Origin of the sequence: Microcoleus sp. LAD1_D3 (assembly GCF_036702135.1) — a bacterium.
Classification (GTDB): Bacteria; Cyanobacteriota; Cyanobacteriia; order Cyanobacteriales; family Microcoleaceae; genus Microcoleus.
On the sequence record NZ_JAUBSB010000051.1, the window covers coordinates 1 to 47,495 of the forward strand.

At 44.6% G+C, this 47,495-nt stretch carries 52 protein-coding genes and 4 pseudogenes; 21 read left to right on the top strand and 35 right to left on the bottom strand.

The window, feature by feature from the left end:
- Positions 1 to 313: 313 nt before the first annotated feature.
- From QUA74_RS22665 to QUA74_RS22675, 3 genes are all read right to left on the bottom strand, one after another.
- Positions 314 to 718 carry a hypothetical protein gene (locus QUA74_RS22665; RefSeq protein WP_194060144.1) on the bottom strand — a complete coding sequence of 135 codons (405 nt, stop codon included), beginning with the start codon at positions 716 to 718 and terminating at the stop codon, positions 314 to 316.
- A 126-nt stretch (positions 719 to 844) separates the two neighbouring features.
- Entirely contained in the window at positions 845 to 1,027 is a 183-nt protein-coding gene (locus QUA74_RS22670; RefSeq protein ID WP_333333710.1) for a hypothetical protein, read from the bottom strand.
- Between the two features lie 68 nt (positions 1,028 to 1,095).
- A complete protein-coding gene (locus tag QUA74_RS22675) occupies positions 1,096 to 1,962 on the bottom strand; it encodes a helix-turn-helix transcriptional regulator (RefSeq protein ID WP_333333712.1) in 867 nt (288 codons plus the stop codon).
- A gap of 143 nt (positions 1,963 to 2,105) precedes the next feature.
- On the opposite strand from QUA74_RS22675, the gene QUA74_RS22680 reads away from it, so the two are divergent.
- Entirely contained in the window at positions 2,106 to 2,492 is a 387-nt protein-coding gene (locus tag QUA74_RS22680) for a DUF2834 domain-containing protein (RefSeq protein WP_333333714.1), read from the top strand.
- 1,184 nt (positions 2,493 to 3,676) lie between these two features.
- On the opposite strand, the gene QUA74_RS22685 is transcribed toward QUA74_RS22680, so the two are convergent.
- The 6 genes from QUA74_RS22685 to QUA74_RS22710 form a co-directional block, all read right to left on the bottom strand.
- On the bottom strand, positions 3,677 to 4,309 hold the full coding sequence (locus tag QUA74_RS22685; protein ID WP_333151713.1) for a hypothetical protein: 633 nt from the start codon (positions 4,307 to 4,309) through the stop codon (positions 3,677 to 3,679).
- Positions 4,310 to 4,416: 107 nt separating this feature from the next.
- Positions 4,417 to 4,737 carry a hypothetical protein gene (locus QUA74_RS22690; protein ID WP_333333717.1) on the bottom strand — a complete coding sequence of 107 codons (321 nt, stop codon included), beginning with the start codon at positions 4,735 to 4,737 and terminating at the stop codon, positions 4,417 to 4,419.
- A 71-nt stretch (positions 4,738 to 4,808) separates the two neighbouring features.
- Entirely contained in the window at positions 4,809 to 5,048 is a 240-nt protein-coding gene (locus QUA74_RS22695; protein WP_333103592.1) for a hypothetical protein, read from the bottom strand.
- A gap of 14 nt (positions 5,049 to 5,062) precedes the next feature.
- On the bottom strand, positions 5,063 to 5,482 hold the full coding sequence (locus QUA74_RS22700) for a hypothetical protein (RefSeq protein WP_333333719.1): 420 nt from the start codon (positions 5,480 to 5,482) through the stop codon (positions 5,063 to 5,065).
- Between the two features lie 132 nt (positions 5,483 to 5,614).
- A complete protein-coding gene (locus tag QUA74_RS22705; RefSeq protein WP_333333721.1) occupies positions 5,615 to 6,433 on the bottom strand; it encodes a siphovirus Gp157 family protein in 819 nt (272 codons plus the stop codon).
- Positions 6,434 to 6,597: 164 nt separating this feature from the next.
- Positions 6,598 to 6,933, bottom strand: a complete 336-nt coding sequence (locus QUA74_RS22710) for a DUF3846 domain-containing protein (RefSeq protein ID WP_333236980.1) — start codon at positions 6,931 to 6,933, stop codon at positions 6,598 to 6,600.
- A 136-nt stretch (positions 6,934 to 7,069) separates the two neighbouring features.
- Between QUA74_RS22710 and QUA74_RS22715 the strand changes: the two genes are divergently transcribed.
- From QUA74_RS22715 to QUA74_RS22745, 7 genes are all read left to right on the top strand, one after another.
- Positions 7,070 to 7,294, top strand: coding sequence for a hypothetical protein (locus QUA74_RS22715; RefSeq protein WP_333333723.1), 225 nt, complete (start codon positions 7,070 to 7,072; stop codon positions 7,292 to 7,294).
- A gap of 125 nt (positions 7,295 to 7,419) precedes the next feature.
- On the top strand, positions 7,420 to 9,087 hold the full coding sequence (locus QUA74_RS22720; protein ID WP_333333725.1) for a hypothetical protein: 1,668 nt from the start codon (positions 7,420 to 7,422) through the stop codon (positions 9,085 to 9,087).
- Positions 9,080 to 9,235 carry a hypothetical protein gene (locus tag QUA74_RS22725; protein WP_333333727.1) on the top strand — a complete coding sequence of 52 codons (156 nt, stop codon included), beginning with the start codon at positions 9,080 to 9,082 and terminating at the stop codon, positions 9,233 to 9,235. The genes QUA74_RS22720 and QUA74_RS22725 overlap by 8 nt, the downstream gene beginning before the upstream one ends.
- A 42-nt stretch (positions 9,236 to 9,277) precedes the next feature.
- Positions 9,278 to 9,592, top strand: a complete 315-nt coding sequence (locus QUA74_RS22730) for a hypothetical protein (protein ID WP_333333729.1) — start codon at positions 9,278 to 9,280, stop codon at positions 9,590 to 9,592.
- 49 nt (positions 9,593 to 9,641) lie between these two features.
- Entirely contained in the window at positions 9,642 to 10,439 is a 798-nt protein-coding gene (locus QUA74_RS22735; protein WP_333333731.1) for a mobilization protein MobD-like protein, read from the top strand.
- A gap of 683 nt (positions 10,440 to 11,122) precedes the next feature.
- Positions 11,123 to 12,244 carry a DUF6753 family protein gene (locus QUA74_RS22740; RefSeq protein WP_333333733.1) on the top strand — a complete coding sequence of 374 codons (1,122 nt, stop codon included), beginning with the start codon at positions 11,123 to 11,125 and terminating at the stop codon, positions 12,242 to 12,244.
- Positions 12,245 to 12,302: 58 nt separating this feature from the next.
- The gene (locus tag QUA74_RS22745; protein ID WP_333333734.1) at positions 12,303 to 12,725 is read left to right on the top strand and encodes a hypothetical protein; all 423 of its coding nucleotides are present in this window, start codon (positions 12,303 to 12,305) and stop codon (positions 12,723 to 12,725) included.
- Here QUA74_RS22745 and QUA74_RS22750 read toward each other — a convergent pair.
- Positions 12,667 to 13,428, bottom strand: a complete 762-nt coding sequence (locus tag QUA74_RS22750) for a hypothetical protein (RefSeq protein WP_333333736.1) — start codon at positions 13,426 to 13,428, stop codon at positions 12,667 to 12,669. The two genes, QUA74_RS22745 and QUA74_RS22750, sit on opposite strands and share 59 nt — an antisense overlap.
- Positions 13,429 to 13,456: 28 nt before the next feature.
- Entirely contained in the window at positions 13,457 to 13,759 is a 303-nt protein-coding gene (locus tag QUA74_RS22755) for a ParB N-terminal domain-containing protein (protein WP_333333738.1), read from the bottom strand.
- A 171-nt stretch (positions 13,760 to 13,930) separates the two neighbouring features.
- Here QUA74_RS22755 and QUA74_RS22760 point away from each other — a divergent pair, with 171 nt between their 5' ends.
- Genes QUA74_RS22760 through QUA74_RS22770 form a run of 3 tightly spaced genes read left to right on the top strand, consistent with a single transcriptional unit; the run spans position 13,931 to position 14,999 of the window.
- Positions 13,931 to 14,206, top strand: a complete 276-nt coding sequence (locus tag QUA74_RS22760; RefSeq protein ID WP_015179741.1) for a hypothetical protein — start codon at positions 13,931 to 13,933, stop codon at positions 14,204 to 14,206.
- Between the two features lie 39 nt (positions 14,207 to 14,245).
- Entirely contained in the window at positions 14,246 to 14,866 is a 621-nt protein-coding gene (locus tag QUA74_RS22765; RefSeq protein WP_333333740.1) for a Uma2 family endonuclease, read from the top strand.
- On the top strand, positions 14,853 to 14,999 hold the full coding sequence (locus QUA74_RS22770) for a hypothetical protein (protein WP_194060119.1): 147 nt from the start codon (positions 14,853 to 14,855) through the stop codon (positions 14,997 to 14,999). The genes QUA74_RS22765 and QUA74_RS22770 overlap by 14 nt, the downstream gene beginning before the upstream one ends.
- Positions 15,000 to 15,108: 109 nt before the next feature.
- Here QUA74_RS22770 and QUA74_RS22775 read toward each other — a convergent pair whose 3' ends face one another.
- The 3 genes from QUA74_RS22775 to QUA74_RS22785 all read right to left on the bottom strand — a co-directional run bounded on the left by QUA74_RS22775 (position 15,109) and on the right by QUA74_RS22785 (position 17,185).
- Complete coding sequence (locus tag QUA74_RS22775) at positions 15,109 to 15,630, bottom strand: hypothetical protein (protein WP_333333743.1); 522 nt, start codon at positions 15,628 to 15,630, stop codon at positions 15,109 to 15,111.
- Positions 15,631 to 15,815: 185 nt separating this feature from the next.
- Entirely contained in the window at positions 15,816 to 16,175 is a 360-nt protein-coding gene (locus QUA74_RS22780) for a hypothetical protein (RefSeq protein WP_333333745.1), read from the bottom strand.
- A 284-nt stretch (positions 16,176 to 16,459) separates the two neighbouring features.
- Positions 16,460 to 17,185 carry a hypothetical protein gene (locus QUA74_RS22785; RefSeq protein ID WP_333333747.1) on the bottom strand — a complete coding sequence of 242 codons (726 nt, stop codon included), beginning with the start codon at positions 17,183 to 17,185 and terminating at the stop codon, positions 16,460 to 16,462.
- A 163-nt stretch (positions 17,186 to 17,348) separates the two neighbouring features.
- Here QUA74_RS22785 and QUA74_RS22790 point away from each other — a divergent pair, with 163 nt between their 5' ends.
- The 3 genes from QUA74_RS22790 to QUA74_RS22800 all read left to right on the top strand — a co-directional run bounded on the left by QUA74_RS22790 (position 17,349) and on the right by QUA74_RS22800 (position 21,168).
- On the top strand, positions 17,349 to 18,581 hold the full coding sequence (locus tag QUA74_RS22790; protein ID WP_333333749.1) for an ATP-binding protein: 1,233 nt from the start codon (positions 17,349 to 17,351) through the stop codon (positions 18,579 to 18,581).
- Positions 18,582 to 19,064: 483 nt separating this feature from the next.
- Positions 19,065 to 20,576 carry a reverse transcriptase domain-containing protein gene (locus QUA74_RS22795; RefSeq protein ID WP_333333751.1) on the top strand — a complete coding sequence of 504 codons (1,512 nt, stop codon included), beginning with the start codon at positions 19,065 to 19,067 and terminating at the stop codon, positions 20,574 to 20,576.
- A 100-nt stretch (positions 20,577 to 20,676) separates the two neighbouring features.
- On the top strand, positions 20,677 to 21,168 hold the full coding sequence (locus QUA74_RS22800; protein ID WP_333333752.1) for a hypothetical protein: 492 nt from the start codon (positions 20,677 to 20,679) through the stop codon (positions 21,166 to 21,168).
- Between the two features lie 197 nt (positions 21,169 to 21,365).
- On the opposite strand, the gene QUA74_RS22805 is transcribed toward QUA74_RS22800, so the two are convergent.
- Positions 21,366 to 21,503 (bottom strand): hypothetical protein, encoded by a 138-nt coding sequence (locus QUA74_RS22805; protein WP_333333753.1) that lies wholly within the window; start codon positions 21,501 to 21,503, stop codon positions 21,366 to 21,368.
- Between the two features lie 74 nt (positions 21,504 to 21,577).
- On the opposite strand from QUA74_RS22805, the gene QUA74_RS22810 reads away from it, so the two are divergent.
- On the top strand, positions 21,578 to 21,718 hold the full coding sequence (locus QUA74_RS22810; RefSeq protein ID WP_333333755.1) for a hypothetical protein: 141 nt from the start codon (positions 21,578 to 21,580) through the stop codon (positions 21,716 to 21,718).
- A 40-nt stretch (positions 21,719 to 21,758) separates the two neighbouring features.
- Here QUA74_RS22810 and pqqE read toward each other — a convergent pair whose 3' ends face one another.
- From pqqE to QUA74_RS22845, 8 genes and pseudogenes are all read right to left on the bottom strand, one after another.
- Positions 21,759 to 22,865: a pyrroloquinoline quinone biosynthesis protein PqqE gene (pqqE, locus tag QUA74_RS22815; protein WP_333333757.1), complete on the bottom strand. Its 1,107-nt coding sequence runs from the start codon at positions 22,863 to 22,865 to the stop codon at positions 21,759 to 21,761.
- Entirely contained in the window at positions 22,858 to 23,121 is a 264-nt protein-coding gene (gene pqqD / locus QUA74_RS22820; RefSeq protein ID WP_333058621.1) for a pyrroloquinoline quinone biosynthesis peptide chaperone PqqD, read from the bottom strand. Before pqqD ends, pqqE begins: the two co-directional genes overlap by 8 nt.
- 126 nt (positions 23,122 to 23,247) lie before the next feature.
- Positions 23,248 to 24,006 carry a pyrroloquinoline-quinone synthase PqqC gene (pqqC, locus tag QUA74_RS22825; protein WP_333333759.1) on the bottom strand — a complete coding sequence of 253 codons (759 nt, stop codon included), beginning with the start codon at positions 24,004 to 24,006 and terminating at the stop codon, positions 23,248 to 23,250.
- 159 nt (positions 24,007 to 24,165) lie between these two features.
- A complete protein-coding gene (gene pqqB / locus QUA74_RS22830; RefSeq protein WP_333333760.1) occupies positions 24,166 to 25,068 on the bottom strand; it encodes a pyrroloquinoline quinone biosynthesis protein PqqB in 903 nt (300 codons plus the stop codon).
- A gap of 420 nt (positions 25,069 to 25,488) precedes the next feature.
- Positions 25,489 to 26,730, bottom strand: a complete 1,242-nt coding sequence (locus QUA74_RS22835; RefSeq protein WP_333333761.1) for a PQQ-dependent sugar dehydrogenase — start codon at positions 26,728 to 26,730, stop codon at positions 25,489 to 25,491.
- A gap of 15 nt (positions 26,731 to 26,745) precedes the next feature.
- On the bottom strand, positions 26,746 to 26,910 hold the full coding sequence (pqqA, locus tag QUA74_RS29940) for a pyrroloquinoline quinone precursor peptide PqqA (RefSeq protein WP_445302165.1): 165 nt from the start codon (positions 26,908 to 26,910) through the stop codon (positions 26,746 to 26,748).
- A 162-nt stretch (positions 26,911 to 27,072) separates the two neighbouring features.
- Positions 27,073 to 27,367 (bottom strand): annotated as a pseudogene (locus QUA74_RS29945) (IS66 family transposase); the annotation flags it as partial.
- A gap of 5 nt (positions 27,368 to 27,372) precedes the next feature.
- Positions 27,373 to 27,687, bottom strand: a complete 315-nt coding sequence (locus QUA74_RS22845; protein WP_333333765.1) for a DUF6444 domain-containing protein — start codon at positions 27,685 to 27,687, stop codon at positions 27,373 to 27,375.
- A 135-nt stretch (positions 27,688 to 27,822) separates the two neighbouring features.
- Between QUA74_RS22845 and QUA74_RS22850 the strand changes: the two are divergent.
- Positions 27,823 to 28,119 (top strand): annotated as a pseudogene (locus QUA74_RS22850) (transposase).
- A gap of 244 nt (positions 28,120 to 28,363) precedes the next feature.
- Here QUA74_RS22850 and QUA74_RS22855 read toward each other — a convergent pair.
- A pseudogene (locus tag QUA74_RS22855) lies at positions 28,364 to 30,322 on the bottom strand (bifunctional 3'-5' exonuclease/DNA polymerase).
- A 291-nt stretch (positions 30,323 to 30,613) separates the two neighbouring features.
- Between QUA74_RS22855 and QUA74_RS22860 the strand changes: the two are divergent.
- Positions 30,614 to 30,754, top strand: coding sequence for a hypothetical protein (locus tag QUA74_RS22860; RefSeq protein ID WP_333333767.1), 141 nt, complete (start codon positions 30,614 to 30,616; stop codon positions 30,752 to 30,754).
- On the top strand, positions 30,751 to 31,104 hold the full coding sequence (locus QUA74_RS22865; RefSeq protein WP_333333769.1) for a hypothetical protein: 354 nt from the start codon (positions 30,751 to 30,753) through the stop codon (positions 31,102 to 31,104). Before QUA74_RS22860 ends, QUA74_RS22865 begins: the two co-directional genes overlap by 4 nt.
- 33 nt (positions 31,105 to 31,137) lie before the next feature.
- Here the strand turns inward: QUA74_RS22865 and QUA74_RS22870 are convergent, their stop codons facing one another.
- The 11 genes from QUA74_RS22870 to QUA74_RS22915 all read right to left on the bottom strand — a co-directional run bounded on the left by QUA74_RS22870 (position 31,138) and on the right by QUA74_RS22915 (position 41,850).
- Complete coding sequence (locus QUA74_RS22870; RefSeq protein ID WP_333333788.1) at positions 31,138 to 32,640, bottom strand: WD40 domain-containing protein; 1,503 nt, start codon at positions 32,638 to 32,640, stop codon at positions 31,138 to 31,140.
- A 4-nt stretch (positions 32,641 to 32,644) separates the two neighbouring features.
- Positions 32,645 to 33,229, bottom strand: a complete 585-nt coding sequence (locus QUA74_RS22875) for an IS630 family transposase (protein WP_333333790.1) — start codon at positions 33,227 to 33,229, stop codon at positions 32,645 to 32,647.
- A complete protein-coding gene (locus QUA74_RS22880) occupies positions 33,214 to 33,714 on the bottom strand; it encodes a helix-turn-helix domain-containing protein (protein ID WP_333333771.1) in 501 nt (166 codons plus the stop codon). The genes QUA74_RS22875 and QUA74_RS22880 overlap by 16 nt, the downstream gene beginning before the upstream one ends.
- A 22-nt stretch (positions 33,715 to 33,736) precedes the next feature.
- Positions 33,737 to 34,000 (bottom strand): WD40 repeat domain-containing protein, encoded by a 264-nt coding sequence (locus QUA74_RS29950; protein ID WP_445302166.1) that lies wholly within the window; start codon positions 33,998 to 34,000, stop codon positions 33,737 to 33,739.
- 426 nt (positions 34,001 to 34,426) lie between these two features.
- On the bottom strand, positions 34,427 to 35,476 hold the full coding sequence (locus QUA74_RS22885) for a pentapeptide repeat-containing protein (RefSeq protein ID WP_333333772.1): 1,050 nt from the start codon (positions 35,474 to 35,476) through the stop codon (positions 34,427 to 34,429).
- Between the two features lie 15 nt (positions 35,477 to 35,491).
- Positions 35,492 to 37,129 (bottom strand): mechanosensitive ion channel family protein, encoded by a 1,638-nt coding sequence (locus QUA74_RS22890; RefSeq protein ID WP_333333774.1) that lies wholly within the window; start codon positions 37,127 to 37,129, stop codon positions 35,492 to 35,494.
- Positions 37,130 to 37,550: 421 nt separating this feature from the next.
- Complete coding sequence (locus QUA74_RS22895; protein WP_333333776.1) at positions 37,551 to 38,243, bottom strand: mechanosensitive ion channel family protein; 693 nt, start codon at positions 38,241 to 38,243, stop codon at positions 37,551 to 37,553.
- A gap of 34 nt (positions 38,244 to 38,277) precedes the next feature.
- Complete coding sequence (locus QUA74_RS22900) at positions 38,278 to 38,631, bottom strand: slr1659 superfamily regulator (protein WP_333333778.1); 354 nt, start codon at positions 38,629 to 38,631, stop codon at positions 38,278 to 38,280.
- A 55-nt stretch (positions 38,632 to 38,686) separates the two neighbouring features.
- Positions 38,687 to 39,277, bottom strand: coding sequence for a DUF6272 family protein (locus tag QUA74_RS22905; RefSeq protein ID WP_333333780.1), 591 nt, complete (start codon positions 39,275 to 39,277; stop codon positions 38,687 to 38,689).
- 113 nt (positions 39,278 to 39,390) lie between these two features.
- Positions 39,391 to 41,586, bottom strand: a complete 2,196-nt coding sequence (locus QUA74_RS22910; protein ID WP_333333782.1) for a SpoIIE family protein phosphatase — start codon at positions 41,584 to 41,586, stop codon at positions 39,391 to 39,393.
- Between the two features lie 60 nt (positions 41,587 to 41,646).
- A complete protein-coding gene (locus tag QUA74_RS22915; RefSeq protein ID WP_333333784.1) occupies positions 41,647 to 41,850 on the bottom strand; it encodes a hypothetical protein in 204 nt (67 codons plus the stop codon).
- Positions 41,851 to 41,970: 120 nt separating this feature from the next.
- Here QUA74_RS22915 and QUA74_RS29955 point away from each other — a divergent pair.
- The 3 genes and pseudogenes from QUA74_RS29955 to QUA74_RS22925 all read left to right on the top strand — a co-directional run.
- Positions 41,971 to 42,108, top strand: a pseudogene (locus QUA74_RS29955) (tyrosine-type recombinase/integrase); the annotation flags it as partial.
- Between the two features lie 192 nt (positions 42,109 to 42,300).
- Complete coding sequence (locus tag QUA74_RS22920; protein ID WP_445302167.1) at positions 42,301 to 42,381, top strand: tetratricopeptide repeat protein; 81 nt, start codon at positions 42,301 to 42,303, stop codon at positions 42,379 to 42,381.
- 10 nt (positions 42,382 to 42,391) lie between these two features.
- Positions 42,392 to 47,495 (top strand): AAA family ATPase (locus tag QUA74_RS22925; protein ID WP_333333786.1); only part of this gene is annotated, 5,104 nt, incomplete at its 3' end.

The following is a 47,495-nucleotide window of genomic DNA, read 5'->3' on the forward strand; positions in this document are numbered from 1 at the left end:
GTTCTGAGTGCAATTTATCTCACTTAGCCCCAGTCTCCCATAAAATAGGTACTTTATTTCCGCCATGCTGTACTAGGCATTTTCAAGTAGGCGACATTGGGTCGTTAGACAATGAAGGTGTCTTGGCTGTTTTGAATTACTGCTTGGGAGAATTTGTTAGCTAGCTGTGGGTAACACCCCGCTTGTGGAGGCGTTAATGTGGGACTCCCACTCCCGCAGCTAGCTATATTGGTAATGGCCCGACTTATTACTAAGCCGGGCCATTACCAAGCTATCCGAGGATATGAATTAGAAGCGTCTAGCCTACCACCGATCAATCTTCAACAATGGAGTTGTTGAATGTAACTGTGATGTCAGCATAATCTCCGCCCTCATCATCATTATTAACCCTTTCAGAATGGGAAGCATTCTTACCGCGCGGAACCAAAACAACAAAATCTCTCTGACCATCCAGATCGCCTGTACTTTCGCTGGTTCCTTCAAAAAGTTTAGCATTTCCATTGACTCGGACATCTCCATTATCCAATGCCTGAGCGACTAAAGTAAGTTCAACGCGGCACTCTCCTCCCCATCGACACTCCAGAGAGAGAACATTTTGAGGCTGGGAATCAGAGAGTACAGTTTCTCGGGTGAGAGAAGCATTACCATACTCATTCGATCCGAATGTCTCATCATCAACTCCAGAAATATAACCAGATGCGGTTAATCGTCTAGCCATGACTAATCTCCTTAATCTAAATCTATGTGCTTTCTATCGAAATTGGGCGTTGCTGATTTATGGTATGAACGACTCAATCTGCAAAAAATAAAACAAGCGCGTCAGAACATCTTCGGAATTTCCAACTTATTTATTTTCATACTGTGATTCAGCAACACCTAACAAAGATTTATCAGGATAGGGCTTTTTCGTAATATCGAAGCGACGCGCGAGCAACCAGACATTCATTGGGCGATCGGCCCTCGCGCTGCCCGTTGTGCGGATGGTTTCTAAGATGGCCTCGACTGTTTCAGGGGAATACTTCGACATTGAGTGCGCTAACGATATGTGTGCCCATATTAGCCCACCGGCCCCGGCTTTCTGGGGAGTACCCATCTCTAGTGGGGTGCCCGTGTATCCCTGTAAAAGTTTGCAAGATTGGTTTGCGCCACCTCATCTGCCGGAAACAGGCTTTCAATCCGCAGTTCCTGCAACGTGATGTCATGAGGAGTACCTAACGTGGCGATCGCCGAAAATAAGTTAAGGCTCAGTCCGTCTTTGACAAACTGTACCGTCAACAAGGGTAGTTGCCAGGTGCGGGGTAGGGATTGCTGCCACAAGCGGGGGGCATCTGGATAAGCTTGTAGTTCTTGAAAAAGAGCCATAGATTCGTCGCTATGTCCATCGACGAACGCTTCTCGATACACCCGTTGCATCAGATGGCTAGCAATTTCTTCCCAATTCCCCACAAACGGCTTGAACCCTTGAGGATGAAACATCAGCCGCATCAGATTAATCCTGCCGTTGATGCAGAAATGGTGTTGCAGCTTCTCTGGATGAACTAACCAATTGGTGAGCTGTTGCGCGGCTGTATTGCTCTGGATTAAATTCCAATAACGATCCATTACTAATGCCGGATAGGGTTCTTGCTGGCGCAAGATAAACTCTATGGCTTTGCGGATCGGTTCAACTTCAGGCGCTGATAAATCGCTTTGGGAATAAATCGGCGCAAAGCCCGCCGCCGTGAGCATGATGTTTTGATCGCGCAGAGGAACATCTAGCACAGCCGCCAGTTGCAGTACCATATCCCGGCTGGGATTAGCTCTGCCTGATTCTAAGAAGCTGATATGCCGCTGAGAGACATTGCCAGCTAAAGCCAAATCGAGTTGACTCAAACCGCGTTGATTGCGCCAGTGTTTGAGCAGATTCCCAAAGGATGCGTCTCGGTTTGGAGTTGATTGCGTTGAGGTTGAAGCGATCGCCATTTTACTATCCTTATTACCTCGTAGGTAATTGTTTATATTATCTCGGAGGGTGACAATCAGAGCAACAGGGTTGATGACGAACTTTTACGCTTCGCCAAACCAAGTCCCTGTTGAAGTGCTGATAACAAAAGGAAAGTGAACCTATGTCCAATGCAACTTATCTACAGCAACTACCTACATCCAAAAAAATTCTGTCAACCCAATCGCTTTATCTCCTGCTAACGATTATTGGTGCGATCGCGCCTTGGAGCTTTCTGCTGAAGTTCTTTCTCCAGAATGGTCTTGATCTCGATTTGTTTTTCCAGAATGCGTTCGCTAATCATGTCGCTTCTGCCGAAGCAATAGATTTGCTCATTTGTGCAGATGTCTTCTTCTGTTTTTCATTTATTGAGCTGAAGCGATTAGGTTTGTCTCGTCGCTGGTTGTTTGTTTACGTTGTCGCTACTTTTGGCATTGGTGTATCTTGTGCTTTGCCTTTATTTTTATATTGGCGCGAACGAGCATTAGAAATCCTAAAGTTTGAGGATTAAGCTCTACGTGGAGACTTTCTGACTACAGCTCCGCGTTATCCTTATCGGCTGGCAAGGCTAATAAAGTCAGCCGCGCCAGCCACAAACACCCGTCAGATTGACTCGGCATCTGTGTGAGCCATCAAAACCCGCACTCGGAAGATTTGCCGAGTGCGGGTTTTGGGGCACGACCTGACACAAGTCGAAGTCGTAGAACATCGCTCTGGCAGTGGAGCCTACATTATGAGGGTTACCGCTGGCGGTTTGTTGCAGTGTATAAAAAGTTGGTAAGGGCCGCGTCGGTGCAGCCCGCGAGCCGATTTTCGCTTATTAGCCGAATTCCTGTGGGAGAATCAAGGCAGCGTTGAAGTTGACCTTGACTGCTGACAACTTAGAATTTACTTTCACTTCGATAACAAAGCGATCGCCATATTTTGAAAAGATGAGCTTTTACCGCTATGCCTAAACCAAAGAGGTATCCCGACAATTGGCAAGAGATTGCGCTTTCGGTGAAAGAAAACGCGGGGTGGCGTTGTGCAAAGTGCCATCAACAATGCCTCCGACCCGGTAAACTCCGACCCGGTAAACAAAGCGGCTTAACCAAATCTGAACGATGTGCCTTAACTTTAGCGGTGCACCATCGCAATCGGATACCGGAGGACAATCGCCCAGAAAACTTAATCGCTCTGTGTACCGCGTGTCACCTGTCCTATCACAATCGCGGTCAATCAAACGTATCGCCAGGGCAATTATCCTTGTTCCCCGATGATGGCATTGACTGGGATATTATGGAGTGCTCTCTGGAATCGGCATGAAACAATGTATCCGATCCGAATCCGCTGGTGTCCGTTTACTTTGTTTAAAGGTAGCTTTACAGTTTTCCAGCGCGAGCGTGTTCGCCGTTGAAGAGGAAATTTCGTATTTTTGTTTAACAACCAGCCGGGAAGTCCCTCGGTATATTTAGAGGGGATTAATCTGAGCGCTGCGCGAAGTACCCCGAATAAATTACTGCAGGGACTTCCCGGCTGGTTGTTAAAGGTCTTCGTTACTGTTAGAAAGCTGCCAAGCATCGAGAAAATTACTGAATAAATTGCTTTATCCCTCCAAGTCAATCGCTTCATTGGCTAACTCCGCGTTTGCTACACTATGGGTGTTTTGTACCCATGCCGGGGCTGTAATATCGAGACTTCTCCGGCATAGATAATTTAGTTGCTCTCTAATTGCTGGTGGTATTTCTTACCTTCTGAGATTCTACGCTTGAGGGTGTCTAATGCCCTCACCGCTGTCCAATTACCCAGATTAGCTAATTGGATATATTGCTGTATCAATTCTTCGGTGATTTGTTGGTCTAGCCACTGCACCAATTCTGCGGTTGCGAGGCGCGCTTGGGGATTGGTGTTGCCGAACATCTCGAACATTCCCAAACGCTGCATTTGCTCTAAGGTCATACTTTCCACCGCTTTCACGGCTTCTTCAAACTCTTGGGCGGTCAACTGGGACGGCTCATGGGGATGCTGCTGTAACAGGAAATAATCGATTTCTTTGTACGCGCCGACATACATTTTATGGCGAACAGTGTCGCATAAAATTGCGTGTTCGGGCAATTCATCATCAGAGCCTAAGTTGTAAGATTCTAAGTGGATTGCGAGAGTTATGTGTTCTATCAGTGGCGCATACACGGCGTAGTAGCTAAATGTAGCCATTGCTCTGCCATTACTCCATGTGGCTTTGCTTCCTTGGTAATAAAGAGCAAAGTATTGAGTGTTGTTGACTCCCACCATCCCCGGTAACATGGGTGGCATCGCTACGGGTAATTCGATGAAGTGTGTTCCTAACATGATTCCTCCTTGTTCAAGTAAAAGGGCCTGGAAACGCTGGCTTTTTGCCCTTTAGTGGATTCAATATCTACCGTTGTTTTAGTCAATGCTCAACAACGAATTGCTCTTTATTTTGTTATTATTTCATTTGAGTTACCTCCCAGATATCGGGGTATTTTAAATGTTTGAATCCATTGGGCATCAACACGAACCATCATTTCTGATGAATCATTTTTGATGGCATTCAGCCAAGGATTTTTCGCATCTCTCAGAATAAACTCTACTTTAATAGACTGCACGAACACTTCAGGCGGAACCCGACTAGCTTCAATCCATACCCCCTCATCAAACGGGTTGATTGGATAAATCATTTTTTTGAAGTTATACACATTGTCGTGATAGCAGTAGGGATACTCATAGCGCGATACCATCCGATAGGAATGAGACATGGGATTGTACTTTATCAATGAGAAAATCTGCATATTTTATGACTCCATTAATCCAAGAGTGTAGTAGTTATCTAACAATCGATCGAAAGAAAACAGCCGTTAGATTGATAAGCCAAAGTTATCTTTAGTTCAAGCCCTTCTGTTCTCAAAACTTTTTCTGCCTCATCCAACAGCTCAAAAGAGTTGAACCAAACTTGAATGATGCCCTCAAGTTTATGATGCTTTAAGGTGTATCCTCGTTCGTGATGGGAAGGGTGACGGCATCTCACGAAGCAAGCCGTTCTGAGGAATGTGTGAATGTTTCTGGTCATTTTTATGTGTTCTGTTATTCAAACAGGATGAGAGCGCTACTTTCTTGGCGTTTCCCGTAGTCTGGGTCTACCTGCTTTCTCAACGCTTCAAACTCATCAAATAACTCACTCCGAACGTACTTGGTGTTGTTTCTAGAGCTTAGTTTGTAATAGGCGTGTTGCCATTCTGCAAAGGCATTCAATGATGCGCTGCTGTGCAGCAACCAATCGCAGTTGTTGAGGTGCTTGAACCCCCACTTTTCATCAGTCCATTCGGTGTTCGCATTATCCTTGCTATGCCAGCAAAGATACACCGCACCTGGGAATCCTTTGAGTAGCACTATTTCGTACAAATTCCAAGCTTCTGTGTAACGGTAGCAACTTTCTTCGTTGATGCACTCTCCGCCTTCATCTAAACCCATTTGAGTACAATCTAACCCTAAACAGCAGTGCATTGTGTACCTTTAACTTAGTTTTATTTCTACACTAGCGACAGCTATCTTATTAAAATTACTTTTGTTTTTATGTTAACATTCAGCAGGAAATAGTCCGTGGTAAAAAGTGATTATTTGCTGCTTAATGGCAATCTATAAAACGCTCAAATGAGTTTCGCGTCCTCCGAATTGTGCAACTTTCTGAGCTTCGATATCTCCCGCTTCCAAGGCTTGTCGGATGACTGAATTATCGGGCGATACTTCAATGCGTTGAAACTGGGGAGGAAGTTGATTTACTTCACAAGGGAGTTTGAGGGGCAAAACTCCGCCATTGTTGCTGATAGTTAAGTGGATGCGGCGCAGGCTTAGTTTCTTGACACCCTGAGATTTGAGACAGCTCTTGAGTTGCTGTTTCATCCAATCCACCCATTCGCTATCCGATGCTGCGAGTTTACTCAGGCGTTCTGCTTCAGATTTACGTTGTTTGCTCAGGGCATGGCGGTTGGTAATGGCAACGCAGTAGTTATCAACTTTGGAAAGCCATTGCTCGTAGGTACTACCCCGTTGTTCTAAGAGTTGTTGCACCGCTACTTCTAATTCGGGTGTGATTTCTTCACCTTCGAGGTTGTCGATTAGTTCATCCAAGTCCTCCAGTTCTACAGTGAGTAAATGCAATGACTTAGTGCGCCCTCGGTGAGCCTCACAGCGACTGGAAATCAGAGCACGTTGGTCTGGGTTCATGTGTTGCCATGCTTGCTGCACAATTGAGTCGGTTTCAGGAGTTTCGGGGGTGTCGTATTGTGCTTTTAGTTGAGCTTTGAGGGCGGTCAGTGCTTCTATTCCCTGCTCTGAGGTTGCTAGTAATTGAGTGCAAATAACATCCAATAAGGACGTATTGGGCGTATTAGCCGTAGATTCAGTCGATGTGACAGGTTCTTGAGATGCGGGTAATTGTGTCTTCTTTGTGGGCATGTGTCGCAATTGTTCTAATTGTGATTTACAACCATTGCGATAGCCATTTTGTTTGAGTTATTTTAGTTATTAAGTTTATCAAAAATTAGCTATTAGTAAGACGTTATTATTATATTATTTTAAATAAGGAAGTTGCCCCAAGCGCAAACTTGAGGCATGATAGATTAGATCCTGCTCGCAATAATCAGATTTGTCGCGACTAATTGAAACTGAACTTCGGTCAACCCTATTGTTTCACCATCATCCGTACAGGCAGTAGCAATCACTTGACCGCCAAGTGCAATACTGCGACGAGTAATGCAGGTTAAGGGCAATTCCTTGTATAAGAATTCCTCATCACAGATTAGGTCTATCGCAGGATCTGGAAATTGATTCGGGACATATTCTATGAACGCAGGTTCACCTGCAATGCCCACTCGGTTTTGCAAATCTGCAAGTTCCAACTTTTCTTCTACTTCCAGCCGATGGATTCCTGTTGAATTAATCAAAGCGTAGAGCATAGCTTACTCCCTATTTTTTACACCCTAGCGGTAGCCCTTTACTTGAAATTTTTCGTATATTTAAAATTACTCTTGATATTAAGTTGATTTAGTATGACCTCTGCTTACCACCTAACTCGCCCAACTCTGGTGGTTAGTGCTATCACGCCCGCGATCGGCAAATCATGCGGGTATTGCTTACAGCGATGGCGTAATTAGCAAGTGGGGTACGTTCGAGAAGTGCTACTCCGACACCGAACTCAAACACTTTATTGAAGATACTTTGGGCGTACCTGCTCGGTATCTCACTCACAATACCTACACCGTTTCTCATAACTCTAAAGCTCTTTCCCTGATAATCCACCCAAGATTTTTTCCTTAAAAGACAGTCTGTCCCCGCCATTTGGAGGGGGCTATTTTAATTATCCAAAACCACCGGATTTGGTGAGGTCAGACTTAAACTGAAGCCAATACTATCATTTTATAACGTAATAAAAGCCAGCGTTTATGAAGAAAAAATCCTCAATACCAGATGCGATTCTGGCTATAGATTTTGGCGGCTTATCTACTAGAGTTTTCTGCCAAAGCTCGCAAGCAGGCAGTAAAGCAAGCTCCTTTGTAATGGAATCGCAGGTGGGGCCGGTGAGCCAAGACATAGCCAATTGTTTCACACAACCCAACCTCGCATCAGCATCTCCCGAAAATATTGCTTGGGTGGCAATTGGCAATGAATGCCGAGCCGTTGGCTACTTGGCAGCATCGCAATTTAATGCTCACATCGGTTTAGCGGGACTGAAGTACAGTAGCGCTTTGTACAAAGCTCTAGCAGCTTTGTGGGTAGTGTCGCGGAAGTTAGATTTAGGCAATCAATTTAGCGCTGCGATCTCCGTTTTCTTGCCCCCAGGCGAATTTAATGACTCCAAGCAATTTTTTGAGCTATTAAGTCAATACTCTGCTTCATTTGAAACACCCACCGGCAAGCTATCGGTCACCCTGGACAAAACCCAAGCTTTGCAAGAAGGGGGCGGCATTGCTTTGATCCACAACAGTAATTTAGGTTCAGCCTTCAAGCAGCGGGTAACTGCCTTTGTTATGGTAGGATTTCGCAATGCTTCGGTAATAGTTTCGGCACGCGGTGCTGTCGGTAAGGGCAAAACTTCAGACTTAGGAATGGTAAGGTTGGTAGATTTAGTTCAAGAGCGAACCTCTAACTACGATGCTTCCCGTTTGGCTTTATCAATCGCTCAAGCAGGCGTAAGCTACAACCGCCCTTACTTTTACCGAATTGCTCGGAATCGAGAGGAGACAGCGAAAGATCGAGAAGTTGACCAATTGATTGAAGCAGTCAAGCTGTCTCGCTTCGACTACGCTCGAATGCTATCTCATTGGATTAATGAAGTGCTGCCGCCCGATTTAGATGAAATTGTATTTTGCGGGGGTACTTCTGAATATATGAAGCCAGAACTGCGAAATCAGTTTTCTCATTATTCGCTGTCTTGGCACGCAGGTATAACAGTGCCAAAAACACTTGACCCTGATGGTTTAGGTTGCCGCATAGCTGATGTTTACGGACTATTTTCTTACTTCAAATCTCAGTTTGAGGTACTGAGGCAAAGGTCTGTTGCGGCAACTTCTCAGAGGGCAGAAGATACAACTTCTACTTCAGGAGATGCTCCACTCCCTGCAACTGATATACAGAGTGTAAAAGAATGTGCTGAACAATCTACCAAGCCAAAATCTGAACAATCTACCAAGCCAAAATCTGAACAACCTACTCACCCCAAATCCGAGCCACCTACTAAATTAAAACTTGAGCAATTTACTCACGCTAAATCGGAGCAATCTACTGAACAAAAATTTGAGGAATCTACTGAACAAAAGACTGAAGATATTACTGAACAAAAAATTGAAGAACCCGCTGAACAAAAATTTGAGGAACCCACTGAACAAAACACTGAAATTATTACTGAACAAAACAGTGAAGTTTGCGCTCAACAAAATGCTGATTCAAGTATCAAAGATAGCTGCTTAGATGATTCTAATAAATGGAGTGAGGAGGAGGAGTCGTCCAATACAGAACCTTCATTAGAGGAATCAGAAGCAAACTTAGATGCAGCTCTCTTATTGGGAGGACCCTACCGAGGTGCTGGAAAGAAGGTGAGGAATTATGCCTAGAAAACGTTACAAGGAATTTTGCTGGCGCTGTCAAGTTTTGCCAGATTCCGAAGACGCTATCTTGCTATCTTACCTGCAAAATCATCCTTTTTTTAGTTTCCAGGAAACGATTTTACCTCTAATTAAAGCGCGGTGGCTGTTAGCATGATTACGCAATAGCGGTAGTCATTCTAGTACAGACTTAGAGTATTTGAGGCGAGAAAGCATTAATTTTTTGCTCAGGCAGATAGATGAAGTTTGCCGAGATGCGGGATTTAACTGTACCGAGTTAGGAGCAATTGCCCCTGGTATTTCTTCGGGTTTAATTCCTTTAGCTACTTTCCCTCACTTATCGAATTCAGGTGCATCTATTGCTACGGAATTAACTGCCCCTGAGAGTTCAAATCCCGCAAGTTTGCCCGAAGAAAAAGAACCAGAGGAATTTTCGGGAGAAGTTGAGTTTGAAAACAGCGCATTTAACTTAGCTGGTTTCGATCCAGCAATGGTCGGGCCTAGCTTTAGTTAAAAATTATTAAGTCTTGAATAGACATCGACATCCAGCAAGGAGGAATGAAATGACTAACATGATTCACTTGGTTGACGGCGAGAAAGGTGGCGTAGGCAAGTCGATGCTAACTCGGATTCTGGTTGAATTCAATCAGAAGTATGAACTGCTGTACACGTTAATTGATGGTGATTTTCAAAATCCTGACGTGCAGCAGCGCTATCCTGAACACAATGCAAAAATCGTAGCTTTAGTTGAAGATGAAGAGAAGTTTTTCGATATCGATATTATTTTTGAAACAGCAGTAGAAACTCCTGTGATTGTCAATTTACCAGCTCGGGTTTACAGCATTATCAACAAATGGATTGACGAAGCTAATTTAACCTCTCCTGATTTTAAAGAGCAGTCAGGAGTTGATGTATGCAAGTGGTTTATTTGCGGTGGCACGACGGACAACATTGAGATGTTTATTGACTCTTTCAACTACTTTGAAGGTCAGCTCAATCACATTTTTGTCCGCAATTTTGGAGTTTGCAAAGATTGGTCGCACGTACAAAGCCATAAGGAAATGAACAAGCTCATTAATAATTACCGAATTCCTGTGGTAGACTTGCCGGCGCTGAGTGCAAGAGAGCGCAAGTTTATTGATACGAAGCGGTTGTCATTTTCTCAAGCAATGAAACACTCTGAATTCTTCTTGATTAGTCAGCAGCGATTGCATACTTTTCTGGAAGACTGTTTCCGTCTGATAGAAGATGTAGGTTTGTTTAACAACGCACCCAATCGCAATAAAAAAGAAGTCATCGCTCCCTATGAACAAAAAAAAAATGAGGAAATGCAGATAGAAAATGAGCAACAAAATGAGTAACCAAATAAGCAACAGGTTGTAAAGTCTCAGGAGGCTGTATGTAAAAAAGGTATCGTAAGCTTTTAAGAATCTAAATTAAGGCTTACACACAGACTCTACTGATAGGGTGTGCCGAAACCAGCCCGCTGGCTGAGTGCAATCAACGCAGTTGTGTTATCCCAGGCGTTGGATATTAGCAATAAACGTTGTTTATTGCGTTTAAATTCTGAAAATAAGAAGATCGATCGCCCGCTACGAGATTTCCAGGGTTTCAAAAACTTCTTCACCACTGGGTCAGCGGGCTGGGTGTGCCGAAACACATCTTAATACTACAGATAGTGTCTAAACCGATAATTTGCGGGTATTCCTGTAAATTTTACAGTCATATCAATTCCGGTTGCACTCAGACATGATGTTGACTGTTGACCCTTCGACCCTTCGGCTACGCGGTTCCTGAGCGTAGTCGAAGGGCAGGGCGACGCTGTTGACTGTGAATCGAACAACTGAAAATTGCGCCGAGATAGGTGGCGACTTGTAACAATCATTCATGAATTGCCCTCTAATTTATCACCTGACGATGCAGCCGGAAACGATATCAATGGGTGATGAACTCGTTAGGAGACGGACAAAATATGAGTTCACACTATAGAATGCGCGATGCCGAACAGCATAAAGATTAGGATTTTGATTAGGTAGGAGGTTAAATGTGCGATCGACTTTTAGAAGAACTTTCCGAAGTTGACTCTGAAGAGTTTGGCGAGATATTGGAAACGCCAAGGGAACAGGGCAGACTTAATAATACCAAAAATAATTCCATACAATCCGCTGAAAATTCGCAAAGTTTGCCCGATTCTTCAGATACATTCCCAGAAGATGCAGTAGAAGAAAAGTTGAGATTAGATGGGAATAAGCTAAATGAAGAGGAGTTTTGGGAACTCATAGACGATGATTCGAGGGAAAGAGAAGCTCTGAACAGAGATCCTTTATCTGCCCCTCCCATGTACGAGAGAGATACTGAGTCACTAATCAGCCAGGTACTCAAGGGCAAAGACTCCAAATTTCGCTCTCATGTCATTCAGACAGCTTACCGATACGGTCTCAATAAAAATGACCCGCTTTTTATCGTATTGCTGGCGACAGGTCAACTCGAACTGCTGTTAGAAAAAAAACCGCAAGAGATTGACCAGTTTTTCAAGAATTGGCAATCTCAATGGCAACGTGATTTGAAAGATTCTCAAGCTGTCATCTCTCAAGAATTGGAACAAGTTCGCCAGCTTACTGAAAATTGGGAAAAAGAAAGCAGGGAGTTTTTAGAACGGCAGGGAAAAGCGGCTGTTAAGGTGCAACATCGCCACATTTCTAACTCAGTTTACACCCTAGTGCGACAAGCAGCTTTAGAGAAAGTTGCTCACGATATTTGGTCGGTGATTTTTGGGAGCGGGGTAGTGTTAGGGGCAATGGCGATTGGCGCGTTTATCGGGTTAGCGCTGCCCCGGTTCATTCCAGCGCCTGAACTCGACCCAAAAGGGCCGCGCCAGCTCACTTTAGAACAAGCCGTAGCGCTCGAATGGGGGCTGAGCAAAGAGGGTCAGTTTGCTCGCAAGAACGCGGATACAATTCAGTGGGCAACCAGCAATGAAGGGAAATATGCTCGCCAACTTATGAGCTGGAATCAAGCTTTGTTGAGCGAGAAAGGTGACAAAAAATTGTGTGAAACTGAGATAAATCGATTGGGGGTGACGCTGACAGTAGAGGGTAAACCTGCACAAAAAGGATTTTGTACTTTGTGGATTCGCTCCCCTCAAGAACGAAAGTTTGTTCCTTGAGGGCAAATACTAAAATCGAGAATGGGATGTAAATAAGTTACCTTAACAGGAGAAATCTATGATGGCTAATTTGAACAATCAGCCGTTATCTGACCAAAATCAGAAGCAAGTGCAGTCGCAAATATCGGGTGTTTTAGTTGCACTAAATGACCCATTCGATGAGATGGTTTGGGATTACTGTTTGAGTCAAACATACCCAATATCGGAACAGATTAAGATTGTACTGAGTGCTTTCTGGGGGCCGTTTGCTGCCAAAAATGCTAGCAAGTCTCCTGAGCGAGTGCGAGCAATAGCTTGTTATTCACTGCAACAATTAGCAGCTCAACAAAAATTGATTGACTCAGTGTTTGAACTGTCAAGTGAATCAACTAAAATTTCCGAAGTTATTGCTGTTCCCCAAAGGAAAAATAGTTGCAAGGTACTCAATCAAGTTTGTGTCTATCCTCAATCTGTTCTAAATACTGCAATTCGGTGGGAGTAAGAGCCGTTGTTCTTTCTAACAAGTGGAGGATTTCTATCTCAAAAGGATCTAGATTTCCTAATTGGTGAAGTCGGCCAGTGCGATCGCAAATTTCTTGAAGTCCGGGTTGATTTTCGAGCGGCACGACGGTGAGAGCCGAGTGTTTGAAGGTGTACAAGTGCATAGTAACGGTGGGGATGTGTCGCATCCACACAGTGGCGGTTCTCTCCCCGACTGACTGAATGCGGCCTAACCTGCCGTTAACGTCTTGGCGATCGGGCGCGTATACTTCTACTAAGGAACCAATTTTGAGCGTCAGGTGATGAGCGATGGTAGGTTCACCTTCAGGCTTTACTTTTTGGTCGTCGCGCCCCTGTAAAGTTTTGGCAACCTTAACCGGACGGCTGCGAGCATCAATCGCCAAAGCAATGACCTGCTTCTTGGTCATCCCCGCAGAGCGATTCAGTATTTTCCACTTCATATCCTCTCCTCCAATAGAACTCAGGGTGTCTACTGCTTTAGCAAACTGAGCGTCTCTGCGAATTGTTTTTGGGGATGCCTTGAACTGTGCCCCCAACTTTGTCTCTGTTTTCAAGTGGTCAAAATGACCACTTGATTTTCTGTCTCCGCCGCGGGACTGTTTGGTGAGTTCGTACCAAGTGCCGCGCAAATAGCTGACTGACTCAGACGTGAGATTGCGGCGGCCCAGTTGATTGAGGAGCATCCAAACTTTGACGGTGTTAGGGCTGCCCTTAAGACATCTCTACAGTTTGGTAGGGGATGCCGTGCGCCGTACAAATAGCATAGCGGTTGTGACCGTCGATGAGAATTTTTTCCTCAGCCCAAACCACCAAAGGGTCCCGACACCCTTTCTCTTGAATGCTGGCTTCTAAGGTAGCAAACTCGCTCGCACTCAAAGGAGGGATAAGCGTTTGGAAATTTGGGTCAATCCGCAGGGAGTCTGCAACAGTGTGGTAGTGCTTTCGGGTTGAGCCTCGCAAAACTACTAAAGGTTGACGCTGCTCGCTGCCCGGTGTCTCCTGAGTTGGGTGCATTTCCTAGTGCCTCCTGAGATAAGTCAACCCCTGACTTGCCAGCCCCAAAGCCAGACACCAGATTGAAGAAGTTGACTCGTATAGGTTGATTCCATATTACCTATAGTACCACGGAAAGCTGCTCGTAATGTGGGATAATAAAGAAAAAAGTCGAAAGGATAATGTTGCAAAATGCCCCCAAGCAAAGGAACGCAGCTCCACCCCAACTCTCTAGCTAATTTAAAGTTAGGCGGAGGCGAACCTCGATATGAGGAGCCAAAAAAGCAAAGGAACATTCAGGTAACATCTGCGGGGTGGGAAGGTTTTCGCGCTATTGCTAGAGAGCGCGGATTGAGTTTGAGCGAGTTGATCGAACAGATTGGCAGGCGCAAGATTACTTTGACTGACGCCGAGGAACAAAGTCGCAAACAACCCACAGCCAATCTTTCAGGTATGGCGAGGCTTTGAATAAAGACGTACATTGCCGTCGGATGAGGAAAAAACACAATGGTTCAATCACCTCCAAACCTTATAACTGTTGATGAATTTATTACAAACTACGGCGACAGCGATTGCTACGAACTGATTGATGGTGAATTAACCGAAATGGAACCAACAGGGCCGCACGAACAAGTATCCGGTTTTCTGGGACGAAAACTGAATGTAGAAATTGACCGCCTGGATCTACCCTACCTTATCCCCCCTCGCTGTCTCATCAAACTATTAGGAACAGCAACAGCCTTTCGCCCCGATGTGCTTGTATTAGACCAAACTCGACTAATTAATGAACCTTTGTGGCAACAAGAACCTGTAATTACATCAGGTTCCTCAATTAAACTGATTGCTGAAGTCGTTAGCACCAACTGGCAGAACGATTACGCCCGCAAAGTTGAAGATTACGCCATACTAGGAGTGCCTGAGTATTGGATTGTTGACTATCTGGGCATTGGTGGCAGAGAATATATTGGCAAACCCAAACAACCGACAGTTACTATTTGTACGCTGCGAGAAGACGAGTATCAAAAACAGTTGTTTCAAAATGACGATATGCTTATTTCATCAATCTTTCCCGACTTGCAATTAACAGCGCAACAAATCTTCGCGGCAGGCAGATATGCTGCTATCTAGCTTATATCCAGGTAACGTCGGTAGGATGGAGGAAATTCGTGCGATCACAATTGAACGGGGATTGAGTCTCAACGAGTTGAGCGAACAGATTGGCAAGGGTCGGATTCCCCTTGGCGCTGAAGAAAGTAACTAATAGCTTGGTCAGGAAAAGGAGGGTGCATTCAAAAAAACTTTCTATCAAATCGTTACCATAAGTTGTTTTGAAATAAAAGAATAATTGGCTTGTTGATTCTCCGAGCGTGCTAACTAACTCTCAAAATTTGCTCAATTAGGGAGACAACTTGCTGCGGTTCGTGCTCAAAGTGCTTCTTAATTTGAAATTTTAACGAATCTGCTGGCACATCTTTTTTGTTGAGTTTAATGCGAATATGCTCACTTCGTGGGAGAGTGGAATTGAGCGCTCGAATAACGGTGCGGCATTGTCGAAGAGTCAGGCTATCGACTTGAATGAAGGGTAGATTTAATGTGTCGGTATCGAGTTGAATATTAGAAGCAAATTCGGCTTTAACTTGTCGCGAAGAGGCGAGGCGCTGTTCTTCTGTGGGTTCTGGAGTTGCTGCCGATTCGGTAACAGCAGGAAAGGAAGCAATTTCATTGAGAAGAGGCACAAAATCTGGGGCAAGTTCTGCTGAGAGTTTTTCATAAGGATTCATCCGCTTCGATGCTAACAGCGTAGCGATATAGTGAACAATTAAGCCACCGTAACCAAAAATTACCACAGTTTCAATTGTGAGGGTGAGAAAATGCTGAATATGTTCGTACATGATTATAATTTATTTGCAAGTGGAACATCTCTCAAACGCGCTCGCGTTTAATATCAAAACCTTACTAAAGCCTTCTGAGAATGCGATCGCAAATATCGCAAATCGAACTGATGCGGTGGGTGGGCGGGCAAAACAAATCCTGCTTGGAGCAGGATTTTATCCCCTTTATCGGGGGTCGTCATTGATTACTTGATAAAATCATCAATCTCTTCATTATCGTCAGTTGCCTTTTTCTTATGAGAAGCTTTGACTGCCGATTCGATATAGCGGAAGTGCAAGTCAATCACTGCTTGCTCAGATGAAAGCCAGTAAACGTTGCTCAAGATTTCTTCAAGCATCTCGTCAGCCGAGTAGCCTTCATATTGCTTGTTAAACCAAGTATTGAACGCTTCCCAGTCAAGAGCTTTACCTTTCTGCAACTGTCGTTGTTTGGCACGTCCCGTTAACTCGCGGGCAACGTGCAAAAACATCTCAAAGCGCTGTTCTTCAAGAGTTCCTGCAAATTGCTTTTGCATCGGAGTTGGAGCGGATTTGCGATTAGCCATGATTAACCCTCAAGCGTGTTTTTTCTTCACAACTAAAGCGACGGCAGTCTGCTAATTACAATTAATTCAAAAAAATTAGTGGGTGGGTGAGTGGGTAAAATTAAATTCACAACCAAGGTCAAAATTTCCTTGATTGTGAATTTGTTGGGTCTGCTTCCCAGAGCGTCCTGATTCGGACGGTGGCGACAATCATTACCCAGCATCGCGATTCGTGGAAAAGGCCTCGATAGAGGCAAAAAAATGCTCTGCTTTTTCAGCAGAGCTTTCTAATCAAACTTTAGCAATTATTCGTCGTCTTCCTCAAATTCTTCGTCTTCGTCTAAACTAAAATCATCCTCATCATCCTCATCATCCTCATCCTCATCGCCTTCAGAGTCTTCGTCATCCTCATCAATTTCATCGAGTATGTCATCAATTTCATCATCTTCATCATCTAATTCGTCGTCGTCATCGAGTTCTTCAGTATCTTCTTCAGAGGATTTAGCTAACTCGTTGCGACGCTTTAAGCTTTGAGCATTGAACTCCATTAAATCGGCAATGGCAGCTTGCGGGTTGTCAGCAATTGTATCGTAAAGTTGGCTCATCGCTAAGGCAACAACTTCGACATCATACTTGAGTTCCTCGGGTCGGCCAACTAGCTTGGGAAACACAGTATTGTTCCACTCTTGCCAGTCGAACTTTTTACCATTGCCATTACCGTTGCGCTTATTCAACTGAGCTTGAATATCCAATCCCAGTTTTTCGCGAATTGCGTGGCCAACCTTTGTCGAAATACGGCTATCGCGACGCTGAATTGTCACACCGTACTTCTTATGAATTGTATTGCGAATCTGTTTGACTAGCTCGCCAGCAAGTTGCTCCGGGCTGAGGTTAGGTTGAGGTTTTGATTTGGCTCCATTGTTACTGCCGACTGTTTGACTGTTCTGCTTTTCAGACGGTTTAGATTTAGCAGGCACTGCTGACTGAGAGCGAATAGGAGTGGCTGCGGTTTGTTTTTTAGTTGCGACCATGATTGACAATTTAACTTGCTTAACATCAATTTATTAGTGCCGTTAGGCACAATTACCCCCTCCGGTTGAGGGGGCGTATTTCGCTCATTAGCAGGAAGTTAAATCTTAATTATGTTAGTTAAATTATTATGTTAAACATCCTGTATTTAGTTGTATATGAATCATGAAAAATTTCAATAATTGGTCAAATTTAAGAGTTATTCAAACTCCCATTGTTGCCCTCGAATATTACAGTGCCGATCGCCAAAAAATCTTGTCATCATTTCATCAGTACGCCAGTGAGTGTTGTTTACCTGTTTATTATTGGAATCCCGGCTATGCAACTCTTCAACAGGTGCGGTGTTTGGATAAACATCTCCCGAAATTAGGTGGTCATTCAGACTTGACAAGCATTTCAGATATTTCGGAAACGTATAACAGTGAATGCGTCCTATACAAAACTGAGCTATCTGTCGAGAGTGATGTCCTGCAATTTCTGCTGGAAAATGACTGCCCCGGTATCTTTTTGTTAGAGGATATTTTGGAATCAGAGAGTAGCGAACAGCCTCTTATCCGCCGTTATTCTCAATTGGCTAACGCATTCTTTGAGCTGAAAGGGCGTTGGGCCGAGCAATATTGGGTACTGCTGGGTGAGTACATCCAACTGCCATCAAAGCTAAGTCCATTAATTCCTCTACTCAAATGTCCGTTACCCGATCGTTTTGAAGTCGAAGTTCTTGTAGATAATTTTTGCGATCGCAATTGTTCCCTTGATTTTGGTTCAGATGCGGTAGCTGCTAAAAAACGGCTGGCTGTTTCTAGTCTAGGGCTGCCAACTGCTGAAATTGAATTGGTGTTAGATCGATCGCTCTCTGTGACCGCTTCAGTTGTCCAAATCGCACAGTTGGTATTGGAGCATAAAATATCGCAACTTCGAGACCAGGGGTTGGAGTTCATTGCTTCTCCAGACGTGCCTCATGCTGGCGGTTTAGATTTATTAGACGCTTATTTGAGCGAAGTCGTAAAGCTGTCAGAAGCTGATGCCAAGAAATACCACCTCAGACCTCCCAAAGGAATGCTGCTGTGGGGGCCGCCGGGGACGGGCAAAAGTTTGAGTGCGAAGCTAGCTGCTAAGAAGCTAGGTTATGCGCTTTTAGCAGCAAGTTGGGGCAATATTCTAGGTTCCTCTAATCCCGACCGCGCTCTCAACAAAATGCTGGATACAGCCGATAATTTGGGCGGCTGCGTGCTGTTCTTTGACGATTTTGACAAGGGTTTTTCTGGCTGGGAATCAAATGCTGATGGCGGTGTAGCTAGACGGCTGTCGCAGAAATTGCTCACCTGGATGCAGGGTGCGATTCGTTGTAGCGTGAATCACGGTACTCAACCCGTACATAACGCTGCCAACCAAATCTAGAAATAGATTTGGTTGAACTCTCGGTCTGATGCGGGTGAAAGTCTCGCCTACCAGACTCAGGTATGACTCCCTATCTGCCCACGCCGACTAGACTCGATTTCTAGAGAGCGAAGCTGGGAACAGGGCGCAATCAGACATCCGTTGTGGGGTGACACTGGCGCTAATGGGGGGTTTCTACGGTGAAACAGAGCCTAGAAAAGCGACCTACCAGGAAGCGGGACACAATGCAAAAACCCGACTTAATTGGAGACAATCCCGCCGCATATCCTGCATATAGCGGCAAGAGTCTAGGGATTCCAATGGTCGAATTGGCTACACCTAACGAAACGAACAATCTAACCGAGGGAACGAATAAAAACGGTTCAAGGGTCAAGGGAATGTCAAAACCTAAGTAGGACAGACGAGAGTCGGAATCCCCTTGAATCGGGTAGGACAGACCGTAATTGGTCTGAGGTGTTCAGAATACACAAGTTGGAGCAGAGCATGATTAGACACAGCAGTAATGCTAGTGAATCTTGGAAGACCCTCCCCTGGAAGAAATTTCAGAAGAACTTATTCCGCCTACAAAAACGAGTGTACAAAGCGATTCAAGTTGGCGACAAGCGCAAAGCTATGTCCCTTCAGAGGTTGATTCTCAAGTCAACCGCCGCCAGGATGCTGGCAATACGCCAGGTAACGCAGCTAAATGCTGGGAAAAGAACGGCAGGTATAGACGGTAAAGCCTCACTCAACCATGAGGAAAGGCTGAATCTGAGCAATGAACTTAGAGCCAAAAGTAGCAACTGGAAACACCAGAAACTACGGGAAATACCCATACCAAAGAAGGACGGGACAACTCGCCTCCTAAAAGTGCCTACCATTGGGGATAGAGCTTGGCAATGTCTCGTCAAGCTTGCCTTAGAACCAGCACATGAGGCAACTTTCCACGCCAGGAGTTACGGGTTCAGAACAGGTAGGGCGACACATGACGCTCAGAAAATCTTGTTCAATAACCTACGATCCGCCTGCAACGGAATAGAAAAACGAGTCATTGAACTCGATATCGAAAAATGCTTCGATAGGATTGCTCACAAATCCATAATGGAACGACTCATTGCTCCAAAGGGTATAAAACTCGGAATATACCGATGCCTTAAAGCAGGAGTCAACCCAGAATTCCCTGAACAGGGAACCCCGCAAGGGGGGGTGGTGAGTCCCCTACTAGCTAACATTGCACTCAATGGCATAGAGGACATCCACCAGTCTGTGCGATACGCAGATGACATGGTGTTCATTCTCAAGCCCAAAGACGATGCAGTGGCAATACTTGAGCAAATAAGCCAGTTTCTAGCAGAAAGGGGGATGAAGATTAATGAAAAGAAAACCAAGCTAACCGCTACGACAGATGGGTTTGATTTTCTTGGCTGGCACTTCAAAGTGCAAAGTAACGGAAAGTTCAGATGCGTTCCTTCAGTGGATAATTTCAAAGCTTTTCGTCAGAAAGTAAAACACATCGTCAACAACTCGAATTATGGTGCTACCACAAAGGCTGAGAAATTAGCCCCTGTAGTTAGAGGCTGGAGGAATTACCACCGCTTTTGCAAGATGGACGGGTCAAGAAACTCGCTATATCACATCCAAGCAAGGGCTTACAGGGTATTCAATAAGGAATCAAAGCAGAATCGCCATACCAGCAAGAAATTGCTGGATAAAGCGTTCCCAACGGTTCCGCACTCCGAAAACAAACATATCAATGTCAAAGGGGAGAAATCACCCCACGACGGAGATATTGCTTACTGGAGCGAACGTAACAGCAAGCTCTATGATAGCGAAACCTCTAAAGCTCTCAAAAAGCAAAACCATTCATGTGGTCATTGCGGCTTAAAAATGCTTAGTGGCGAGAAGGTACACCTCCATCATGTCGATGGAAACCATAAAAATTGGCAGAAATATAACCTTCTAGCTATCCACGAAAGCTGCCACGATTACATCCACATGAGCAAAAGCGAAAGCTAAGAACATCGGGAGCCGGATGCACCGAAAGGCGCACGTCCGGATCTAACTGAGAGGAGCGGGAGATAATACTCCCCTTCGACTCAAACAACATGAGAGCCCCGTGTTAATGTTAGCTACTGTTAACCGCTTAGAAATGCTGCCGGCTGAACTTATCCGCAGATTTGACGACGGCGGAATCTGGTTTGTGGATTTGCCACACAGCGGCGCTCGCTATGAGATTTTCAATTTGCACTTAGCTAAGTATTTCCCAGAGCAGTTTGGGGAAAGAAAAGAGAACCTTTGGAGCGACAGGCAGTGGTATTCATTACTATCTGATTATGCCGGAGCAACGAGTGCTGAAATTGCGATCGCAGTAAAGCGCTGTGCTGAACGAGCCTATTGTGAAGGGCGACCGGGTAAAATTGAATTGGCCGATCTGCGTTATCAGAGAACTCAGTTTGTGCTATCGTCTGAGCGTTCTTCTGAAGATATCCAAGGGATTCGCAACAAAGCGTCCTTTGCTCGGCATGCTTCTGGGAGGGATGGGTCTAAATTTGCGGCGGCAGAGCAAGAATTATTCGAGTATCGGGCACCTGCTTACGAGAAAACTTGAGTGTACGAGCGACAGCAATAGCAGGGTTTTATTAGCACCGAAAATCAATTCCAAGATTTGTGCCGCATTAGATGGTGCGGTGCAAACAAGAGAAGTCTTCGCATCTTACTCTTATTACTTCGGATGCATTTATCTCGCTATTGCTTAAAACCATTGTGGGATACAATACATCGGTGTGATATAGCTATCAATTCCCTTCAATCTCCTTCGACTTCCACAACCAAATGATAAACCCGCAAACTCGGATGTTCGCCAAGCAGCCGCCAACAATATCCCTCAATTGTATTAAAGTTAGCTATTTTTTTCTCTAGTTCCTCTGCTCCTTTTTGCAGCATTGCTAGCTAAAATTCAAATCTATCCATGTTTGATTCGGAGATGGCTGATTGGCTACTATTAAGGAATTGGCGGTTTGGTTGGCACAATTTTTGAGATATCTGCGGTTGATTATTTTTGGATTGTTGATAGTTTGGGGGACATCTGTTTTTCGCAAAAGTTGGTGACGCCGGAATTGTTTAAGCGGTGGAAGAATGGCGATCGCCATTCTGTTTAAAATTAGATTAATAGAGGTTGCAATTCCAGATTGTCCCTTTTTAATTAAATCCTTTTGTTCCTGCCGATCGATCGCGGTAGACAAAATCTTCTTTGTGCACGGACAATCTATCTAACACCGATCGAATTTGAGAGTGTTGCGGTGAAAGATGGCAAACAGGATCGGTAGCCCGTGCATCTTGGGTTAACAGAAATGCTTGACAGCGACAACCACCCCAATCCAAGGTTTTACGATCGCAACTCTGACAAGGTTCCGGCATCCAATTCGTGCCGCGAAATCGATTCATTCCCGCAGACTCAAACCAAATCCAATCAAGCGCGCGATCGCGAATATTGCCAAACTCAATATCGGGAATTGCCATTGCCGCTTGGCACGGTAAACCGTCGCCATTGGGAGTAATAATTAACGTCCGATTCCCCCAACCGCCCATGCAAGGTTTGGGATATTGAGCGTAGTAATCTGGAATAACATAGAGAATTCCCATCGGAATTTTGCGCCTTTGTTGAGCTGCTTTCACCACTTGTTCCGCGCGGGCTAACTGTTCGCGAGTCGGCAATAAAGCATCCCGATTGTGCAGCGCCCAACCGTAGTATTGAGTGTTTGCTAATTCAACGCGATCGGCTTGCAACATCTCGGCCAGCGATAGCATTTCCTCAAGGCGATCCAGATTCTGACGGTGTAAAACAAAGTTCAATGTTAGCGGCAAACCTAACTCTTTTACCAGTTGAGACGCAGCGATTTTTTGGTCGAACGATCGCGCTCCGGCAATGCGATCGGACTGCGCCGGGAGGCTATCTTGAATGCTAATTTGAACGTGATCTAAACCCATTTTTTTTAAATTTGCAGCCCGTTCTTTTGTGAGTAAAGTTCCGGCCGTAACTAATGTCGTGTAAAGTCCTAACTCGGCCGCGGTTTCGACCAATATTTCTAAGTCTTTGCGCAGCAAAGGTTCTCCACCAGTCAGCCCCAACTGCAAAATACCCAACTTTCGAGCTTGCCGGATTACTCGCAACCAATCCTCTGTCAGGAGTTCTTGCTGGTAAGAATTATCGCTCCAATTTATCGGATTCGAGCAGTAGGGACAGCGCAAAGGACAGCGATAGGTTAACTCTGCAACCAAACTAAAAGGTAGCGCAATTTCATTCATTTAAAAAACCTCGCTGCGAAATTTGAGCGATTAGTTGGCGGACATCTGCTTCTACATTGGGGCTAGCAAACTGCGCGGATAATTCTGCAATAATCTCGTCGGTCGTATGGTGGCGATCGCACAGTTTTAAAATTGCCCAAGCCGTTTTATTCAGTTTGACTGCGCCTTCGGGAAACAAGAGAAAATGCTGTTGCCTGATCTCATCCCAAAACAGCCGCACTCCACAAGCAAGATAGGGATAACTGTTACCATTCATTAGTTTTCAAGATAGTTGACAGTTGATAGTTGACAGTTGACAGTTGATAGTTGACAGTTAGTAATTGTCCCAATCTCCCACTCCCCCAATCTAAAATCTAAAATCTTCCCCTCTCCCCCTCTCCCCTCATGTTTCTGAGGGACGAGTGTCTCCTCGTTCGATTGCTTCAAGCTGGCTCCACAATAGATCGCATTTGAAAATTAATGCCCGAACAGCTTTCTGTTGCATCTCAACAGTCTGACAGTTTTGCACCACTAATTTCAGTGCGTAGCGAGCATCTTGAGGGGCTTGATGCAATCGCACTCGGAAATAATCAAATCCACTCGGATCGATCCATGAATAGTATTTTTCCAACGCAACCAATCGATCGCGAATTGCATCAGGCCCAAACAACTCTGTCAGCGAAGATGCGATCGCTTCAATCCAAGGTTTAGTCTTGCAGAAATTGACATAAGCATCGACAGCATATCGCACTCCGGGCAAAACATTTCCATCGTCCAACAGTCGATCGCGCGACAGTCCCACCGCTTCACCCAATCGCAACCATGCTTCAATTCCTCCTGCTTCCGCACCCCTACCGTCGCGATCGATATTCCGGCCGTCATGGTCGATAATGCGTTGAATCCACTCGCGCCGCACTTCTCGATCGGAACAATTCGATAAAATTGCAGCATCTTTAAGCGGAATATTGCGTTGATAATAAAAGCGATTAATTACCCAGCGCCGAACTTCTTCTGGAGTTAATTCTCCTGCATTCATGCGTTGGTGAAACGGGTGCAGGTGGTGGTAGCGGTGGTGTTGCTGGCGCAGCAAATTCTCGAATTCGATCGGTGACAATAATTCTTGGATGGTTCGATCGGATCTAGTTTGTGATGAATTTATCATTGCATATTTTCAGGATTGCTATATCTCGCGTCCGCTCGCTCGGTTTAATAAAAAAGGCTTGCATTACGGAAAATCATTTGTGAAGTTCTTACTCCCTCAGAGCGAGTTTAGGGGACTGGGGTGGGGTAAAAAATTTATGAATCATTTATGATTGCCATATCACAAATCAAACATTAATCCATCACAACCAATTTCAACCTCTTGACTTTCAACTGCTTGTCGCTCAGAAGAATTTGGAATTAGAATTGGATTGGTATTGTTGATATGAACTAGAATTTTGCGCGGCCCAGTTAGTCCTTCAAGCTGCCGCAAACTGCCTCGCTCTCCCGATAAAGGTAAATGTCCCATTTGCAGTGCCGATCGCGCTCCAACACCTAAGGCTGGAAGTTCGTCATCAGTCCAAAACGTGCCGTCGATCGCGATGCAATCGCTGGCATTTAAACGGCGCTGCACTGTCTCGTCGATCGCCGCCAATCCTGGTGCATAAGTTAGAGTTTTACCAGTGCTGAGATCGCGAATTGTCAATCCTACGCCCCAAACTTCATCCGGCGATCGATCTTCGTTCTGCATATATTTCGGCGGTTTTGTCGAAAGTGCAAAAGCCTCGACTTCCAGATCGGATGCCAGCGAGATGGCAGCATCTAGAGGCGACCAATCAACACCGCAATAATTTTGCAGTGTCGAAAATAATGGATAGCCGGTTGTCAGGGCGAATTTGACTCGATCGGAACTGTAAATTTTTAAAGGATGCGATGATTCCCGCAACAGCATCAACCCAGTCGTATGGTCGATTTCAGCATCCGTTAAAATGATGCCAGCAAAAGGCAGCGAGCGCCAGTTGTGCGGAGCAAAACAGTTGTGCGCTCTCATTAGTTCAATTTGCTGGCGCACGTCCGGCGAAGCATTAATTAAAAACCAATCCCCGCCGTTCGATCGAATCGCGATCGATGATTGAGTGAGCGCTGTTGCCCGACCCGATCGACTCGCTTCACAGCCCCGACAATGACAGTTCCATTGGGGAAATCCCCCGCCCGCCGCTACTCCCAAAATTCTCACGATCATCTATCAAAATCCGTTAAAAATAAGAATTCAGAATTCAGAAGTCAGAAGCCAGAATCAAGAAGAATTCAGAAGCCAGAATCAAGAAGAATTCAGAAGTCAGAATCAAGAAGAATTCAGAAGTCAGAATCAAGAAGAATTCAGAAGTCAGAATGCATTAGTAAAAAATTTAGACCTGCCAATAATTGTAGACCACCAGTTTTCAATTTGGTCGGAACTTACGCACCAGCTCTATATGTAGGGTGCTTGTGGCGCACCTTACCGCTACTAATAGTTTGTCAAACTCCTTGAGGCGTAAATCCTGTTAGTGTGGAACGCGGAACCGATTTATTCATGCGCCCCTGTTACAGAATTTAATTCTGAATTCTGACTCCTAAATTCATTCTGACTTTTGACTCCTGAATTCTGTTTGATTAATCGACCTCAGTTATTAGTCGGTTCCAGCCGAATCAATTTACCGTTCGACTCATCTGTGAGAACGTACAGCAACCCATCTGGACTTTGCCGCACATCCCGCACCCGCTGCCCGATGCTAATTTCTTCCTGGCGGAGGACATTTCCTGCTGCATCGAGCTCGATCCGCCGCACGTCTTGAGAAACTAAGCCCCCGGCAAACAGATTGCCCCTCCAAGCAGGAAAACGATCGCTAGTATAAAATGCCAGTCCAGAAGGAGCCGTTGCCGGAGTCCAAACGACTTTTGGATCTACCATGCCGGGGCGCGATCGCTCCTGTGAAATCTCACCGCCTGCATACTCCTGACTGTGGGTGACGAGCGGCCATCCATAGTTTTTGCCCGCTTCAGCTAGATTCAATTCATCGCCGCCGCGCGCGCCGTGTTCCGTTACCCAAACTCGTTTTGTTCCCGGATCGAAGGCTATCCCTTGAATATTGCGGTGTCCGTAACTCCAAATAGCCGGATCTGCATTGGCATTTGTTGCGAAGGGATTATCGCGAGGAATTGAACCATCATCGTTTAACCGCATTATTTTGCCCAGACGGCTGCCTAAATTCTGTGCTTGCTTCCGAATCAGAGCGCCTTCTAGCTGCACCGGTGGATTTCCGCCATCTCCGATCGCGACTAACATGGTGCCATCCGGCAGCCACAGGATGCGCGAGCCAAAATGTTGCGTACCCGACTTGACTTGAGACACCTCGAAGATGACGCGCAAATCCTGCAAAGCTTTGCCGTCAAATCTCGCTCTGGCAATGCGAGTCCGATTCGCATCGGGGGTGCCCGAGGCGTAAGTCAGATACACAAATCGATTTTCGGCAAATCGAGGGTGAATGGAAACATCCATCAATCCACCTTGGCCTGATGACATCACGGAGGGCACGCCCGCGATCGGAGTTGGTTCCAACACCCCATTTTTCAGCAACCGCAGTCGCCCTGCTTTTTCCGAAATCAACATACTGCCATCGGGCAGCCATGCCATGCCCCAGGGGCGTTCTAACCCTTCCGCGACCGTCGCTTGCTTGAACCCCCGAGCCGTGCTGCTTGGAGATACTGCTTGAAGGGGCGATGCTTCAGCAGTAGGGGCAGCAGTAGGGGCAACATTAGGGGCAACAGCAGCCGTATTTGGGGGAGCGGCAGAACAAGCTGCGATCGTGATTGCAGCACTTGCCAGCCCAATCCTCCGAATTGAGTGTTTTATCAACAAAAGCATGATAGTTATTTCTTGCTATTGCTGGTTGTAGATGTAGGCGGTGACTTCCAAACACAAATCGAATTCTTCGAGCTCTGGTTTTTCCCAATCTTCAGAAGTGCGGAGCGGCTGCCGAGATTCAGGGCGATCGTCGCTAGCTGAATTTTGCTGTGAGGTTTGAGATTGGTTTTGCGTTGCCATGAAAATTCTCCTAAAACTTAAAGCTGTGTTCGGAGCGTGCTTGATGCTGTTGCAATTTCCATTTATAGCGCAAAATTTAAAAAGCGATCGGCCTATCGGAGGGATGAATCCGCGATCGAGAACAGTCGATCCTTTGTCTTTCGCTCCCGACTCATGGGCGATAAAAGCTTCATCTATTAAGGACAGAAATATTTGAGCGACTGCTGCATTATTGTTGCCAGGAAGTCCCAGCACTTTCTTGAAATGCCGTCGTAAGTGAGCCAGACACTTCTGTTGGGCTGCAACTTTCCCAACATTATAAACGCTGAAATCATCTGAGCTTAAGACTCCTGCAAGTTCTGTACCCAGCATGGTTTCTACTTCCACACGTCACAAAAGTATCTGCCGCATAAAACAAACAGAATCCTTCTCCACTAGCCGTCCATAGCCATTCTTTAACCCCTGAGACAGAGGTGGGGTGAGCTAATTTCGGTTCTGTCTACTCGTCCAAACCCTTTGCGGGTTCTCCCCGTCAAGACCTGGTTGTCCGCCTGGTTTCTTTTTTTGGTCTGCTTCTGGTTTAACTGTTGGTTTATCTGGTTTTTGGATCGGAGCCGTTGATGGGGGTTTCGATGAAGTCTGACTGGTGGTTCGACTTTTGCCCGTAGCAATAGCTAGTTTTTCTTGTAATTCTTCAATGATTTTTTGCAACCCCAGTACCATTTCCACTCCTTCAGCTTGGCTCAACTGCTCGATTTGGGCTTTTTCTTTCTGTCTGGTGGCTAGGGGCTTTTTCATTCGTTTATTTTACCAGATGCCGCCACTGAAGTTTTTTTTGACCTGAATCCTTACACAGGATATTATCCCGAGTCCGTTCAGGCCGATCGCATTTACCGTACAAGAGAAAACCGAGCATGGTGTAAAGAAAGAGGCATTAGAATTAGTGGGCCACCTCTAGGAAAACCCCAGCAAATGTGAGTAAAGCAAAAAAGAAGCAAGCCGCATATGATGAAAGAATTAGAAATGCGATTGAGGGCAAATTTGGGGCAAGGAAAACGAAGATTCGGTCTGAATCGAGTGATGGCTAAACTCGATAATACATCGGGTACAGTTATTGCAATTACTTTTTTGGTAATGAACCGATGCTTCCTGGTGGTGCCGGGTTTTTTGTATGTTTTTATGTCTATTTGGAAAAAGAACGTCTGTTTTTCGGTTGAAGATAATATATAATTATCATTGGGTGACTCGATACAGAAAAGACTTATTTTTAACTGAGCTTTCAGATATCGTGAGCTCCTACTCTTGGGAAAGCGATCAATTATTCAGCAAACCCTATTTCTGGATCGAGTAGGAGTCGGAAAAAAGGGAGTAGGGAGTGGCGAGAAGCGTGGTTCTTCATTACTTCTTTCCCCACTCCTCACTCCTCCACTCCCATCCCTTCTTCGGCTACTGCCCGCTGCTCAATCTTTCCCCACTAACCTCCCCAACTTTCCATCACCTTAATTTCTACCTCGCAAGGAATCGGAGAGAGGAACTTATTCCCAGCTCTCACCATACATTTTTTAAGCATTGCTTTAACGGGCTTTACTTCTTCGATAGGACACTCTATTAAAATTTCATCGTGAACGACACAAATCAGTTTACCACCAGTGCTGCTCAGAGGCAGAAAAAGTAGAGCAAGAGCGAGTTTAGTAATGTCAGCGCTCATCCCTTGAATTGGGTTATTTAGCATCTCATTAAGCAACGGTTTAGTATCTTTTGACCATAATCTCCTTCTGCCTAAGACTGTGCGACTTTCTCGGGTACCTCGGCTCCATGCGCTCCGAACTAGGACGTGAAATCGTTTGATACCTGTGTAGGATTCAAAAAACTTCTTGCGAAAGTGTGAAGCTTGTTGCAGCGTTAAAGTAACTCCATGCTCTGCTTGAGCCATATTCTTAAATTTCTGTGCTCCCATGCCATAAATTAAACCGAAGTTAATGATTTTGCCGAGCTGTCTGTCTTCGAGAGTAATTTCAGATAAAGGTTTTGCTAGCACCAAGGAAGCTGTGAGAGAGTGCAAATCTTCCCCTTGAGAGTATGCTTTTACCATCGTGCGATCGCCGGAAACCTTCGCCATGATCCGCAGTTAAATCTGGCTGTAATCGGCTTTGAGCAGGACGTAACCGGGTGCAGCTTTAAAACACTGTCGGGTTTCCTTATCTCTGGGGATATTCGTTAAATTTGGCTCTCGACAACTAAACCGTCCTGATCTAGCACCAATCTGAAACCAATTGGGATGAATGCGCCCTGTAATCGGGTGAATGCGTTCAGGTAAAACCAAAGCAAAAGTATCGATACGAGCCGATAAACTGCGATATTCTAACAGTGCTTGAATAACGGGATACTCGCTTTGCAAAGGAATTAAATGTTGAGAGTTAGTGGAAGTAACAGGAATCCCTTTCTCTTGCAAAGCCGCTAAGACTTGCTTGGGAGAGCGAGGATTAATTGTATCCGTAAATTCCGGCAGCAGAGAGATTTGTTGGTGAGGGTTAGGTCGATGAAGCTGCGAATTAATTTGTTTTAAAAGAGAGTCGCGTTGGTGGCAGAGCTTCACTCCCAAAACTCTCCACTGTTCTCTATCTAAAAGCATTCCGTTGAGTTCCATAGAAGCCACCGCAGGCAGACAAGCAAACTCTAGTAAAGCAGTTTTCCATAGCTTAGAAGCTTTCAGTTTTTGTTGCAGAGCAGCAGCCAGCGGGAGTAAAATTGCAGCATCGGTAGCAGCATATTGCAGTTGAGCGAGTGTTAAGTTTGCCGACCAATCGCTAACTTGCTGCGTTTTGTCTAGCTTTACTTTCAACAAATTCTCAGTGACAGCATCTAGGGACAAATGGCGTTTTAGTCCTGCCGTCAGCACTCGGTAAGCCAAATAGGTATCGAAAAAGGGTTTGGATGGTTCCAGTCCGGCAAAAGTGAGCATTTGCCATTCAAATTTGAGGTTGTGACTTACCTTGAGTGCAGGACTGGCTAGAAGCAAGCGTAATGGTTCGAGGGAACTCGGTTCAATTGCCCATAAATCTACAATGATTACTGGATGATCAGGAATGGCAAGTTGTAACAATCTAATTTTGGCTTGGTAGGGGTCAAGCCCTGTTGTTTCGCAGTCTATACCGATAATTTTTGCTTGTTGGAATGGTTGAAGGGCTGTTTCAAGATTGAAAGCAGTATCGATCTGTTGGTAAGGAGTTTTAAGTGTAGCTGGCAACTGAGGTTTTGGATTTTTATCGGTCAAAATAGTTGGAATAGCTGTTAATATTTCAGGCTTAAGGGGCGGATTAGCTCTCATCATTACTTCCGTTTCCAAAGGAGAGTAAAAGGAGCCCGGGCTGTCAATACCTGTCCGGTGTTTTGAGTAAAGCTTGAGGATGTCTTGTGGAATTAGCGGTTTCATTGCACGATCGCCAAAAATTTTCAGCGCTGCGATCGCGATCGCGGTTTAAAAAATAAACTCGATCGAGTTAAAGCAGCGCAATCTTGACCAAATAATGAGTAATGTTGGTAAAACTGTCAGCTTATTTGGACTAGGATGTGTTTGTGAAAACCCATTAGAATGGGTGGATTGGGAGATAGAAAGTGCATCATTTTATTTGATAGAATATTTAGCATATGACAGTAATTTACCGATTTGTGGATAAATATAACTAAATTTATTCTACAATGATACTTATCAAGCATCAATTGGATGTTCCTAAATCCAGTAGAAAATGTTGTATTGTTCGGCAAGCAATTGCTTTTGAGGCAAGCACAGTCGATGGAAATTCAAGATCCGATGATTCGAGATCGAGTTGCTCAGATCGTTCAACGGCTATTAGGAGAGTTATGAGAGATTGGAATGCTTTAAAGTCACGCTATTTGCGAGACGAACTGCCGGTTCGTCTGGGAAATTTAGCATCAAATTTAGCGCGAATCAAATCCCGCTGTCAAAATACAGCTCATGGCGAAATAATTAAAGATTTACTGCAAGAAAGCAAGCTGTTTATTGAATGGACTGCTGCCGATACAGAGATAGAAGTAGCTGCTGAGTTAGTTGAGTTGCAGGTTCAGTTAGCTTGCTGGCAGTATTCTTGGGCTGAGATTCGATCGAACGTTCAGCAACGAATAAAAGTTAGCGAACAGGTAAAAATCTGGTCAGAAAAAGTGCTCAATATGTCGGGTTTGTTGGCTGCGAATTAGACAAGTGCGCGATCGCTCTTGATGCGCGATGTGCTATTTTCTCCAACAGTCTCCAGAGCTCAAATTCCACACTCGGATGGTTTGGTCAAGACTGCTGCTGAACAATGCAGTGTCATCAATGACAGAGGAAACAACATTTTGGTGTCCTTGCAGCGTTTGAATGCAATGTTCTGTGGCAATATCCCAAATCCGAATAGTTTGATCGAAGCTCGCACTAATAAGGTGCTGCCCGTTGGTCGCGAAACAAACGGCTGAAACCGCAGCCCGATGTCCCTGAAACGTTTTTAAGCATTGACCCGTCCGCACATCCCACAGCCGAACGAGCTGGTCACTGCCACCGCTGGCAACCCGAACGCTGTCCGGGTGAAGGGCAAGCGTAAAAATTCGCCCCTCGTGAGCCTGCCAACAGCAGAGACTGGAGCCTGTTTGTACGTTCCACCGCCTCATAGTCCCACTATAATCTCCGCTAATCAGAGATTGCCCATCAAAGCTAAAGAGAACAGACAGAATGGCACTGGCTGGTTCCTGAAATGTTTTGATGCACTCACCTGTCCGTACATCCCAAAGTTTGATTGTCCGATCGTAACTCCCGCTAGCGAGTAACTGTCCGTTGGGGCTGAAGACAACCCTCCAAACCCAGTTGGCATGACCTCGCAACGTTCTCAGGCAGTGTCCGGTTTGCCAATTCCAGAGTTTCACGCTGTAGTCAGCCCCACAGCTTGCCAGCAGGTTGTTCGCGTATTGATTTTCATCACTAGCGTCAGGATTTGGCAGCGGGGGAAACGCCGCACACCACACTCGGTTCCCATGCCCGCGCAGCGTCCCGAACACCTTTCCTGTCTCCAAACTCCAAAGTTTGACGGATTCATCTTCATGAGAAGTGGCAAGGGTGCAGCGATCGGGCGACAGTGACAGCGAGTAAATAGCATTGGTATATCCCTGGAATGTTTTGAGGCTCCGCCCCGTGTGGATGTCCCACAGCACGATCGCGCGATCATCCCCTCCGCTGGCTAAAGACTGGTCATGGAGTGCAAACGCGATGCTCAGCACTCGACTGGAGTGACCGAGGAAGGTTTTAGCACATTCGCCCGTTTGCAGGTTCCAAAGCTTAATTGTTTGGTCGCTACTGGCCGTCGCGAGCCATTGACTGTCCGAACTAAAGGCAAAATCGTTGATTAAGCCTGAATGTCCTTGCAGTGTCAGCCGACAGTCTCCGGTTCTGACATCCCAAATCTTAACTTCTGGGATGTAGCGCTCTCTCTCTTCGTCAAAATTGCTGCTCGCTAAGACGGTGCCATCGGGGCTAAACTTCAGCAGTCGTGCAAAGTGTTGATGCCCGCTGAAGGTTTGCTGGCACTCGCCAGTTTGAATATTCCATAAATGGATAATTGAAGCTGAAGTGCTCAATGCCAAAAAGTCCCCGTCAGGGCTGTAAGTCAGCGATCGCACCAGAAAATTGTGTCCCTGAAGCGCTTCAATATGCTGTAACAGTGATGCTGGATGCCAGATGCCGGAATCCTGACCTGCTAATACTATTTTCCTAAATTCCCGCTACAGATAAACCCTCTAATATGAATGGATATCCCGTCAAAGAAGCAATCACTTCGTTAGTCAGCTTTTTTAACTCTTTTCGTAGTGTCTCTCTCAATTCTTCTATGTGATCAAATCTTAACCATTTTAATTGTTCCTTGACATACCCCCATAACCTTTCTATTGGATTCACTTCCGGGCTATAGGCCGGCTGAAACAGTAAAATCACGTTTTCTGGTATACTTAGGTTCAATGAACTATGAAATCCTCCATTGTCTAGTTGAATTATATGCAAATCATCTGGATAAGCGGTGGCAAATAGCTCCAAAAACTTTTCAAAACACACTGTGTCTAGATGCGTAAATTCATAAAAGAATCCCTCTCCTGTTTGAGGTTCTACTACTCCGTACAACCACAGATATATAAAGTCCCATTGCACTGCTCCGTGAGGCTTAATACCAATGCCCGTTAATTTTCTTCTTTGAATTGTATGTAGCCCCATTCGACTTTCATCTTGACTCCAATACCGAACCTTTTTCCATTGATTTAGAAAGCTCTCACTCTGATTCAGGCTGGCTTTTACCAGGAATGGCAGTTTTTTTTAAATTCTTCTACTACCCCGGTTTTCCGTTTTTCACTCACAGGACGCGGCACCTTTAATTTTCCTTTTAGCCGATATCTTACCCACTGGTGTACTGTGCGATATGCCACTTTTACTTCACAGCAGCTTGTCAACCATTGATGTACGTCTTTGTAGCTACTGAATCCTTCAGGTTCCAGCAATTCTTTTGATAATCTCTCTACAGTTTCAGGGTTCATTATTCTTGGTCTTCCCGAACGAGGTTTCTGCAATAATAATTCTTCTATTCCCCCTTCTCTATAACTAGACAACCATCTTTGTACCGTGGTACGATGTTTCCCTAAGCGCACAGCAGCAGACAATACGGTTTCTACCGTTTGGGTTTTGAGCCCATACAGAACTTGCAGTTTTTCATGGCGGTGAGCGTTTTTCTCTCTCCTCAGAAGAGCTTTCAGTTCTTCTTCTGTTTCCCGGATATCAATTTTCACCACTCCTGACATTTTTCCTCCTTCTGTTTAGGTACTAACTTACAAAAATCACCTCTAGTAATTGTAGCACTACTTTAGGAAATTGGTATAATGTTATGCAACGACCGTCAAATTCCCTGGATGTTGAATTACCAAAACTCACTGCATTCAGCAGGTTTGGGGGTCCTTTGCGGGTTTGCAGGCATTCACCTGTTGCTAAATTCCATACCTTTACAGAATAATCATCGCTACCGCTGACTAATAATCGAGAATCGGGACTAAAAACTATCGACCACACCCAACTCTCATGCCCTCTCAGGGCTGGCGGGGCGACAAGTCGCTTATAACGCTGATAGAATAAGCCTCATAGCTCTTATTCCTTGTTGATAATTAGGTAGTTTATGTGAAGACAAAGACATTAATTCAACAACAACCTGCCAATTACTAAACATCGAATCGACCCATGATTCACCCCAAAGTCCAATATAAAAAGTGCTATTAGAACCCATTTATCCTCTGATAAAAATCTCTGAACTTTTTTTCTTCTACTTTCAAATTTAATGGGTATCGCTAGTTTTGTCGCTATGCTTTCCAATGTGACTTCTTTAATCGATTGCACTACTTGAATCAATAAAATTGTCAATAAGTAATTAGAACGTGTCAGCTTTTCTGACAAATGGGCATGATATAATTCTGGTATCATTTAATTGTTTTTGGGTAAGAAGCTTTCTTACCCTATCTTTTTTCATGCTATTTGTCTAGAGTGCCCTCCCTGTCTGCTCTTCAGGCGACCTGTCGCCCCGTCAGCTCTCAGGGTTACGAGTTGTTTGCCGCTGGCAACCTCCCAAACCTGAACCTCACAGCGAGAATCGCCGGTTGCTAGCAGCTTCCCATCCGCACTAAATGCCAGCGAGATCGCGCCCGAGAAGAGTTCGGCAAACACGGAGCGGCTCAAATCGGCTCCCGTAAAGTTCACGCCTGCTAGATTCACCGCTCGCAAGTCGGCTTGCCAAACGGTTAGCTGGGAAAAGTCGTAGCCCGCGAGATCTGTTTGTAAATAGCACAGCAAATTGAGCAGGTTTCCCGCCGCATAATTGGGCGGTAGCGTTGGTTTTTGCCGCAGTTGAGCCAGAATTTGTGTCAGGTAAAATTCTAGACTTTTTTGGTTGCCCAGTCGAGCGACAAGCTGGCTGACTATCGGCTGCAAAATCAAACGGATCTGGGTTTGCCTAACATAGTCTTTTGCCGTAGCCTCGATTAAGGTATGGCTTTTGAAGCAGGCTAATTCCTGTTGCGTAATTTCTCGACAGATTTGAGCTATCAACTTCTCGGTTAGGTATTCCATTACCACCGGTTGGAGAAACCACCCCCGATCCGATCGCTCCACCAGAGAACGCCTAACCAGTGAGGTGAGAATATTCAGCAGTTGGCGTGAGATTGGCTCGGACACTACTTTCCACTCTAGCTCTGTTAGGGAAGTAGGTTCCCGATTGATACAGAGCCAGTACAGGATGTGCTGTTCGGGTGGCGTGAGTCGTTCGTACTGGCGATCAAGTAAGTCGGTGATGTCGCCAAACTTCAATCCGCCTTGCTTCAAGTAGGGCACGAACAGATCGACATTGCCGCCAAACAATTCCCAAATAGCAGCCGCGACAATTTTGAGTGCCAGCGGGTTACCCGCGTAGCGACTGGTGACGGACTCCCAGACGGTTTCATCGCTAGCGGCACAGTCTCTATCCTGAAAAATTGCTTGTGCTGCGGTTAAAGTCAGCCCTTTTAGAGCGAACGATCGCACAGTTGAGCGAACGCTTTAGACCTTGATTACAGCTTTGGAGTTTTCTGGAGATTCAGCCTCTGTGGGGAGGCTGCGTTTGAGATACCGCATCACCTCTTCGTAAATTTGACTGCTAACGCGATCGCCCCGCCGACCATTTTCTAGTTTGATATCATCTATGAAAAAGTTGAGCTTGAACTCGACGTAAATACCCGATGGATCGTGATTCATTCCAGTCATTAAAATCTGGGGTTCCTGCCATTTGCGTCGGGGTTCTTTAAATCGTTCTCGTAACCACTGTTTCAATTCCATGACGTAATCATCTAAGCGAGTTTCGTCGCGCTGGGGATTTGATATTTTTTGGAAGAGGCGTTGGACTCGGCGCTTGAGCATATTGATCTTGAGTTCCCACTCGTCAGGAATCACAGATTCATCGTCATTCAGTAAATTGGGGTCGCGAATCCAGGCACGATACCACTTACGAACCAGTTTTATCAGCGTTTCATCCAAACGGGTTTCTTGAAATTCAAACACTGAGCGATTATTTTGAGTTGTGGTGATGACATTGAGTCCAATCAAACTCAGAACTTCTCGATATTCCTGCTGCACGTTGTCAATTTCATCCTGAGTCAAGCCGCCCTTTTCAGCAAACTGTAGAGTCACAGCTAAGGTTTCTAGCGCCTGCTCAATCTCTTCTAATTTGAGATTGACTTCACTTTCGGCTAACAGACGCAGCTTTCCCAATTTTTGTTGTTTTGCCAGGTTTTTATCGACTAGGGGATTGTAGTAGCAATCCATCAATTCTAGTTTTTTGTCAATATCGCCCAGGGTATCGGGATGAGCTAGGATGATGGCTTCCATCACTTGTTTGACATCATCCAGTTGATATTTTTGCAAAACTTCTATCTTAGTGGAATAGAAGTAATAGGCTGTCGGGCGGCTCAGATTTGTAATGTTTTGTCTCTGCAAAACGCTGTTGGGAATATACACATCACAGTAGTTTTCTAGCATATAAAGTTGGGTGACTCTAACACCAATCTTTCGCAGCATCCCAAGCGAGCCATCTTCTAGGCGCAAGACATCTCCAAACTGAAATGGCGTATCAATCAGCAGCACAATCCCGCTAAAGAAGTTGGCCAGAATGTCCTTAACGGCAAAACCGATGATAAAGGTCGCACCACCCAAAGTAACCCAGATGCCAGTGAGATCGACCCCAAACGATTTGAGAACCAGGACACTTGCAAACAGAACGATGACCACGGGAATCACCGCATCAAGCAGGGGCAACAGCACGTCATCCCACATTACCTCCGTCTGCTTGGTATAATCTTTCAGGTAATAGATGAAAACCTGAGTAAACAACTGGATAAACCAATAGCTGATGGTAACAATCAGAGAGGCGGTGAGAAATCGATCCAGTCCTTCAATCAGAGCGATATCAATTAAGCGATGGAAACTAAATTTAAGCGTAACGAGAACAAAAGCAATCAGCACTGGATACATTGAGACATTGAGCGTAACCAGAGCGATATCTCGCTCAAAATTGCGAAAAATCGAGCGCAATATGTGGAACGACACGAGATAAAGTAAGATTGTGGCGATCGCAGATATGGCTAATTCACTCAGGAGAAATATCCAAGAATTCACGCTAAACGGTAGGAAATTTTCTAGCATAGGAAGCAAGGGATGTAGTCAGTAATGTTAGCAACAGTCATTTTTATCTAGTTTTTAGCTAATGGGCTGCTGGGTAATATAGATTTGAAGGTGTCTCGTAATCTCTCGATAAATTTCACTGCAAGTTTCTAGGCGATCGGGGTTCAAGATTTGTTGAAGCAATCGTCTCACCCGTCGCTTCAAAAGCTCAATGCGATGCTCCCAAGTTTCGGGCAGGAGGTATTGATCTTCAGCAACCAATAAACCTCAGTGACTCGCAGCCCAATCGTAAGGATTCAGGTATCTGAAACGTAGTCACAGAAGGACTTGTAGAATTAAAGCCTTCGCTAAATCAACAGATTCATTCTCAATAGGTACGAAAATCAAAGCTTTCAGGGTTTCTTAATAAGAATGGATATTTGATAATTATTCGCTCAAATGGTTACACCGTATAGGTTTTACTGCTTTTTACATGACATGAATCCTTACGCCCAATCTTTTTTAGTACACCCAGATTACCACTTTCTAGCCGCAGCACATCCCCAAATTCAAAGGGGGTATCTACTAGCAGCGCCAAACCGCTAAAGAAATTTGCCAGGATATCCTTGGTTGCGAAGCCCACAATCAAGCTGGCTCCTCCTAACGTCACCCAGATACCAGTCAAGTTAACTCCAAAGGAACATTGCAAAATCAGAGCAATGCCACTCAGGAAAATCAGGATTGGAATCACGCCTTCCAGCAATGGGATCAGGACGTTATCCCACATAATTTCTGTCTGCTCAGCATACTCTTTGAGGTAGTAGATTACAACCAGGTTGAAAAACCGAAGCAACCAGTAGGTTGCTGTGACGATAATGCAGGCGATTAAGAAGCGATCGACCCCTTCGAGTCCCAGCTTCAGATTGTCAAACGTAACTTTCAAACTGATTAGAATAAAAACGCTCAAGGCGGGATAAGCAGAAACATTGAGCGTCACCAGAGCAATATCTCGCTCCAATTGACGAAATAGCGTCCGCATGGTGTAAAACAATAGCCCATACAGGATTGTGGCTCCAACAACTGTTAGTACCAGACTACGCAGCACCAGTAAGACTTGCTCAAGGTTGATAGAAAGGAACGGGAGAATGTACACCATCAGCTAGTTGTAAGTTATGCCTCTTAGCGATCGCTTATTCTATTTCCAACGTCAGTCCGGGCAACAATTTCTCTAGGTTTTTAAGAGATTTTCCTTGCCAAGGCATATCATTCGACCCCAAAACGACTAACTGAACTCCTTTGTATTTTCGCATACTGAGAACAAATTTAGACAACATACTAATGCCCGAACTATTTACAAATGCCAAGTTTCTCAAGTCAATCGTCATTGTGTTGGGTTCAGACTCAGCCACTTCATTCAGTAAGTGTGTAATAGGAGCGTACTCTGTAGGTCCACCAAGGCTAAGTTCACCTTTGAAGTAGACGATTACAGAGTCAGGATCGAATTGAACAATATAGTCTTCACCTTTAACTTCTTGAGTTGCCACTATCGGTTCTATCCTTTGTTAATAAGTTAATTTTGGTTCTGGAAAAAACTGGGAACTAGACTGGAACGAGTACCATTGTCGTGACAGCAATCATTTTAGGATCTTTTTGGACTATTTCAAATTTCCAGCCTAGCTTTGCTGAATAATCATTGAGCATCGTTAAAAAACCTAAACCTGATGCTACACTATTTTCGTCTTCTGCACTTTTTTCTATTTGTTGCACGTAGAGTTCTTGTGGATCGGAGGACAAAAGTTCCTGAATAAAACTCTGAAACTTATCAAGCCCTTCAGCACTCACACTATTTGTAGCGAAAACCACGGCGGTAACGTCATCTTCTTCAAGAAAGTAAATTCCAAATTTAATTTTGAATTTAGTTGCTTGATCATTAAATTTTAGGGCATTTTCCAACAGTTCATTTGCCACATAATTAACCGCTGCTTTACTTTCTTTAATTCGTCGTTGGTGGGCTGGATCTTCCTCATCTACCGGGAGAAAATTGGAAAAGTAATCAGCCATAAAATTAGCTGAGAGTCGATTACTACGCCAGCGCTTTTTAATTGGAAGTGAACTTGGAGTAAAAGTTAATTCCAACGAATCCTGCTCAGGGGGAAAGCTTTCGACGAAATCTCCGAAGATTTGAGGCATAGCTAGTTATATTTTAAATAACAAGTTTTCTAATTTTTAGGAAACTCAAGGTAATTATATCACAAATGTGTACTCACTTATCAGTTTATTATTTCGAGGTGTTGGCGATCGCTCTAAACCAATGCGACTGCTTGAGGGTGTAACTCTGTTTCTACACCTAATTCCGTCCGCTTCAAAACCAGCAGGGTAATATCATCAAACACTTTTTGAGTGCTAATATGTCGCCGCACATCGTCAATAACCGCTTGCTTGATTTCTTCCGCAGACAAATGCCAGTTTTTGCTAATGACTTTACACATGGGCTCAAGTCCATATTGTTTTTTCTTAATATCTTTTGCTTCGGGAATACCATCGGTATATAGCACTAAACCATCTCCTGGCTGTAGTTCAAGTGAAATGTGGCTGATGAACTCAGCAATGTCATCGTAAAGGGCGACGGGGAAGCCTAAATCCATTGTGTCGATACGTTCAATTTCTCCACCGTTTCGCACAATGATTGTTTCTTCATGTTGTCCGCTGATGCTGACCCATCCTTTTGAGTAGTTTAAAATCGCTAGGGTGAGACTTTTCTCGGAATTCATGCGCTGCACGTTTTTGTAAAGGGTGCGGTTGATCACATCCAGGAACCGAACCGGATCAGTTTCGCGGATCTCATTGAGGGTACGAACTGCTGTTTGCGCCATCAGCATCAAGATACCGCTTTCGAGTCCATGTCCAGTAACGTCACCGATGCCAAGAGTGACAACACCATCAGTGTTTAAGACCTCATAGTAGTCGCCTCCAACTTCATCAGCAGCAGCCATGTATCCGGCAATATCGAGTCCTTCAATTTCCAGTTCAGAAGCATTAGGCAGAATCATCTGCTGCATTTGACGCACGATATCCAATTCTGCGCCCATTCGCAGGTTTTCTTCTTTGAGTCTTTCGTTGAGGCCGATGATTTCTTCGTTAGCAGTTACAAGATCCGCAGTACGTTCTTTAACTTTATCTTCTAGGGTTTCAAAGGCTTCTTGGAGTTGCCCTGCCATGCTATTGAAGGACTGTTCTAGGGTTTCAATTTCTTCAATTTCAATCAAGTCTTTGGTATCGACTCGTTGGTCAAAGTTGCCATCAGCAAGTTTTTTAGATACTTGGGTCAATCTAAGAACAGGATTTACGATCGTTCGGGCGGTGAGGATACCAACAGCGAGCGCTAAACCCAGTGCCGCCAAACATAGCAAAATTGTATTGCGCGTATTGGCATTAATTTGTGCCATAAAGTCTTCTTCTGGAATAGTCACCACCACCAACCAGTCAATACCTTTATCATCTCGAAAAGGATCGACTTGGAGGAAATAATTTTTACCATCAACGGTAAATTCCAGTTGATGAGATGCTTGGATATTTTGAAAATCCTGAAACTGCTCTAGCAAAGCTTGACTCGCTTTTTGGGTGATGGCATTGCTACTATTGACAAGCTTGAGCCGTTCAATTCGTTGCTCTGGCAGTTGGACAACCTTGTCTGGGTAATATTGAAAGGGCTTTTCCCCTGTAGAGGTGGCAATCATTTCTCCAGAACGTTCCAGAATAAAACTTTGCCCAGTTTTACCGATTTTGAGTTTACTTAAAAAATCCCCAAACATTACCAGATTTAAGCTGGTCATCCACACTCCTTGGAAATCTCCAGTCTTAGTATATATGGGTTTGCCAGCCGCAATGTATAGGTATTTACCTGTAATGTGGGGATACAGTTTTGCCCAAACAGCTTGCTTTTGCTGGACTGGAATTTTATAGTAGGGGCGTTTGCGGGGGTCAAAGTTAGGTTTCCCGGCGTTGATAATTTCCCGGCGTTCCCCCTCTGGACTGGCGGTATAGGTCGTCAAAGTGTGGTTATTTTCTACCTCCGAAGCACGAATGACGATCGCGCCATCATCCTGCCGTTCACCAGCAAAAAACTCCTGATTGGGGGTAACAAAAGCTGCGGCAGCAACAAGGGGAAAGGCAGGGAGTTGTGCCCATAGAAACTTCTCTACGTCTCTCCCATTATTAAGATCGATGCGGCTTTGGCTCAGGGCTGCATCATAGTTTTCAAAGGATCGAAAGGGAATAGCAAGCAGAGAAGTTAGATTTTGGTTGATGCGATCGCTAGTCTCATTCCGCAACTGAGTAGCTACCTCATTTACTGCTTTTTGACCGTTTCTATAGGAAAGATAACCAACAACAGCCACTGCTCCAACTGTTTGGACAACAAATGGAATAATTAGCAGCACTTGTAGGGGAATTTTTCTGAAAATTCCAGGCGATAACGGTTTCCTTGATTTACCAAGCATAGTGACTTCTCCCGATGTTGAGGTCTAGCATAAGCTAATCATTAGGTCTAATGTCGCAACCTACCGTTCCGATGCGGCTTTGCCGTTTACTGGAGGCGAAGCCTTCGTGGAGCAGGAACGAGTGCGATCGCCCTCGCTGTAGGTTGGGTTGAGTCTGTCACGTCCTTGCTTATAAATCACTAGGTAATGTGAAACCAAACATGACTCGATTGGGCGCTCGCACAGGGTTGAGGTGGAGAAGCAGTGATGAGTGTCGGGTTTCATCCTTCAACCCCGCCTAATCTCCAGCATCTCCAGCACTTTAGGGATGGCAGTAATCACATTGGACTTGGCATCTAGCTTCAAAAGAATGGAAGGGGTGGCTGATTACGCGATCGATCGGTTCAGGAGAAGTGGGCTGGTTATTGTGCCAAGGCAGGCATAAGCTGTACCATCCATGAACACAGACACGCACACGCGACCGAACTGGTTAATGAAGGAGTCAATCTCAATAATATCCGCAAGGGTCTCGGCTATCCTTAGAGGAATATTAGAAAAAATACTAGCCTGGTGGCTGCGATACTAAGTTATTGGAGGGAGGAATTCAGTAGGGTGAGACAAGTCAATTTCAACAAGCCTTGAGTCTTGTCAACAGATATTGATTATCTACCGAGAGATTAAAATCTCTAAGGTGAGGGGGCAGCATGGGGTAATCTGCGAAATGTTTACGCTTCCCTGGGCAACTATGCCAAGGCGATTGAGTACCATCAGCAGTCGTTGACCATCGCCCGTAAGGTTCATAACTGCCAAATATAGAGAGCCAAACATGATTAGACTTCCTGGAATTAAAGTTTTAGCCCAAATTTACGAAAGTGCCAATTCCCTGGTCTATCGGGGAATTAGAGAACAAGATAACCAACCGCTGATTCTGAAAGTCCTCAAAGAAGACTATCCTACCCCTGCCGAACTGGTCCGTTACCAGCAGGAATATGAAATTACCCGTAGCTTTGAACTAGGGGGAGTTGTTAAGGCTTACGAGCTACGAAAACATAACAACACACTGGTAATGCTATTAGAGGATTTCGGTGGAGAATCCTTAGAGAGATTACTCGAAAAAAGACAGTTTACCTTATTAGAATTTCTCCAAATCGCCATTCAGATCGCTGAAACTCTGGGGAGAATTCATCAGTCAAACATTATCCATAAAGATATTAACCCGTCCAATATTGTTTTCAACTCTCAAACCGGAGAATTAAAAATTATTGACTTTGGCTTGTCCACAGTTTTGTCCAGGGAAAACACTACCTTAAAAAGCCCTAATGTTTTAGAAGGAACGTTAGCTTATATTTCTCCCGAACAAACAGGCAGGATGAATCGAGCGATCGATTACCACACTGACTTTTACTCGCTCGGAGTTACCTTTTATAAAATATTGGCAAACCAATTGCCTTTTGACGCTACCGATGCAATGGAGTTGGTTCATTGTCATATTGCTAGACAACCCGTTCCACCCCATAGAGTTAATCCCGAAATTCCTCTAGTCGTTTCAGAAATCGTGATGAAACTCATGGCGAAAACAGCCGAGGAACGATACCAAAGTGCTTTAGGCATTAGAGACGATTTGGCGCTCTGTCTGATGCAACTCGAAAATGGTGAGAAAATTGAAGATTTTGTTTTAGGCGAACAAGATATTTCTGATAGATTTCAAATCCCACAAACGCTCTATGGCAGGTCAAGCCAAATTGAAACGTTACTCGCAGCTTTTGAGCAGATAACTCATGGCATCAGCCAACTCATGCTCGTTGCTGGTTATTCCGGTATTGGTAAATCAGTATTAGTTCAAGAAATCTATAAACCAATTACTGAACGACGCGGTTATTACATTTCTGGTAAGTTTGACCAGTTTCAGCGAAATATTCCTTATAGTGCTATCGTCAGTGCATTTCGAGAATTAGTTCGACAACTGCTAACTGAAACATCCGAACAACTGCACCTATGGCGTGACAAACTCGTATCAGCATTAGGAGCAAACGGACAAATTATTATTGAGGTCATCCCCGAAATCGAACTGATTCTTGGCAAGCAACCAGCCGTCCTAGAGCTAGCAGCAACTGAGTCCCAAAATCGGTTTAACTTAGTCTTTCAAAACTTCATTCAGGTTTTTTGTCAACAAGAGCATCCCTTAGTTATCTTTCTAGATGACTTACAGTGGGCAGATGCCGCTACTCTGAGATTAATGCAGCTAATGATGACCGATGTAGATACGAACTATCTACTGCTGATTGGGGCATATCGAGATAATGAAGTCAGTGCAGCCCATCCCTTAAAAATTACCTTGTCAGACCTTCAAAAATCTGGAGTAACTGTAGATTCTATCTTGCTTTCGCCGTTAGATTTAACTTGTGTCAATCAGTTAATTACCGATACGCTTAAATGTGCCGCAGAAAGGGCAAAGCCATTAACCGAATTAGTGCTTGCCAAAACTCAGGGGAATCCGTTCTTCCTGAAAGAGTTTCTCCAGTCGCTTTATACAGAAAACCTATTAGATTTCGATTTTGTCAGTAGCAGTTGGCAGTGGAATTTAGATCAAATTCAAGCACGAGGTATTACTGATAATGTCGTTGAGTTGATGAATCAAAAAATTCAAAAGCTACCAGAACTGACGCAAGAAGTATTAAAAACGGCTGCTTGTATCGGTAACGAGTTTGATTTAAAAACTCTCTCAAGTGTAGGTAAAAAGCCGCAAAAAGAAACGGCAAACGAACTTTGGTCAGCCGTGCGAGAAGGTCTAATTGTTCCAGTGGGAGATGATTACAAATTTCTGCAAACAGACCGAAATCCGAATGAATTCAAGGTAGCTTACAGGTTTGTCCACGATCGCATCCAACAAGCCGCCTATTCTCTCATTCCCTCACACCGCAAGCAAGCAAGCCATCTGCAAATCGGTCAACTGCTGCTGAATAGTACCCCACCCCAGCAGCAAGAGGAAAAAATCTTTGATATTGTGAATCAATTGAATTTCGGCAGCAATCTGCTTGAAAACCAGCAGCAGCGAGATGAATTGGCAAAGTTAAACCTAATAGCTGGCAAGAAAGCAAAAGCCTCAGCCGCTTATCAACCCGCCCTTACCTACCTAACAGTCGGCTTGGGGTTGTTGAACTCCTCTGAGTCCTCCCTTAGCAAGGGCGGAAGTGAAGGCGGGTCAAGTTGGCAGACACAGTACGATATTACACTTGCTCTTTATGTAGAAGCCGCAGAAGCTGCCTATTTGTGCGGTCAATTCGATGAAATGGAGAGATTAGTTCCAATCGTGCTGCAACAGGGCAAAGCACTACTGGATAAGGTGAAAGTTTATGAAGTTAAAATCTCTGCTTATCTAATGCAGAACAAGCCATTAGAAGCAGTCCATACTGGACTAACAGTTCTGAAGCTGTTGGGAGTAAGTTTGCCTAAAAATCCCAGTAACTTAGATATTTTACTCGGTTTGATGGGGACAAAGTTAGCCTTGCGGGGGAAACGAATTGAGGACTTAATCAACTTACCCGAAATGACTGATCCGGATAAGTTGGCAGCAATTCGTATTCTATCGATTGTAAGTTCTGCTTCCTATATAGCTGCTCCCAACCTATTGCCGGTGGTTCTTTTTAAAGGTATCAATATATCGGTCAAATACGGTAATGCTTCCTTCTCATCAATAATGTATGCAGGTTATGGGTTGATTCTTTGCGGAGTATTAGGAGACATTGAATCCGGCTATAAATTTGGAAACCTAGCTTTAAGTCTATTAGAGCGGCTCAATGCTAAGAAAGTAAAAGCGAAAACAGTCTCTCTTGTTAATTTCTTTATCAGGCATTGGAAGGAGCATGGAAGGCAGACATTACAGCCTTTACTGCTCGCCTATTCGAGCGGACTAGAAACAGGAGATTTAGAATATGGGACATATTCCCTATTGTGGAACTCCTACAATTCTTATTGCGTGGGGCAGGAGTTAGCTGTTGTTGAGCGGGAGGCAGCCAAATACAGTGATACTATCCAAAAATTAAAGCAAGAGCGAAACTTTCATTACCTTAATCTAAATCGGCAGAAGGTTCTGAATTTGATGGGGCAATCGAAAAATCCCTGCCGTTTAATTGGTGATGTTTATGACGAATCGAAAAGACTGCCCCTTGATCTTGAGGCGAATGACCAAACAGTAGTTTTTCATACATATCTTGAAAAACTGACACTCTGTTACCTATTTGGAGAGTATGAGGAAGCGCTAGACAATGCGGCACTAGCGGAAAAATATATAGATAGTGCAGCAGGGATGTTGCCTACTACGTTATTTTACTTTTACGATTCGCTTGCAAGAGTTGCTGTGTATTCTTCCTCCTCAAAATTCCAGCAAGAACACCTATCTCGAAAGGTGCAATCTAACCAGAAAAAGTTTAAAAAATGGGCGCATCATGCCCCAATGAATCATTTACATAAATTTTATCTTGTAGAAGCAGAACGGCACCGAGTTCAAGGGTCAGAGGTTGTGGCAATGGACTATTACAAAAAAGCTATTGCTCTTGCTAAAGAACATGAATACATCAATGAAGAAGCACTGGCACACGAACTCGCCGCTAAGTTTTATCTCGCTTTAGATCAAGATAAAATCGCGCAAGTCTATATGCAAGATGCCCATTATTGCTATCTCCGCTGGGGGGCAACAGCTAAAGTTAACGATTTAGATACGCGCTATCCTCAGTTATTACAAAGAAAGCCCTCAAACAGGGGAACACTTAGCACAAAAATATCCACGCCGCCTACCACAACTGGCAGGAACACTTCTTCAGAGCTGGATTTGACCACAGTCATGAAAGCTTCACAAACCCTATCCGAGGAAATTGTGCTACATAAATTACTGGCGAAATTGATGCGGATTATTATTGAGAATGCGGGAGCGCAAGTTGGTTCTCTGATTTTAGAATCTCAGGAAAAATTGCTGATTGAAGCACAAGTATCTGTGGATTCAGAACAAGTCACTGTCTTACAGTCAATCAACATTGAAAATAGCGAACAACTGCCACTAGGTGTCATCCAATATGTTGCAAGAACTCAAGAGGATGTCGTTTTATCTGATGCTACTAACGAAGGAGTTTTTACTCGTGAACCCTATATTGTTAAAAAGCAGCCCAAGTCAGTCTTATGTATTCCTATTATTAATCAAGGCAAACTGATCGGTATTATCTATCTCGAAAATAATCTGACGGTGGGGGCATTTACCCCAGATAGATTGGAAGTTTTAAAAATTTTATGTTCACAAACAGCTATTTCGATTGAAAATGCCACACTCTATCAAAACTTAGAAGATAAAGTTAATGAAAGAACCGCTCAACTAGCTCAAGCTAACGGAGAAATTAGTACCCTGAATCGAAAACTCAAAGCCGAAAATGTCCGCATGAGTGCAGAACTCGATATAGTCAAACAACTGCAACAAATGGTGTTGCCCAAACAGTCAGAACTCGCAGCAATTGAAGGCTTAGAAATAGCTGGATTTATGGAACCAGCCGATGAAGTTGGCGGCGATTACTACGACGTATTGCAACAGGATGGTCAAGTCAAGATTAGCATTGGTGATGTCACGGGGCACGGTTTAGAAAGCGGCTTGTTGATGATTATGGCACAAACGGCAGTCAGGACGCTTCATAAAATGAACGAAACCGATCCAGTGAAGTTTTTGGATGTCCTCAACCAGACTCTTTATGACAATCTTCAGCGCATGGACTCCCCAAAAAATATGTCTCTAGCTATATTAGACTATGCCGGAGGCGTCCTGAAATTAAGCGGACAACATGAGGAAATGATTGTGGTACGTGCTGATGGAAAATTGGAGTGCGTAGACACGATGGATTTAGGCTTTCCCATTGGCTTAGTAGAAGAGATTGCCGACTTTATTACTCAAA

Coding starts and splice junctions, on each gene's coding strand:
- QUA74_RS22680 (WP_333333714.1), top strand. CDS start 2,106: ATGTCCAATGCAACTTATCTACAGCAACTACCTACATCCAAAAAAATT.
- QUA74_RS22685 (WP_333151713.1), bottom strand. CDS start 4,309: ATGTTAGGAACACACTTCATCGAATTACCCGTAGCGATGCCACCCATG.
- QUA74_RS22720 (WP_333333725.1), top strand. CDS start 7,420: ATGAAGAAAAAATCCTCAATACCAGATGCGATTCTGGCTATAGATTTT.
- QUA74_RS22770 (WP_194060119.1), top strand. CDS start 14,853: ATGCTGCTATCTAGCTTATATCCAGGTAACGTCGGTAGGATGGAGGAA.
- QUA74_RS22785 (WP_333333747.1), bottom strand. CDS start 17,185: ATGGTCGCAACTAAAAAACAAACCGCAGCCACTCCTATTCGCTCTCAG.
- QUA74_RS22880 (WP_333333771.1), bottom strand. CDS start 33,714: ATGTCAGGAGTGGTGAAAATTGATATCCGGGAAACAGAAGAAGAACTG.
- QUA74_RS22740 (WP_333333733.1), top strand. CDS start 11,123: ATGTGCGATCGACTTTTAGAAGAACTTTCCGAAGTTGACTCTGAAGAG.
- QUA74_RS22670 (WP_333333710.1), bottom strand. CDS start 1,027: ATGTCGAAGTATTCCCCTGAAACAGTCGAGGCCATCTTAGAAACCATC.
- QUA74_RS22895 (WP_333333776.1), bottom strand. CDS start 38,243: ATGGTGTACATTCTCCCGTTCCTTTCTATCAACCTTGAGCAAGTCTTA.
- QUA74_RS22700 (WP_333333719.1), bottom strand. CDS start 5,482: ATGCACTGCTGTTTAGGGTTAGATTGTACTCAAATGGGTTTAGATGAA.
- pqqE (WP_333333757.1), bottom strand. CDS start 22,865: ATGAATGAAATTGCGCTACCTTTTAGTTTGGTTGCAGAGTTAACCTAT.
- pqqA (WP_445302165.1), bottom strand. CDS start 26,910: ATGGCAACGCAAAACCAATCTCAAACCTCACAGCAAAATTCAGCTAGC.
- QUA74_RS22910 (WP_333333782.1), bottom strand. CDS start 41,586: ATGCTTGGTAAATCAAGGAAACCGTTATCGCCTGGAATTTTCAGAAAA.
- QUA74_RS22775 (WP_333333743.1), bottom strand. CDS start 15,630: ATGTACGAACATATTCAGCATTTTCTCACCCTCACAATTGAAACTGTG.
- QUA74_RS22790 (WP_333333749.1), top strand. CDS start 17,349: ATGAAAAATTTCAATAATTGGTCAAATTTAAGAGTTATTCAAACTCCC.
- QUA74_RS22745 (WP_333333734.1), top strand. CDS start 12,303: ATGATGGCTAATTTGAACAATCAGCCGTTATCTGACCAAAATCAGAAG.
- QUA74_RS22760 (WP_015179741.1), top strand. CDS start 13,931: ATGCCCCCAAGCAAAGGAACGCAGCTCCACCCCAACTCTCTAGCTAAT.
- QUA74_RS22675 (WP_333333712.1), bottom strand. CDS start 1,962: ATGGCGATCGCTTCAACCTCAACGCAATCAACTCCAAACCGAGACGCA.
- QUA74_RS22905 (WP_333333780.1), bottom strand. CDS start 39,277: ATGCCTCAAATCTTCGGAGATTTCGTCGAAAGCTTTCCCCCTGAGCAG.
- pqqC (WP_333333759.1), bottom strand. CDS start 24,006: ATGATAAATTCATCACAAACTAGATCCGATCGAACCATCCAAGAATTA.
- QUA74_RS22890 (WP_333333774.1), bottom strand. CDS start 37,129: ATGCTAGAAAATTTCCTACCGTTTAGCGTGAATTCTTGGATATTTCTC.
- QUA74_RS22710 (WP_333236980.1), bottom strand. CDS start 6,933: ATGCTCTACGCTTTGATTAATTCAACAGGAATCCATCGGCTGGAAGTA.
- QUA74_RS22805 (WP_333333753.1), bottom strand. CDS start 21,503: ATGCTGCAAAAAGGAGCAGAGGAACTAGAGAAAAAAATAGCTAACTTT.
- pqqD (WP_333058621.1), bottom strand. CDS start 23,121: ATGAATGGTAACAGTTATCCCTATCTTGCTTGTGGAGTGCGGCTGTTT.
- QUA74_RS22725 (WP_333333727.1), top strand. CDS start 9,080: ATGCCTAGAAAACGTTACAAGGAATTTTGCTGGCGCTGTCAAGTTTTG.
- pqqB (WP_333333760.1), bottom strand. CDS start 25,068: ATGATCGTGAGAATTTTGGGAGTAGCGGCGGGCGGGGGATTTCCCCAA.
- QUA74_RS22755 (WP_333333738.1), bottom strand. CDS start 13,759: ATGCACCCAACTCAGGAGACACCGGGCAGCGAGCAGCGTCAACCTTTA.
- QUA74_RS22860 (WP_333333767.1), top strand. CDS start 30,614: ATGTTCCTAAATCCAGTAGAAAATGTTGTATTGTTCGGCAAGCAATTG.
- QUA74_RS22915 (WP_333333784.1), bottom strand. CDS start 41,850: ATGAAACCCGACACTCATCACTGCTTCTCCACCTCAACCCTGTGCGAG.
- QUA74_RS22705 (WP_333333721.1), bottom strand. CDS start 6,433: ATGCCCACAAAGAAGACACAATTACCCGCATCTCAAGAACCTGTCACA.
- QUA74_RS22780 (WP_333333745.1), bottom strand. CDS start 16,175: ATGGCTAATCGCAAATCCGCTCCAACTCCGATGCAAAAGCAATTTGCA.
- QUA74_RS22835 (WP_333333761.1), bottom strand. CDS start 26,730: ATGCTTTTGTTGATAAAACACTCAATTCGGAGGATTGGGCTGGCAAGT.
- QUA74_RS22765 (WP_333333740.1), top strand. CDS start 14,246: ATGGTTCAATCACCTCCAAACCTTATAACTGTTGATGAATTTATTACA.
- QUA74_RS22735 (WP_333333731.1), top strand. CDS start 9,642: ATGACTAACATGATTCACTTGGTTGACGGCGAGAAAGGTGGCGTAGGC.
- QUA74_RS22865 (WP_333333769.1), top strand. CDS start 30,751: ATGAGAGATTGGAATGCTTTAAAGTCACGCTATTTGCGAGACGAACTG.
- QUA74_RS22690 (WP_333333717.1), bottom strand. CDS start 4,737: ATGTCTCATTCCTATCGGATGGTATCGCGCTATGAGTATCCCTACTGC.
- QUA74_RS22695 (WP_333103592.1), bottom strand. CDS start 5,048: ATGACCAGAAACATTCACACATTCCTCAGAACGGCTTGCTTCGTGAGA.
- QUA74_RS22795 (WP_333333751.1), top strand. CDS start 19,065: ATGATTAGACACAGCAGTAATGCTAGTGAATCTTGGAAGACCCTCCCC.
- QUA74_RS22845 (WP_333333765.1), bottom strand. CDS start 27,687: ATGAAAAAGCCCCTAGCCACCAGACAGAAAGAAAAAGCCCAAATCGAG.
- QUA74_RS22750 (WP_333333736.1), bottom strand. CDS start 13,428: ATGCTCCTCAATCAACTGGGCCGCCGCAATCTCACGTCTGAGTCAGTC.
- QUA74_RS22665 (WP_194060144.1), bottom strand. CDS start 718: ATGGCTAGACGATTAACCGCATCTGGTTATATTTCTGGAGTTGATGAT.